At 30.5% G+C, this 56,319-nt stretch carries 67 protein-coding genes and 1 other RNA gene (1 of these 68 cut by a window edge); 26 read left to right on the top strand and 42 right to left on the bottom strand.

The features are described 5' to 3' along the window. Positions 1-158: 158 nt before the first annotated feature. The gene (yaaA, locus tag GN138_RS14805; RefSeq protein WP_157364778.1) at positions 159-917 is read left to right on the top strand and encodes a peroxide stress protein YaaA; all 759 of its coding nucleotides are present in this window, start codon (positions 159-161) and stop codon (positions 915-917) included. Positions 918-947: 30 nt separating this feature from the next. Next, the gene (locus tag GN138_RS14800) at positions 948-1,670 is read left to right on the top strand and encodes a hypothetical protein (protein WP_157364777.1); all 723 of its coding nucleotides are present in this window, start codon (positions 948-950) and stop codon (positions 1,668-1,670) included. Here GN138_RS14800 and GN138_RS14795 read toward each other — a convergent pair. Then, positions 1,665-2,216, bottom strand: coding sequence for a GNAT family N-acetyltransferase (locus GN138_RS14795; protein WP_157364776.1), 552 nt, complete (start codon positions 2,214-2,216; stop codon positions 1,665-1,667). The two genes, GN138_RS14800 and GN138_RS14795, sit on opposite strands and share 6 nt — an antisense overlap. Positions 2,217-2,383: 167 nt before the next feature. On the opposite strand from GN138_RS14795, the gene GN138_RS14790 reads away from it, so the two are divergent. Genes GN138_RS14790 through GN138_RS14780 form a run of 3 tightly spaced genes read left to right on the top strand, consistent with a single transcriptional unit; the run spans position 2,384 to position 4,139 of the window. Beyond that, complete coding sequence (locus GN138_RS14790) at positions 2,384-3,682, top strand: DEAD/DEAH box helicase (protein WP_157364775.1); 1,299 nt, start codon at positions 2,384-2,386, stop codon at positions 3,680-3,682. A 6-nt stretch (positions 3,683-3,688) separates the two neighbouring features. Beyond that, complete coding sequence (locus GN138_RS14785) at positions 3,689-3,904, top strand: DUF6500 family protein (RefSeq protein WP_157364774.1); 216 nt, start codon at positions 3,689-3,691, stop codon at positions 3,902-3,904. 1 nt (position 3,905) lies between these two features. Then, positions 3,906-4,139, top strand: a complete 234-nt coding sequence (locus GN138_RS14780; protein WP_157364773.1) for a VF530 family protein — start codon at positions 3,906-3,908, stop codon at positions 4,137-4,139. A gap of 68 nt (positions 4,140-4,207) precedes the next feature. Here GN138_RS14780 and GN138_RS14775 read toward each other — a convergent pair whose 3' ends face one another. The 12 genes from GN138_RS14775 to GN138_RS14725 form a co-directional block, all read right to left on the bottom strand. Beyond that, positions 4,208-4,576: an EF-hand domain-containing protein gene (locus GN138_RS14775; RefSeq protein ID WP_157364772.1), complete on the bottom strand. Its 369-nt coding sequence runs from the start codon at positions 4,574-4,576 to the stop codon at positions 4,208-4,210. An 83-nt stretch (positions 4,577-4,659) separates the two neighbouring features. Next, a complete protein-coding gene (locus GN138_RS14770; protein WP_157364771.1) occupies positions 4,660-5,115 on the bottom strand; it encodes a tRNA (cytidine(34)-2'-O)-methyltransferase in 456 nt (151 codons plus the stop codon). 96 nt (positions 5,116-5,211) lie between these two features. Further along, entirely contained in the window at positions 5,212-5,598 is a 387-nt protein-coding gene (locus GN138_RS14765) for a DUF805 domain-containing protein (RefSeq protein ID WP_157364770.1), read from the bottom strand. 80 nt (positions 5,599-5,678) lie between these two features. Then, positions 5,679-5,903, bottom strand: a complete 225-nt coding sequence (locus GN138_RS14760; RefSeq protein ID WP_157364769.1) for a hypothetical protein — start codon at positions 5,901-5,903, stop codon at positions 5,679-5,681. A gap of 58 nt (positions 5,904-5,961) precedes the next feature. After that, positions 5,962-6,105 carry a hypothetical protein gene (locus tag GN138_RS16055; RefSeq protein WP_197429360.1) on the bottom strand — a complete coding sequence of 48 codons (144 nt, stop codon included), beginning with the start codon at positions 6,103-6,105 and terminating at the stop codon, positions 5,962-5,964. Positions 6,106-6,209: 104 nt separating this feature from the next. Further along, a complete protein-coding gene (gene trpA / locus GN138_RS14755; RefSeq protein ID WP_157364768.1) occupies positions 6,210-6,974 on the bottom strand; it encodes a tryptophan synthase subunit alpha in 765 nt (254 codons plus the stop codon). A gap of 343 nt (positions 6,975-7,317) precedes the next feature. Then, a complete protein-coding gene (trpB, locus tag GN138_RS14750) occupies positions 7,318-8,499 on the bottom strand; it encodes a tryptophan synthase subunit beta (RefSeq protein ID WP_157364767.1) in 1,182 nt (393 codons plus the stop codon). A 230-nt stretch (positions 8,500-8,729) separates the two neighbouring features. Then, complete coding sequence (locus tag GN138_RS14745; RefSeq protein WP_157364766.1) at positions 8,730-9,344, bottom strand: phosphoribosylanthranilate isomerase; 615 nt, start codon at positions 9,342-9,344, stop codon at positions 8,730-8,732. A 124-nt stretch (positions 9,345-9,468) separates the two neighbouring features. Continuing rightward, positions 9,469-10,251, bottom strand: a complete 783-nt coding sequence (gene trpC / locus GN138_RS14740) for an indole-3-glycerol phosphate synthase TrpC (RefSeq protein ID WP_157364765.1) — start codon at positions 10,249-10,251, stop codon at positions 9,469-9,471. A 349-nt stretch (positions 10,252-10,600) separates the two neighbouring features. Next, complete coding sequence (trpD, locus tag GN138_RS14735) at positions 10,601-11,593, bottom strand: anthranilate phosphoribosyltransferase (protein ID WP_157364764.1); 993 nt, start codon at positions 11,591-11,593, stop codon at positions 10,601-10,603. 2 nt (positions 11,594-11,595) lie between these two features. Continuing rightward, positions 11,596-12,162, bottom strand: a complete 567-nt coding sequence (locus GN138_RS14730) for an anthranilate synthase component II (RefSeq protein WP_157364763.1) — start codon at positions 12,160-12,162, stop codon at positions 11,596-11,598. Between the two features lie 315 nt (positions 12,163-12,477). After that, the gene (locus tag GN138_RS14725; RefSeq protein ID WP_157364762.1) at positions 12,478-13,878 is read right to left on the bottom strand and encodes an anthranilate synthase component I family protein; all 1,401 of its coding nucleotides are present in this window, start codon (positions 13,876-13,878) and stop codon (positions 12,478-12,480) included. A 232-nt stretch (positions 13,879-14,110) separates the two neighbouring features. Here GN138_RS14725 and GN138_RS14720 point away from each other — a divergent pair, with 232 nt between their 5' ends. The 7 genes from GN138_RS14720 to GN138_RS14690 all read left to right on the top strand — a co-directional run bounded on the left by GN138_RS14720 (position 14,111) and on the right by GN138_RS14690 (position 20,227). Beyond that, the gene (locus GN138_RS14720) at positions 14,111-14,581 is read left to right on the top strand and encodes a TlpA family protein disulfide reductase (protein WP_157364761.1); all 471 of its coding nucleotides are present in this window, start codon (positions 14,111-14,113) and stop codon (positions 14,579-14,581) included. A 6-nt stretch (positions 14,582-14,587) separates the two neighbouring features. Beyond that, positions 14,588-15,199, top strand: coding sequence for a thioredoxin family protein (locus tag GN138_RS14715; RefSeq protein WP_157364760.1), 612 nt, complete (start codon positions 14,588-14,590; stop codon positions 15,197-15,199). A gap of 148 nt (positions 15,200-15,347) precedes the next feature. Beyond that, the gene (locus GN138_RS14710) at positions 15,348-15,665 is read left to right on the top strand and encodes a rhodanese-like domain-containing protein (RefSeq protein ID WP_157364759.1); all 318 of its coding nucleotides are present in this window, start codon (positions 15,348-15,350) and stop codon (positions 15,663-15,665) included. A 19-nt stretch (positions 15,666-15,684) separates the two neighbouring features. Further along, positions 15,685-16,101 (top strand): rhodanese-like domain-containing protein, encoded by a 417-nt coding sequence (locus GN138_RS14705; protein WP_157364758.1) that lies wholly within the window; start codon positions 15,685-15,687, stop codon positions 16,099-16,101. Positions 16,102-16,232: 131 nt separating this feature from the next. Further along, entirely contained in the window at positions 16,233-18,632 is a 2,400-nt protein-coding gene (locus GN138_RS14700) for a protein-disulfide reductase DsbD family protein (RefSeq protein WP_157364757.1), read from the top strand. 169 nt (positions 18,633-18,801) lie between these two features. Further along, positions 18,802-19,230 (top strand): FKBP-type peptidyl-prolyl cis-trans isomerase, encoded by a 429-nt coding sequence (locus GN138_RS14695; protein WP_157364756.1) that lies wholly within the window; start codon positions 18,802-18,804, stop codon positions 19,228-19,230. 163 nt (positions 19,231-19,393) lie between these two features. After that, complete coding sequence (locus tag GN138_RS14690; RefSeq protein WP_157364755.1) at positions 19,394-20,227, top strand: universal stress protein; 834 nt, start codon at positions 19,394-19,396, stop codon at positions 20,225-20,227. A gap of 140 nt (positions 20,228-20,367) precedes the next feature. Here the strand turns inward: GN138_RS14690 and GN138_RS14685 are convergent, their stop codons facing one another. The 11 genes from GN138_RS14685 to GN138_RS14635 all read right to left on the bottom strand — a co-directional run bounded on the left by GN138_RS14685 (position 20,368) and on the right by GN138_RS14635 (position 30,233). Next, positions 20,368-20,817, bottom strand: coding sequence for a hypothetical protein (locus GN138_RS14685; protein ID WP_157364754.1), 450 nt, complete (start codon positions 20,815-20,817; stop codon positions 20,368-20,370). Positions 20,818-20,877: 60 nt separating this feature from the next. Further along, positions 20,878-21,330 (bottom strand): Hsp20/alpha crystallin family protein, encoded by a 453-nt coding sequence (locus tag GN138_RS14680; RefSeq protein WP_157364753.1) that lies wholly within the window; start codon positions 21,328-21,330, stop codon positions 20,878-20,880. Between the two features lie 165 nt (positions 21,331-21,495). Next, positions 21,496-22,347: a universal stress protein gene (locus tag GN138_RS14675; protein ID WP_157364752.1), complete on the bottom strand. Its 852-nt coding sequence runs from the start codon at positions 22,345-22,347 to the stop codon at positions 21,496-21,498. 92 nt (positions 22,348-22,439) lie between these two features. Beyond that, positions 22,440-23,279 (bottom strand): universal stress protein, encoded by an 840-nt coding sequence (locus GN138_RS14670; RefSeq protein WP_157364751.1) that lies wholly within the window; start codon positions 23,277-23,279, stop codon positions 22,440-22,442. A 64-nt stretch (positions 23,280-23,343) separates the two neighbouring features. Then, positions 23,344-24,177, bottom strand: a complete 834-nt coding sequence (locus tag GN138_RS14665; RefSeq protein WP_157364750.1) for a universal stress protein — start codon at positions 24,175-24,177, stop codon at positions 23,344-23,346. Between the two features lie 41 nt (positions 24,178-24,218). Further along, a complete protein-coding gene (locus tag GN138_RS14660) occupies positions 24,219-25,067 on the bottom strand; it encodes a universal stress protein (RefSeq protein ID WP_157364749.1) in 849 nt (282 codons plus the stop codon). 70 nt (positions 25,068-25,137) lie between these two features. Continuing rightward, positions 25,138-25,992, bottom strand: coding sequence for a universal stress protein (locus GN138_RS14655; protein ID WP_157364748.1), 855 nt, complete (start codon positions 25,990-25,992; stop codon positions 25,138-25,140). 335 nt (positions 25,993-26,327) lie between these two features. Further along, entirely contained in the window at positions 26,328-26,714 is a 387-nt protein-coding gene (locus GN138_RS14650) for a hypothetical protein (protein ID WP_157364747.1), read from the bottom strand. A 19-nt stretch (positions 26,715-26,733) separates the two neighbouring features. Then, positions 26,734-27,582 (bottom strand): universal stress protein, encoded by an 849-nt coding sequence (locus tag GN138_RS14645; protein WP_157364746.1) that lies wholly within the window; start codon positions 27,580-27,582, stop codon positions 26,734-26,736. A gap of 87 nt (positions 27,583-27,669) precedes the next feature. After that, positions 27,670-28,731 carry a response regulator gene (locus GN138_RS14640; RefSeq protein WP_157364745.1) on the bottom strand — a complete coding sequence of 354 codons (1,062 nt, stop codon included), beginning with the start codon at positions 28,729-28,731 and terminating at the stop codon, positions 27,670-27,672. Further along, complete coding sequence (locus GN138_RS14635; RefSeq protein WP_157364744.1) at positions 28,731-30,233, bottom strand: sensor histidine kinase; 1,503 nt, start codon at positions 30,231-30,233, stop codon at positions 28,731-28,733. The genes GN138_RS14640 and GN138_RS14635 overlap by 1 nt, the downstream gene beginning before the upstream one ends. A gap of 150 nt (positions 30,234-30,383) precedes the next feature. Here GN138_RS14635 and GN138_RS14630 point away from each other — a divergent pair, with 150 nt between their 5' ends. The 4 genes from GN138_RS14630 to GN138_RS14615 all read left to right on the top strand — a co-directional run bounded on the left by GN138_RS14630 (position 30,384) and on the right by GN138_RS14615 (position 32,926). Beyond that, the gene (locus GN138_RS14630; RefSeq protein ID WP_157364743.1) at positions 30,384-30,851 is read left to right on the top strand and encodes a hypothetical protein; all 468 of its coding nucleotides are present in this window, start codon (positions 30,384-30,386) and stop codon (positions 30,849-30,851) included. A 322-nt stretch (positions 30,852-31,173) separates the two neighbouring features. Continuing rightward, positions 31,174-32,058 (top strand): DnaJ C-terminal domain-containing protein, encoded by an 885-nt coding sequence (locus GN138_RS14625; protein ID WP_157364742.1) that lies wholly within the window; start codon positions 31,174-31,176, stop codon positions 32,056-32,058. Position 32,059: 1 nt separating this feature from the next. Beyond that, a complete protein-coding gene (locus GN138_RS14620) occupies positions 32,060-32,356 on the top strand; it encodes a chaperone modulator CbpM (RefSeq protein ID WP_157364741.1) in 297 nt (98 codons plus the stop codon). A gap of 105 nt (positions 32,357-32,461) precedes the next feature. Further along, entirely contained in the window at positions 32,462-32,926 is a 465-nt protein-coding gene (locus GN138_RS14615) for a pyridoxamine 5'-phosphate oxidase family protein (protein WP_157364740.1), read from the top strand. Positions 32,927-32,967: 41 nt separating this feature from the next. Here the strand turns inward: GN138_RS14615 and GN138_RS14610 are convergent, their stop codons facing one another. Together GN138_RS14610 and ssrA are read right to left on the bottom strand one after the other, a co-directional pair. Next, entirely contained in the window at positions 32,968-33,222 is a 255-nt protein-coding gene (locus GN138_RS14610; RefSeq protein ID WP_157364739.1) for a GIY-YIG nuclease family protein, read from the bottom strand. Positions 33,223-33,369: 147 nt separating this feature from the next. Beyond that, positions 33,370-33,766: a transfer-messenger RNA gene (gene ssrA, locus GN138_RS14605) on the bottom strand. Positions 33,767-33,897: 131 nt separating this feature from the next. Here ssrA and GN138_RS14600 point away from each other — a divergent pair. Then, entirely contained in the window at positions 33,898-35,100 is a 1,203-nt protein-coding gene (locus tag GN138_RS14600; protein ID WP_157364738.1) for an NAD(P)-dependent oxidoreductase, read from the top strand. A 163-nt stretch (positions 35,101-35,263) separates the two neighbouring features. Here GN138_RS14600 and GN138_RS14595 read toward each other — a convergent pair whose 3' ends face one another. Next, a complete protein-coding gene (locus GN138_RS14595; RefSeq protein ID WP_157364737.1) occupies positions 35,264-35,740 on the bottom strand; it encodes a hypothetical protein in 477 nt (158 codons plus the stop codon). Positions 35,741-36,029: 289 nt separating this feature from the next. Here GN138_RS14595 and GN138_RS14590 point away from each other — a divergent pair, with 289 nt between their 5' ends. Next, the gene (locus GN138_RS14590; RefSeq protein ID WP_197429359.1) at positions 36,030-36,824 is read left to right on the top strand and encodes an SDR family NAD(P)-dependent oxidoreductase; all 795 of its coding nucleotides are present in this window, start codon (positions 36,030-36,032) and stop codon (positions 36,822-36,824) included. Between the two features lie 3 nt (positions 36,825-36,827). Here GN138_RS14590 and GN138_RS14585 read toward each other — a convergent pair whose 3' ends face one another. The 11 genes from GN138_RS14585 to GN138_RS14535 form a co-directional block, all read right to left on the bottom strand. Beyond that, positions 36,828-37,529: a hypothetical protein gene (locus GN138_RS14585; RefSeq protein ID WP_157364735.1), complete on the bottom strand. Its 702-nt coding sequence runs from the start codon at positions 37,527-37,529 to the stop codon at positions 36,828-36,830. Positions 37,530-37,540: 11 nt separating this feature from the next. Continuing rightward, on the bottom strand, positions 37,541-38,206 hold the full coding sequence (locus GN138_RS14580; RefSeq protein ID WP_157364734.1) for a DUF1361 domain-containing protein: 666 nt from the start codon (positions 38,204-38,206) through the stop codon (positions 37,541-37,543). Beyond that, entirely contained in the window at positions 38,203-38,601 is a 399-nt protein-coding gene (locus tag GN138_RS14575; protein WP_157364733.1) for a ribosomal maturation YjgA family protein, read from the bottom strand. Before GN138_RS14575 ends, GN138_RS14580 begins: the two co-directional genes overlap by 4 nt. Positions 38,602-38,615: 14 nt before the next feature. Further along, the gene (locus GN138_RS14570) at positions 38,616-39,230 is read right to left on the bottom strand and encodes a SanA/YdcF family protein (RefSeq protein ID WP_157364732.1); all 615 of its coding nucleotides are present in this window, start codon (positions 39,228-39,230) and stop codon (positions 38,616-38,618) included. Then, positions 39,227-39,745 (bottom strand): Coq4 family protein, encoded by a 519-nt coding sequence (locus tag GN138_RS14565; protein WP_157364731.1) that lies wholly within the window; start codon positions 39,743-39,745, stop codon positions 39,227-39,229. Before GN138_RS14565 ends, GN138_RS14570 begins: the two co-directional genes overlap by 4 nt. Further along, a complete protein-coding gene (locus GN138_RS14560; RefSeq protein ID WP_157364730.1) occupies positions 39,742-40,062 on the bottom strand; it encodes a hypothetical protein in 321 nt (106 codons plus the stop codon). The genes GN138_RS14565 and GN138_RS14560 overlap by 4 nt, the downstream gene beginning before the upstream one ends. 1 nt (position 40,063) lies before the next feature. Next, positions 40,064-41,458: a DUF4153 domain-containing protein gene (locus GN138_RS14555; protein ID WP_157364729.1), complete on the bottom strand. Its 1,395-nt coding sequence runs from the start codon at positions 41,456-41,458 to the stop codon at positions 40,064-40,066. 91 nt (positions 41,459-41,549) lie between these two features. Next, positions 41,550-42,314, bottom strand: a complete 765-nt coding sequence (locus GN138_RS14550; protein ID WP_157364728.1) for an oxygenase MpaB family protein — start codon at positions 42,312-42,314, stop codon at positions 41,550-41,552. 15 nt (positions 42,315-42,329) lie between these two features. After that, positions 42,330-42,623: a winged helix-turn-helix domain-containing protein gene (locus GN138_RS14545; RefSeq protein WP_157364727.1), complete on the bottom strand. Its 294-nt coding sequence runs from the start codon at positions 42,621-42,623 to the stop codon at positions 42,330-42,332. Positions 42,624-42,655: 32 nt separating this feature from the next. Then, entirely contained in the window at positions 42,656-43,024 is a 369-nt protein-coding gene (locus GN138_RS14540) for a hypothetical protein (RefSeq protein ID WP_157364726.1), read from the bottom strand. 7 nt (positions 43,025-43,031) lie between these two features. Then, positions 43,032-43,643 (bottom strand): hypothetical protein, encoded by a 612-nt coding sequence (locus tag GN138_RS14535; protein WP_157364725.1) that lies wholly within the window; start codon positions 43,641-43,643, stop codon positions 43,032-43,034. A gap of 109 nt (positions 43,644-43,752) precedes the next feature. Here GN138_RS14535 and GN138_RS14530 point away from each other — a divergent pair, with 109 nt between their 5' ends. From GN138_RS14530 to GN138_RS14520, 3 genes are all read left to right on the top strand, one after another. Continuing rightward, a complete protein-coding gene (locus tag GN138_RS14530; RefSeq protein ID WP_157364724.1) occupies positions 43,753-44,106 on the top strand; it encodes a hypothetical protein in 354 nt (117 codons plus the stop codon). 113 nt (positions 44,107-44,219) lie between these two features. Beyond that, the gene (locus tag GN138_RS14525) at positions 44,220-46,766 is read left to right on the top strand and encodes an adenosylcobalamin-dependent ribonucleoside-diphosphate reductase (RefSeq protein WP_157364723.1); all 2,547 of its coding nucleotides are present in this window, start codon (positions 44,220-44,222) and stop codon (positions 46,764-46,766) included. 81 nt (positions 46,767-46,847) lie between these two features. Beyond that, positions 46,848-47,216 (top strand): DUF1801 domain-containing protein, encoded by a 369-nt coding sequence (locus GN138_RS14520; protein WP_157364722.1) that lies wholly within the window; start codon positions 46,848-46,850, stop codon positions 47,214-47,216. Between the two features lie 3 nt (positions 47,217-47,219). Here GN138_RS14520 and GN138_RS14515 read toward each other — a convergent pair whose 3' ends face one another. From GN138_RS14515 to GN138_RS14505, 3 genes are all read right to left on the bottom strand, one after another. Next, a complete protein-coding gene (locus GN138_RS14515) occupies positions 47,220-48,077 on the bottom strand; it encodes a hypothetical protein (RefSeq protein WP_157364721.1) in 858 nt (285 codons plus the stop codon). Positions 48,078-48,131: 54 nt separating this feature from the next. Further along, entirely contained in the window at positions 48,132-48,950 is an 819-nt protein-coding gene (gene kdsA, locus GN138_RS14510) for a 3-deoxy-8-phosphooctulonate synthase (protein ID WP_157364720.1), read from the bottom strand. Positions 48,951-49,135: 185 nt separating this feature from the next. Beyond that, positions 49,136-49,495, bottom strand: a complete 360-nt coding sequence (locus GN138_RS14505) for a hypothetical protein (protein ID WP_157364719.1) — start codon at positions 49,493-49,495, stop codon at positions 49,136-49,138. A 214-nt stretch (positions 49,496-49,709) separates the two neighbouring features. Here GN138_RS14505 and typA point away from each other — a divergent pair, with 214 nt between their 5' ends. Next, complete coding sequence (gene typA, locus GN138_RS14500) at positions 49,710-51,509, top strand: translational GTPase TypA (protein ID WP_157364718.1); 1,800 nt, start codon at positions 49,710-49,712, stop codon at positions 51,507-51,509. Positions 51,510-51,625: 116 nt separating this feature from the next. Here typA and GN138_RS14495 read toward each other — a convergent pair whose 3' ends face one another. Then, entirely contained in the window at positions 51,626-52,243 is a 618-nt protein-coding gene (locus tag GN138_RS14495; RefSeq protein WP_157364717.1) for a class I SAM-dependent methyltransferase, read from the bottom strand. A 273-nt stretch (positions 52,244-52,516) separates the two neighbouring features. On the opposite strand from GN138_RS14495, the gene GN138_RS14490 reads away from it, so the two are divergent. From GN138_RS14490 to GN138_RS14475, 4 genes are all read left to right on the top strand, one after another. Continuing rightward, complete coding sequence (locus GN138_RS14490; protein ID WP_157364716.1) at positions 52,517-54,109, top strand: hypothetical protein; 1,593 nt, start codon at positions 52,517-52,519, stop codon at positions 54,107-54,109. Between the two features lie 37 nt (positions 54,110-54,146). Further along, positions 54,147-55,091 (top strand): glycosyltransferase family 2 protein, encoded by a 945-nt coding sequence (locus tag GN138_RS14485; protein ID WP_157364715.1) that lies wholly within the window; start codon positions 54,147-54,149, stop codon positions 55,089-55,091. A 71-nt stretch (positions 55,092-55,162) separates the two neighbouring features. Continuing rightward, positions 55,163-56,158 carry a GNAT family N-acetyltransferase gene (locus GN138_RS14480; RefSeq protein WP_157364714.1) on the top strand — a complete coding sequence of 332 codons (996 nt, stop codon included), beginning with the start codon at positions 55,163-55,165 and terminating at the stop codon, positions 56,156-56,158. A gap of 8 nt (positions 56,159-56,166) precedes the next feature. Further along, on the top strand, positions 56,167-56,319 hold the beginning of the coding sequence (locus tag GN138_RS14475; protein ID WP_157364713.1) for a DegT/DnrJ/EryC1/StrS family aminotransferase. Its footprint extends 951 nt past the window's final position; 153 of the gene's 1,104 nt are visible here — the first part of the coding sequence; the start codon lies at positions 56,167-56,169; the stop codon falls past the right edge of the window.

Raw genomic sequence — 56,319 nt, 5'->3', positions numbered from 1 at the left:
CAATTCGTAATTGTGTTTCCATAGTTATTTTTTATAGCGATATCAATTTTAGTATTGATATTTGTTAGAAAATCATTTAGATACATTGTATTTTTACTACTGAAAAAGAAGAAGCGTATAACTCCAAATAAAAAATCTGCCATAGCAGTACAAAATATATGAAATTAGTACTATCACCAGCAAAATCTTTAGATTACGAAAGTAATTTACCAACGACTAAAACAACAGAAAGTCTATTTTTAGCAGAATCAGAACGATTAAATAAAGTATTAAAAAAGAAATCCGCAAAAAGTTTATCTAAACTGATGCACATTTCAGATAATTTAGGGCAATTAAATTACGAGCGTAACCAAGAATGGGCTTTACCATTTACAGCAGACAATGCTAGGCAAGCCATATATGCATTCAGTGGCGACGTTTATAGAGGATTAGATGCTTATACAATTGATACTGATAAATTAGATAAAGTAGAAGATACGGTTAGAATATTATCTGGTTTATATGGTGTTTTAAAACCATTAGATTTAATTCAGCCTTACCGATTAGAAATGGGAACTAAAATGCCAGTTGGTAAAAACAAAAATTTATACGAATTCTGGAAAAAGAAAATCACAAAAGCGCTAAACGATGAATTAGAAGATGATGAGCTTTTTCTAAACTTGGCAAGTAACGAGTATTTTAAAGCCATAGACACAAAGGCTTTAAAAGTACCTGTTGTTAATGTAGCTTTTAAAGAATTTAAAAACGGACAGTATAAAATAGTTGCCATTTTCGCCAAATTAGCGAGAGGATTAATGGCAAGATACATCATAGATACAGATGCAAAAACTATAGATGATGTTAAAGGATTTAATTTAGAAAACTACGGATTTAGTGAAGAATTATCTTCGGAAAATGAATTGGTGTTTACAAGATAGTTACTATATTTAGATACCTAATTCTAAATCATGTTTTACTATTTAATAGTTGCGCTTCAGGCATTTTGTATTTATCACGTTTATAAAAATCACAAACCTTATTATTGGTTTTTTCTCATTTTTTTTATTCCTGTTATAGGTTCAATTATTTACATTATTACAGAAGTTTATAATAAGAATGATGCCGATAAAATTCAAAATGAACTAACTTCTATTATCAACCCAACTAAGAAAATAAAGGACTTAGAAAAGAAGTTAGAATTTTCAGATACGTATACCAATAGAATTGATTTAGCAGATGCTTATTTTGCTATTAATGACATGCCTAATGCAATAAATCAATATAAGCAGACTTTAAAAGATAGGTCTCAAAATAATCTATATGCACATCAACAACTCATTTTGTGTTATTTTAAATTACAAGATTATGCTGGAGTTTTAGATAGTGTAGAAGTGATAAAATCCAAACCAGAATTTAACGCGTCTAAACAACAATTTTGTTATGGTTTAGCATTAAAAGAATTAGGTCAATTAGAGCAAGCTGAGGCGCAATTAAGACAAATCGATAGACCGTATTCTAACTACAATGAACGTTTAGAATTGGCAAAATTCTTCATAGAAAATAATAGAACAGCAGAAGGTAAGGATTTATTAAATGAAATCTCGGAAGAATCTAAGCATATGACCAAACCTAATCAACGTCTATACAGAAGTACAATTACTGAGGTGGAGCGTTTGCTAAAATCTCTATAATTCACTGTTTAAAGTGTCTTTAAAATTCTCATAAATTAAATTAAAATCATTATCTAAATCTTTTCTTATTGGGTTTAATATAAATCCATTTTTAGTTAAAAGCCGTTTAGAGCTTTCATTTTTGAAATGGGTAAAGGCTTCAATTTTTTGAAGTTTTAATTGTTTAAATCCAAAGTTGAGAACCAAGTTTAAAGCTTCAGTCATAATGCCTTTGTTATGAAATTCGGTCTTTAAATCATAACCAACTTCTGCGACTTTTTTGTTTTCTGAGAAATTCCATAAGCAAATAGTACCTATGAGTTCTGATTGGTCTTTTAGGGTAATTCCCCAAACAATAGAAACATTGTTTTCTAAGTTTTTATGCTGTGTTTTTATAAAGTTTAACGCATCGGTAATTGATTTGGTCTGTCTATGTTCTGGTCTTTTTATGTATTGATTAATTATTTTGTCTGAACGTAAATGTAGTATTGTATAGTTATCTGATTCTTCAACTTTTCTTAATATTAGATATTCTGAAGTTAGTACAGGAAAGGGATTAAAATTCATTTTTGGTATTAAAATCAATGTTTTCAACTTTATAACAACACTAAAGTTAATATAAATATTAAGAAAGTTGATGAGACAGGCTCTGTAGAATAAATTAGCTGTAACTTCGCGCCAAATTAAAGGAGTGACCTAAAGAAGATATAGAGTTTGCTTCATAAACACTATATATGTCATTTAGAGAATTGGGCTTATCTGAGCCGTTATTAAAAGCAATCCGTAAAAAAGGATATGAAACACCATCTCCAATACAAGCAAAAGCCATTCCTTTAGTTTTAGAAGGAAAAGACGTCTTAGCTTCTGCACAAACCGGAACAGGTAAAACTGCAGGTTTTACATTACCATTATTACATTTCTTATCTGAAAATCCTAAGCAGAAATACAGACCTATAAGAGCATTAATTTTAACACCTACGCGAGAATTAGCGGCTCAGGTGCATACTAATGTAAAGGAATATAGCGAATTTCTAAATATAAGAAGTGCTGTGATTTTTGGTGGTGTTAATCAAAAACCGCAAATCGCAACCATTAGAAAAGGTGTTGATGTATTAATCGCAACACCAGGACGATTAATAGATTTACACAATCAAGGTGCATTATCTTTAAAACGTATAGAAATATTTGTTTTAGATGAGGCAGATAGAATGTTAGATATGGGATTTTTACGTGATATTGAACGTGTCATGACGTTGATGCCAGACAAGCGACAAAACCTTCTATTCTCTGCAACATTCTCTAAAGATATTAAGAAATTAGCTTATTCTATTTTAAACAATCCAGTTCAAGTTGAAACAGCAAGACAAAATACTGCTGTAGAAGTTATAGACCAAAAAGTCTATAGAGTTGCTAAAGGTAAAAAGATAGGTTTAATAATTAAATTGATTTCTGAAGGAAACTGGAAACAGGTTTTAGTTTTTACTAGAACCAAACATGGTGCTAATAAACTTTGTAAAAAGATGATTAGCGCAGGCATTACAGCTGCAGCTATTCATGGAAATAAAAGTCAAGGTGCCAGAACAAAGGCCTTAGCAGGTTTTAAAAACGGTTCTGTTAGGGTTTTAGTAGCTACAGATATTGCAGCCAGAGGAATTGATATTCCGTTACTACCACACGTTATAAATTTTGAATTACCAAATGTTTCTGAAGATTACGTACACAGAATTGGAAGAACAGGTAGAGCAGGCGCAGAAGGCCAAGCATTATCTTTAGTTAGTGCAGATGAAACGAGTTATTTAAAAGCTATTGAGAAATTGATAGGAGAATCTATAGAAGTAGAAATTGTGGAAGGTTTTGAACCAGACCCAAATGCTTCAACTAAACCAATAAAGCCAGGTCAGAATAGAAATCAAAATAGAGGTAGAAGAACTAATAATAGAAATTCTAATAATAAAGGTTCTGGAAATAACAGAAATTCTAATAGAAATCATAGTAGGAACCGAAACCGAAATAAAGATTCTAAACGTAATTAAATTATAATGACTGATAGTTTAAAACAAAAAATATTAGAGGTTTGCGATAAGAAAATTGCACAAAAAGGCATTAACGTTGGCATCTCGATTTATGCTTTTTTTAAAAACAAAAATGATACTCCAGAATTGTTGATGGAAGCTGCTACTTGGTGGATAAAAACACATCAACTAAATCATTTTGAAAAAGCCGTTAAAATTAAAGCATTAGTAAATAGTTTTTAATATGTCTACACAACCCAATAACCCCTTGCATGGTAAAAAACTGGCTGATATTGTTACGGAGTTACAAGCTCATTATGGTTGGGAATATATGGGTTATCAGATTAATATTCGATGTTTTACACACAATCCTTCAGTTAAATCTAGTTTAAAATTTTTAAGGCGAACTCCTTGGGCAAGAACTAAAGTTGAGCAAATGTATTTGGCATATTTAGAAAAAAATCCCAACTTAAAATAAAACTAATTAGCATAAAAAAACCTCATTTAGAAATGAGGTTTTTTTATGTTTCAAGCAATAATTGAAATCTACTCTTTTTTTAGTGTTGCATTAATGTCTTTTTCAGTCTTTTTTAATTCTCTCTTTTTTACAGATTTCTTTTTCATTTCGAAGGCTACAATATATTCTTTCATACTTATAAAGCCATTTTTATCTGTATCCATTTCAGAAAAGCTTTCTTTTGTAACAGATTCATTATAAGCTTTTTCTTTCATTTTTACCACTTTAAATTCCTTTAAAGTGATAACTTCATTAAAATCAGCGTCAAAAGTTTTAAAACTTTTAATTGCTTTTTCATTCTGAACTTCTTGTTTTTCAATTTTTTGTTGCGCATTTGTAAAAGAGAAAGATGCTATAGCTATCAAAAATATTCCGGTTTTTATTGTTTTTGTAATCATAATATTTAATTTTAATTATCCAATATTGAGACCAATATAAGGTAAAAAGCTTTAAAATTTAGTTAATTTAATAAGTTGTTGAATTATGCTCTTAATTGCCTCAGGCCTTCATACACTATTATACTTACAGCATTCGCTAAATTTAAACTTCTTATGGAATCACTATAAAGTGGAATTTTAAATAATTGAGATTTATGTTCTTCTAATAAGGATTTTGGTAAACCAACGGACTCTTTTCCAAAGACTAGGAATAGATTGTCTTCAAATTGAATGTCCCAATGGCTTTGTGTTCCATGGCTTGATAAGAACACCATTTTTGCGTTCTCATTAGTTTTGAAAAAATCATCTATATTATTATAGTAAATAACTTCGAGATGCTGCCAATAGTCTAACCCTGCGCGTTTAAGACGTTTATCATCTATTTCAAATCCAAAAGGTTTTACTAAGTGCAAGGTAGAACCTGAAGCTAAAGCCAAACGACCAATGTTACCAGTGTTGTTTGGAATTTCAGGTTCTATGAGTACAATGTTTAATGACATTATTAAATATAATTGTGAATAAAAAAATGCCTATTCAATTTATGAGAATAGGCATCAAATATAAGTTGTTAATTCTTCTATTTAAAGTTTCTAAACTTAAACAGTAACTGTAGAATTTGTTTCTTTTGGGTCAGGTCCATAAGCATTAGGTCCTTTGTCTCCTTCTGTTGCGAACAAAATAATTAGCCAAATTCCACCCACAAGAGGTATTAAAGCTACGAGGTAAAACCATCCACTTTTTCCTATATCGTGTAAACGTCTTACTGCTACAGCTAAGCTAGGAATAATGATACCTAATATATAAATAAAATATAAGCCTGCAAATGCTCCTATTTCTGTCAATGCAACTAATGCACCAGCAACAAGTACAGTTGCAAAAGCAAAAAGGATATTAAATAGTACAAACATCCAATATTCTTGACGTCTTGCTCTACCTGTAAAGTTTGCGTAATTATCTCTTACGACTTTTAAATACCATTCCATAAATTTTATTTTAATTGGTTAACGTTACCCAAATATAAACTTTAATTTAAAATGGAAGAATAGAAGTTTATTATTCTCGATTAACGTTTGCTTTTGAAAAAAAACTTTATGATTAGTAGTCGAATTAAAAGAATAAATGGAAATCCATGAAAAACAACATCAAACCAGTCTTTTACGGTCATTCCATTAGCACCTCCTGCTATCCATCTTATTTTACCCACAATGTGAGGTTCAGGCAAAAAAGGCGCTAAGCCTAAAGTTAGGCAGAGTAGAATTATAAGTTTCCAATCGTTGAATAGTTTCATAAAAAAAAGTCTATTCAAATATAAGAATAGACTTAAAATTATAGTTTTTATGAATTAATTATTTTTTCGTTTGCTGCTCTTTAATAGTTGTATGGTCAATATCAAACGAATTATTTAATTGATTAACATTACCCTTTAAATTTGTTGGGTTTTTTTGTTCTAATCGAGTTTTAAATTTTTTTCTTTCTTTTATCATTCCCATATTTTATTATTTTTTTTGATTCAATCTTAATATAAGGCATAATATATAGATTCTCTACTAAAGCTTTCTTAAAACATAAAGTTAAAACGTTAAAAACAGGCGTGTTATGTTAAAATGGATGTTACGAAATCATCAACTTTTTCAACACCAGAATTAGTTAAATGCTTTACAAATGCACTACCAATAATGGCGCCTTTTGCGTATTTGGTGGCTTGCATAAAAGTTTCGTTATTAGAAATTCCAAAACCAACAATTTGAGGGTTCTTTAATTTCATGTTGGCTATACGTTGAAAATATTCTGTCTGTGCATCTCCAAAGCCAGATTGACTACCTGTAACACTTGCAGAACTTACCATATAAATAAATCCATTTGAAATAGAATCGATATATCTAATACGTTCTTCTGAAGTTTGTGGCGTAATTAAAAAAACATTGATTAATCCATATTTTTCGAATATAGATTTGTAATTATCATGATAAACATCTACTGGTAAATCCGGAATAATAAGTCCATCGATACCAACTTCTTGACATTTTTTACAAAATTCTTCTACACCATATTGCAACATTGGGTTAAAATAGCCCATTATTATTAACGGAATAGAAACCGTTTTGCGCACGTTTTTTAATTGTTCAAAAAGGCGTTCACTTGTCATGCCATTATGTAGGGCTTTGGTTGAACTTGCTTGTATGGTTGGTCCATCTGCCAAAGGGTCACTGAATGGTAAGCCTATTTCTATCATATCTACACCAGATTTTTCAAGATTTTCAATAACAGTCACTGTATCATTAATGTTTGGGTATCCTGCTGTGAAGTATATGGATAATAGCTTTTTGTCTTCTTCTAGTTTTTGGTTTATTCTGTTCAAAATGTTATTGTTTTTTACTCCTGAATTAGCAGGAATTCATTTTATTTTATTTGTTCATTTTGTCTTGAAACAAAACGAACCAAAAGTTCAAAACGATTTATCAGGAAATTGCTATAGCACCATTCGCTTTTAGGATTCCATGCTTAAAGCTACGCTCTATCGCTCATTATTTCTAAAAATCGTTGCTTCCGACTATGTCGGAATTTGGGACATTAACTTTTACTAAAATTTGTTTTCTTCCCAAGTTATATTTCATTTTTGCTTACTGCTTACTGCTTACTGCTTACTGCTTACTGCTTACTGCTTACTGCTTACTGCTTACTGCTTACTGCTTACTGCCAATTTACAACTTAAAATAGTCAATATAATTTTGTAAATCTTTATCGCCTCGTCCTGATAAATTCAAAACGACGATATCGTCTGGTTTAAATTTTTTGTGTTCAAAAACAGCTAATGCGTGTGAGCTTTCTATAGCAGGAATAATTCCTTCTAGTTTACATAAATCTAGTCCAGCTTTCATGGCTTCATTATCTGTAATGGCTATAAATTCTGCACGACCTGTTTTATATAAATTGGCATGCATTGGTCCCACGCCAGGATAATCTAAACCTGCTGAAATTGAATAAGGTTCTGTAATTTGTCCGTCCTTGGTTTGCATTAATAAGGTTTTACTGCCATGAATAATACCTTCCTTTCCTAATACAGACGTTGCAGCACTTTCTCCTGAGTCTATACCATGTCCTGCTGCTTCAATGGCAATAATGTTAACGTCTTCGTTGTCTAAATAATGGTAATAGGTTCCGGCAGCATTACTGCCACCTCCAACACAAGCCACTAAATAATCTGGGTTTTCTGTACCTTCTTTTTCTAAAAGCTGACTTTTAATCTCCTCTGAAACAACGGCCTGAAATTTAGCAACCATATCTGGATAAGGATGCGGACCAACCACACTACCAATAATATAATGTGTGTCTACAGGATTATTAATCCAATCTCTAATGGCTTCGTTGGTGGCATCTTTTAACGTTCGACTTCCAGATAAAGCAGGAATCACAGTGGCTCCTAACATTTTCATTCTTGCAACATTTGGTGCTTGGCGAGCAATATCAATTTCTCCCATATAAACGATACACTCAATTCCCATTAGTGCACAGACGGTTGCGGTGGCTACACCATGTTGTCCAGCGCCTGTTTCGGCAATAATTCTGTTTTTGCCTAGACGTTTTGCCATAAGAATTTGACCAATAGTATTATTGATTTTGTGCGCTCCTGTATGGTTGAGGTCTTCACGTTTTAGATAAATTTTTGTATTGTATTTCTCTGAAAGACGTTTAGCAAAATAGAGTGGCGAAGGGCGACCAACATAGTCTTTTAATAACGCATTAAACTCTTCTTGAAATGAAGGTTCTGCCATTATTTTGAGATAATTTTGTCGTAACTCCTCTACGTTTGGATATAGCATTTCTGGAATGTATGCACCTCCAAATTCTCCGTAGTAGCCTTTTTCGTTGATGTTGTAACTCATTGTTTTTAGTTTATTATTTTCTATTCTTTGTTCATTTTGTCTTGATACAAAACGAACCAAAAAATCACAATCAAAATTAGGAAATTGCTAAAGCAACATTCGCTTTCAGAACTTCGTTCTTGAGACTGCGCCTAGCATCTTTGTTCTTTCGCTCATTATTTCTGAATTTTGATGTTTTCCGACTATGTCGAAATTTGGGACATTCATATTTACTAAACCTTGTTTGTATCCTAATTTGTTTTTCGTTTTTTGCTAACTGCTAATTTGTTTTTAAACATGTTCAATTCCTTAATATTCTTCAACCCAGGTTCTATTTCAAATTTACTATTGATGTCTAATGCGTAGCAATATTGAGATTCTGGCCTTTGCAAGAATGACAGAACGCTTTCAATTTCATTTAATCCAATTCCTCCACTTAAAAAATACGGTTTTGTGGAAGGGTAGAGGTTAAGTACATTCCAATTGAACGTGTAACCATTGCCACCTGGTAATTTTCCTTTAGTATCGAATAAAAAGTAATCGCAAACTTTTTCGTAAGGTTGAAGCACATCAAAGTTAAATTCATCTTTGATACTGAAAACTTTTATCACTTCAACATTATTTATTTGACCACAATATTCTGGTGTTTCATTACCATGAAGCTGTACAGCTTGTAAATTATATTGTTCTATTTTCTCTTTTACAATTTCTAGTTTTTCATCCACAAAAACTCCAACTTTTTTAATCGATTTTGGAATGTCTGGAATTATTGAATCGAAATGTCTTGCAGATTTATCATAAAATATAAAGCCTAAATAGTCGGGTTGCAGTTTAGCAACAGCTTCTATATTGTTTTTATATTTCATTCCGCAGATTTTCAACAAAAGCCCCTTTTGCCTGTCGGCATTTTCCCTAAAGGGGAAAAAGTGTTCGTTAATATTTTGAAGTTCTTTTTTCATATCAGTAAGAGTTCTCATCCTAATGGAGGAGTTAGAGGAGGCCTTTAATAAATTCTTTAGCGCTTTCTCCAGGATTATCGGTTTTCATGAAATTTTCTCCAATTAAAAAGCCTTTGTAACCAAACGGTTGTAATTCTTTTATGGCTTCAACTGAACTTATTCCGCTTTCGGAAACCTTTACAAAATCGTTTGGAATTAATTGACTCAATTGTTTTGAGGTTTCTAGGCTGACTTCAAAAGTTTTTAAATTTCTATTGTTTACACCTAACATATCTATTGAAGGCATTATGGATTTGTGTAATTCTTCTTCGTTATGTACTTCTAATAAAACATCTATATTTAAGCTTTTTGCTAATTCTGAAAATTGTTTTATTTCTGCTCTTGTTAGTATAGCTGCTATTAATAAAATAACATCTGCTCCATAAGCTTTGGCTTCGAGAATTTGATAGCTGTCAATAATAAATTCTTTTCTTAAAAGCGGTAAATTAGAACTGGCTCTGGCAATTATTAAATCGTCTAAAGAACCACCAAAATATTTTCCATCAGTTAAAACAGACATACCACAAACACCTGCAGTTTCATATCCACTCGCCACATCTTGCACATTTAAATTATGATTAATAACAGATTTAGATGGGGAACGTCTTTTGTGTTCTGCTATGATTCCTGATTGGCTGTTTCTTAGGTTTTGAGCTAGAGAAATAGTGTTGCGTTCAAATAAAACAGATTGCTCTAATTGAGTTATTGGAATTAAAGATTTACGTAAATTAACTTCTTTACGTTTGTCTATTACTATTTTGTCTAATATGTTCATATTAAAGCCTGTAAAAACAGGTTTATTTTAAATTCATTTTCTTATTTATTCATTTGTCTTGATGCAAACGAACCAAAAATCACAATCAAAATTAGGAAATCGCTAAAGCGACATTCGCTTTCAGAACTTCGTGCTTGAGGCTGCGCCTCGCATCTTTGTTCTTTCGCTCATTATTTCTGAATTTTGATGTTTCCGACTATGTCGGAATTTGGGACATTAATTTTTACTTATTTTTGCTTTCTTCCCAAATTATATTTCATTTTTGCTAACTGCTAACTGCTAACTGCTAACTGCTAACTGCTAACTGCTAACTGCTAACTGCTAACTGCTAACTGCTAACTGCTAATTATTATTTGCTTATCTCAATCAACTTATCTAAAACTTCTTTTCCTTTTCCACTCATTAACGACTCTTTTGCTAATTGAAACCCTTCTTTGTGAGAAATTTGTTTTGCAGTAGCAATCGCTAATCCTGCGTTTGCACAGACTACATTGTTTTGGGCTTTAGAGCCATTGCCGTTTATAATTTTTATAAATAGTTTGGCAGCTTCTTTTACAGTGCTTCCTCCAAAAATGGCAGATTGCTCTACGATATCCACACCTAATTCATATGGTTCAAATAAAGTTTCGGATGCATTTGTTATAACTTTTGTTTTTCCTGTTAATGAAATTTCATCATAACCATCTAAGGCATGAACTACAGCATAATTTTTGTCGGTTTCTTGATATAAATAACCGTAAAGTCTTAACAATTCGAGATTAAAAACCCCAACCATTTGATTTTTGGGAAATGCAGGATTTACCATTGGTCCTAGCATATTGAAAAAGGTTTTTACGCCTAATTCTTTTCTAATTGGTGCCACATTTTTCATGGCTGGATGAAATAATGGTGCGTGTAACACACAAATACCTGCTTCGTCTATGCTTCGTTTTAAAAAGTCGATATCATTGGTGAATTTAATACCTAAATGTTCCATAACGTTGGAAGAACCACAAGCAGAGGATACACCATAATTTCCATGTTTTGTAACATGAACTCCTGCACCTGCCGTGACAAATGAGGACAAGGTTGAAATATTAAACGTGTCTTTTCCATCACCACCTGTTCCGCATAAATCTATAGTGTTGTAATCGTTTAAATCTACAGGAATACAAAGTTCTAAAAGGGCGTCTCTGAATCCTCTAAGTTCGTCTAACGTGATGCTGCGCATCATGTAAACGGTTAAGAATGATGCAATTTGACTTTGGTTGTAGTGACCTGCTGATATATTTACCAAGACGTTTTTTGCTTCTTCACTCGAGATGCTTTCTTGGTTTATTAGTCTATTTAATAATGCCTTCATACTTAAGAATTAATCCAGTTTTTAAGAATGGTTTTTCCATCTGGTGTTAACACAGATTCCGGATGGTATTGTACGCCTTTTACATCATATACCTTATGTCTTAATGACATTATTTGTCCGTTTTCATCATAAGATGTGGCTTCTAAACTATCAGGTAAATTGGCATTTACAACCCAAGAGTGGTATCTGCCAACTTCAAAAGTTTCTCCTAAGCCTTTAAATAAAGGTTCGTCTTCTACCGAAAGTGTAATTGTGGTTGAAACACCATGATATACATTATCTAAGTTTTCTAATGAACCTCCAAAAACTTCGCCAATAGCTTGCTGACCTAAACATACACCTAAAATACTTTTTGTTGGTGCGTAAGTCGCTATGATTTGTTTTAATAAACCTGCTTCATCAGGAATTCCAGGTCCTGGTGATAATACAATTTTATCAAAAGCATCAACTTCATCTAGTGTTAATTTATCGTTTCGTTTTACAATAACTTCACAATTTAAGTCTTCTAAATAATGGACCAAATTGTATGTAAAACTGTCGTAGTTGTCTATTACTAATACTTTTTTCATTTTAATGCCTGCCAAGGCAGGTATCTATTAATTAAACTATTTTCTTTTCTTTCTTTTTTATCTGTTCATTTGCCTTTATGTAAACGAACCTAAAATCACAATCAAAATTAGGAAATCGCCAAAGCGACATTCGCTTTCAGAACTTCGTGCTTGAGGCTGCGCCTCGCATCTTCGTTCTTTCGCTCATTATTTCTGAATTTTGATGTTTCCGACTATGTCGGAATTTGGGACATTAATTTTTACTAATTTTTGTTCTTTCCTAAATTGTATTTCAATTTTGCTAACAGCTAACAGCTAACAGCTAACAGCTAACTACTAAATATCCTTCGCCAATTCAATAGCATTTGTTAATGCACCAAGTTTATTATAAACTTCCTGCAATTCATTTTGAGGATTTGATTTTGCTACTAATCCTGCACCTGCTTGCCAGAATAGTTTATGGTTTTGACTTAAAAAAGTTCTAATCATAATAGCATGATTAAAATTACCGTTGAAATCCATAAAACCAATAGCACCTCCGTAATAGCCTCTGCTTGTTTTTTCGTATTTCTCTATAAGTTGCATAGCCATATGTTTTGGAGCACCACTCAATGTTCCGGCCGGAAAGGTGTCTGCAACAACTTGCATGGTGTTTGTGTTTTTATGAATGGTTCCGGTAACTTTGCTTACCAAATGAATAACATGAGAGAAAAATTGTACTTCTCTATAATTTTCTACAGTGACATTGCTTCCGTTTCTACTTAGATCGTTACGTGCTAAATCAACTAACATTACATGCTCGCTGTTTTCTTTGTCATCTTTAATTAATGCTTCGGCAAGTTCTGCATCTTTAAGGTCGTTTCCACTACGTTTAAATGTGCCTGCAATTGGGTGGATTTCAGCTTTACCTTCGTTAACTACTAATTGTGCTTCTGGTGAGCTTCCGAATATTTTAAAATTCCCATAATCGAAATAAAACAAATATGGCGACGGATTGATACTTCTTAATGCTCGGTAAACATTAAACTCGTCTCCACTAAATTTTTGCGAAAACTGCTTAGATAATACCAATTGAAAAACATCGCCTCGTCCACAATGTTTTTTTGCTAATTCTACATGTTCTTTATACTCATCGTCTGTAAGATTAGAATCAATGTCGCCATTGGTGTTAAAATCGTAAGACGCATATTGTCTGGTTTGAATTAGTTGCAGAATATCATCGATATTATTTTCAGTATCAAAACAATGCGCAAAAATATAGGCTTCGTTTTTATAATGATTAATGGCTATTATGTTTTGATAAACGGCATAATACACTTCTGGTATAGACACAGAATTTTCCTTTTTTGAGATTTCTATGTCTTCAAAATATTTTACAGCATCGTAGGAGGTATATCCAAAAATACCGTTGTTAATGAATTTAAATTTTTCTTTTGTGTCGACTTTAAAGCGTTGTGTGAATTTGTGAATTTCTTCCACAACACCTACGGTTTCAACAAAATTAGACTTAGAACTACCGTCTGGATATGTTTGATAAATACTATTACCTTCAACCTTTATAGAAGCAATAGGATTACAACAGATGTATGAGAAACTATTATTATTAGCATGATAGTCGCTACTTTCTAAAAGTATGCTATTAGGGAATTTATCTCTAATTTTAAGATAAATACTAACAGGTGTAATAGTGTCTGCTAAGATTTTTTTATAATGTGTGTATAAACTAAATGTTTTCATAAAATTTTAAATTAAAAAAGGCTTGTCGTGAATGACAAGCCTTTTTCTATATATTTTGCATAACAAGGTTGATTTCACTAACTAACGTTTGAGAAATTCCACCACCAAGTATGATTTGTATTTATTTTCATAATATGGTCAAAGATAGAAATGAAAATTCATAATGTCAAACATTTAATTAATTTTTTGTTAAATATTAAATGTAAGCTTCTACGATTAATAACTTTATAGCATGAGAAATATATTATTAATTTTTTTAATTACAGTTTTACCAGTTCAAGATGAAACATTAGAAGTCTATGATTATGATGGTTTAGAACCTTTAATTAATCAGAAAGATGATAAAGTACATGTTGTAAATTTTTGGGCAACATGGTGTGGTCCTTGTATAAAGGAGTTGCCATATTTTGAAGCTTTAAATGAAAAATATAGACATGAAGATGTAGACGTATTGTTAGTGAGTTTAGATTTTCCTAGTAAGTATGAAACTGCATTAAAACCTTATATAAAAAAGCATAAGTTAAAGTCTAGAGTTGTAGCGTTAAATGATAATGACCAAAATAGATGGATACCTGCAATTGATGAAAGTTGGTCTGGAGCCTTACCAGCCACAATAATATATAAAGGTGATAAACGAATGTTTTACGAAAAATCGTTTACACAAGAAGAATTAGAAAAAGAAGTCAAACAATTTTTAAAATAAAGAACTATGAAAATTTTTAAATTATTATCAGCAATGGTTTTAGTACTTTCACTATCTGCTTTTACAGTTGTGAGTGAAGATAAAGGTTATAGCATTGGTGATATTGCTACCGATTTTAGTCTAGAAAATATAGATGGTAAAATGGTGTCTTTATCAGACTATAAAGATGCAAAAGGATTTATTGTAACCTTTACATGTAACACTTGTCCTTATGCTGTAGCTTATGAAGATAGAATTGAAGCCTTAAACAAAAAATATGCTTCAAAAGGGTATCCTGTTATAGCCATAATGCCAAACAATACTAAAATAAAACCAGGCGATAATATGGAAGCAATGCAAGAAAGAGCTAAAGAAAAAGGTTTTACATTTCCTTATTTAATGGATAAAGACCAAGAGATTTATCCACAATATGGTGCTACTAAAACACCTCATGTTTATTTACTGCAAAAAACTAAGAAAGGCAATGTTGTAAAATATATAGGAGCAATTGATGATAATTACCAAGATGCTACAGCTGTAAATCAAAAATATGTTGAAAATGCCGTAGATGCTTTATTAAAAGGTGAGGCAATTAAGGTAACTGAAACTAGAGCAATAGGCTGTTCTATTAAGGTTTAATAGATTTTTAGTGAAAAGAAAATCATTATATCTTCAAATAAATTTAAGATAAAATGTTAAAAATTAAACCCGTTTTGTAACACTTCGGGTTTTTTTTCGTCTATGTTATAAGGAAATGTTAATTTTACCGAAAAATTAAAATTGAACTATGGCTGATTTATCACAAGAAGACTGGGAAAAACAACTAGAAGCAGACAATAATGCAGTTGTTTTAGATGTAAGAACTCAAGAAGAGGTTGATGAAGGTATAATTCCTAATGCAATACATATAGATATTCATAAAGGTCAAGGTTTTATCTACGAATTAGAGAAGTTAGATAAGACTAAGAACTATTACGTATATTGTAGGTCTGGCGCGCGTAGCGGACAAGCTTGCGGAATAATGAACCAATTAGATTTTAAAAATACTTATAATTTAGTTGGAGGTATAATGGGTTGGCAAGGAGATATTGTAAACCAAGATTAATTTTTAATCTAAAATTATTATGAAAAGACTGCTAAAAATATGTTGTCTTCTATTAGCACTTAGTTTTGGTGTGAGTTGCATAGATAATAAATCTGATAATGATGATGTTAAGTTAGTAACAGCAGAGGAGATGCAGTCTATTCTGGAGTTAGAAGATGTTCAATTAGTAGATATTAGAACACCTAAAGAACATGACGAAATTCACATTGCTAATTCGCAAAATATTGATTTTATGTCCCCAACTTTTGAGGTAGATATCACAAAATTAAATAAAAAAAAACCTGTAATTTTGTATTGTAAATCTGGAAGAAGAAGTGCAAAATGTGCACAAAAAATGAAAGACGCAGGTTTTGAAAAAATATACGACTTAGAAGGTGGAATCTCTAAATGGAAACACTCCGACAAGCTAGAGATTAACTTAAAAACTGATATGTAAAACCGAACTTAACGTTCGGTTTTTTTATTGCCATAATTCATTTCCATAACTCTTAAGGTTTTTATAAATTAGTCGACTATTAACCAATAAAAAAAGGACATCACTTATTTTTGTGATTTAACAAGTTGTTTATGAATATAAAAAAAGTACTTCTACTTTGTCTTTTAGTATTTGCTTTTAATGCAAATGCTCAAGTTTTTGACCCAGTAAAATGGGAGACAAAAACAGAAAAAATTTCTGAAACAGAATATAACCTTATTTCAATAGCAACAATAGAAGCTGGCTGGCATCTTTATTCTCAGGTAGTGCCAGAAGGTGGTCCAATAGCTACAACATTTAATTATACAACAGATTCTGATATAGAATTACTATCTAATACTAAAGAGGATGATGGTCATACGGTTGACGACCCTGTTTTTGATATGAAAATTAAATTCTTCGAAAACAAAGCTCAGTTTACGCAACGTATTAAAGTTATAAATAAAGAAGTATCTCTAGTTAATGGTGAGGTTGAATTTATGGTTTGTGATGATGAAAAATGCATGCCACCAAATTATATAGATTTAATTTTTAATTTAAAAAAAGCAAAAGATGTTGATGTAGCAGTAGAAGAATCAACAACAACTTTAGATTTTAATGCTACAAAACCCAAAATATTAGAACCTGTAAAATGGAGTACAAGTGTTGAGAAAAATGAAACTAATGAATTTATTTTAGTAGCCACAGCTACGATAGATAAAGGGTGGAAGTTGTACGCTCAAAATATTGAAGAAGGAGGACCGATACCTACAAGTTTTAATTATACCTTAAAAGAAGGTGTAGACTTAGTTGGTACAACTATCGAAGAAAATGGGCGAGAAAGTATGGATAAGGTCTTCGATATGAAGATTAAATACTTTAAAGATAAAACTGAGTTTAGACAAAAAATAAAAGTTTCAAACACGGAGATTTCCTCTATTTCGGGAGAAGTTGGTTTTATGTCTTGCGATGATACACAATGTACTGCACCAACCTATGTAGATTTAGAGTATGATTTAACTAAAAGTGTAGCAGTAAAAAAAAACGTTGATTATATACAATCAGAGACAGAAGAGGAGAGAGAAGGATTATGGACAATTTTTATTTTAGGACTAGGGGCTGGTTTTATTGCGCTTTTTACGCCTTGTGTCTTTCCTTTAATACCAATGACCGTAAGTTTTTTTACTAAGCAAAGTAAAACGAAATCACAAGGTGTAAAAAATGCTTTAATCTATGGATTATGTATAATCGTAATTTATGTCATTTTAGGTACAGGAGTTGTAGCTATTTTTGGAGCGAGTGCTATAAATGAATTTTCGACAGGTGTTACCTTCAATCTTGTTTTCTTTGTAATTCTTGTCATTTTTGCAATTTCATTTTTGGGTGCATTCGAAATAATGCTGCCTAACTCTTGGGCTAATAAAATAGACAGAAAAGCAGATAAAGGAGGTTATACTGGAATATTTTTTATGGCTTTAGCTTTAGCAATTGTATCTTTTTCGTGCACAGGTCCTTTTGTAGGCAATATTATAGTATTATCTGCAACCACAGGAGGATTAGCTCCTATGATTGGGATGTTAGGCTTCTCTTTAGCCTTGGCATTGCCATTTGGTTTATTTGCTGCGTTTCCGGGTTGGTTAAATTCTTTACCAAAATCTGGAGGCTGGTTAAATACGGTAAAAGTTGTTTTAGGATTTTTGGAATTGGCTTTTGCTTTTAAATTTTTATCACAAGCGGATTTAGTATTGCAGCTTCACTTTTTAGAACGTGAAGTATTCATTGCTATTTGGATTGCCATATTTGGAACTTTGGCTTTATATTTGTTTGGTAAAATACAACTACCTCATGATTCGCCGTTAAAGCATATTTCGGTAGGAAGACTTATGTTAGGATTACTAACATTATCATTTACGGTTTACATGATTCCTGGGCTTTGGGGAGCGCCTTTAAATCTAATTAGTGCATTTCCGCCACCAATTGATTATTCTGAGTCCCCATATGGTGTTGGCAATTCTAAAGGAGGTGGTACTACAAGTCATTCAGATTTGCCAGAAGGAGCACATTTATTGGCACCACATGATATTTTGGCATTTAATGATTACGATGAAGGTTTGGCTTATGCTAAAAAGATAAATAAACCTGTAATGTTAGATTTTACAGGCTGGGCTTGTGTTAATTGCCGTAAAATGGAACAAAATGTTTGGGTAAAACCAGAAATTCTAAATAAACTAAAAAATGATGTTGTTCTTATTTCTCTATATGTAGATGAAAAAATTGATTTCCCAGAAGGCGAAGCACCAGATTCTAAATTAAAACCAGGTAAGAAACTAAGAAATAAAGGTCAGAAATGGAGCGAAATGCAAACCATAAAATATAAAACAAATACACAGCCATTTTATGTGTTAATGGATCATAATGAAGAGAATTTAAACAATCCTGTGGCCTATACACCAGATGCAAAAGAATATAACGAATGGCTGATTGAAGGTATACGTAATTTTAAGAAGCATTAAATTAACTATTAACAAAATGTTGTAGGTACTAACATTAGCCGTAACTTACCAATACTAAAAGGTAATAAGTTAAGTTTTTCATAATTACATAGATTAAGTAAAGTATCATTCTTTATTCTCTGTTATAAACAATAGTTTTGCCACTTATTTAAAATGAAATCAGAAATTTATGAGTCAAGTAAAAGAAAATGATACTGTAAGAGTTCATTATACAGGAAAATTAAAAAGTGGACAAATCTTTGATAGTTCTTTAGAGCGTGAGCCTTTAGAATTTACTTTAGGAAAAGGTATGCTAATTCCGGGTTTTGAAAAAGCAGTTATAAATATGAAGGTGAATGATAAGAAAACTGTAGATATTCCTATGGAAGAAGCTTATGGAGATATAATAAAAGAATTATTTCACAAGGTTGAAAAAACACAATTACCACCAGAAATGGAACCCGCAGTTGGTTTAGGTTTAGCATCTAGAGATGGACAAGGTAATGAGCACCAATTTAGAATTGTAGAAGTTAATGAAGACCACGTTATTGTAGATGGAAATCATCCTTTAGCTGGGCAAGAATTAGTATTTGATCTTGAATTAGTTGAGATTAAATAAAAGTCTATTGTCTTTAAAAATTAAAACCTGTGAATTAAGTTTCACAGGTTTTTTATATTAACTATAAAAATTTTGAGCTTAAGAATTTTTAATTGTTCTTATCATTGACCGTAATCATTTTTAGTGTTATTTACTTTTGTTAAATTTAGTAAATCTCAAAATAATGAAACAGATACTTTTACTTACGGACTTTTCTGAAAATTCTACTAACGCTATCCAATTTGCCTTAGAATTATTAAAAGATTACCAGTGTAATTTTTTTGTGCTTCATGTTCAAAAAACTAAAGGTTATATTAGTGATGATTTAGTAATGGGTGGCGGACAAAATTTATATGATTCAGTTTTAAAAACATCGAAAAATAAATTAACCAAACTTGTAAACACTATTGAAACTAAATTTGGTAAAGCTAATTTTAAATTTAAAAGTTTAATTGATTTTGATAGCTTAACCGAAGCTATTAATCAGGTTATAGCTTCCAAAGCTATAGACTTAATAGTTATGGGAAATAATGGTGTTACAGGAGCAGCAGAGCGAATTTTTGGAAGTAATACTATTAATGTAATTAGAAACGTAAATTGCCCAACTTTAGTGATACCAGAGGGTTTTACTTTTACAACCGTTTCAGAATTATTATTGCCTTTAGAATTAGAAGATACACTGAACAGCACGGCTTTTTCAGAATTAGTAAGCTTTACATCTAAGTTTTTCAAAAGGATCCATTTGCTGAGATTAAATCCAAATGAAGATTCGCAAACGCATCTAAATACAGATAAAAATTACATTAATAGCTTAACTAATACTTTACAATTTACGTATCATTTGATAAAAGGTGTACCTACAGAATATGCCGTACAATCTTATGTACAAATTCATAATATAGATATGATTAGTTTATTAGTGCAAAAGAAAACGTTTTTTGAACGTTTCTTTACGGGCTCTAAAACTAGTAAAATAAGTAATAAATTACGCGTGCCATTATTAGTGTTTCATGTTTAAGATATTGTTTTAGAATGAGAAGTTATTACTTGCCTAAGATGAATAAATATATTACCTAATAATAAAATTATAGTAGGTTTAATAGTTGGTGATAGCGTTTTTAACTATTATTTTAAAATTTAAAATAACTAACCTCGGTATTACCTTTGTTCTAATAGATGATTTAATTTGTCTTCTTTTTTTATAGCTGAAAAAATATCAAACACTTGTTTTTTTAGAATTTTGTAAAATTTTTCAAATTCTATTAATTCTAGTATTAATCCTTTGTGAGATTTTCTATAGGCTTTTTCTTGTTCTGTTTGGTTTATACCATCCAATAAAATTTGTAAATCATTCTCATGTACTTTAATAGCTTCAATTAATAAATTATTTTGTTTTTGAGAACGGTTTAAGGTGTCTATTATTTCTTTGTTATCTACAAAATGCTCTGGTTCTATAAGCTGCATAGTGAAGGTTTTAATAAGGTCTTCATAAAACAAGTGTTCATCTTTAATAAACAACAGTTCAGATAGCCATTCTTTAGAATCTTGGTGCATTTGTTCTGCACTAATCCATTCCGTGTAATTAGATTGTGTTTGTGTTGTTTTCATTTTAAATGGGATTTAGGTGAAAGCAGAAAGTTTTTTAACTACTTTCTGCTTTCGGTTTTTTTAGTGAACCTCAATTACTTTTTTAGGGTAGTCTTTAGATTCTGTGTTTTTTTGAAGATTTAATTTTAAAATACCGTCTTTGTAGATTGCATTGACGTTTTGGTTAGAATTTACCGACTCCGGAAGACTTAAAGATCTTTTAAAAGAATTATAACTAAACTCTTTGCGTGTAAAATCTTCGTCTTTCTCTTCTTTTTGGTGTTCTTTTTCACCACTTACATTAAGAATGTTATTGCATATTGTAACCTCAAAGTCTCTTTTAGAAAAACCAGGTGCAGCAAACTCAATATCAAAGCTGTTCTCAGATTCCTTAATATTCATTGCTGGCATTAAGTTGTCTTCTTCAAAGAAATCGTTATTAAAAAAGTCATCATTTCTCAGAAAACTTTTTAGTCCATCATTGTTCCATGTTGGGAACTTACGTCGTCTGTTATTAGTCTTAATAAGTGACATAATTTTATAATTTTGATGTTAAACATTATTTTCTTCTGATGCTATTAAAAGTAAAAACCATTATTAAATTTTAAAATGATATTGGTCAGTTTCTAGCAGGTTTTTTAATTATGAGAGAAATAAAATAGTTGGGTAATTAAGTTTGTTTGAATATATAAAAACAAATCAGTTGCTTAAATCGTGTAATGCTAAAATAGGAACCTTTAGATGGAAAGTAATTTCTTTTACCAATGGGTTGCTAAATATGCTTCCAAAAAACGCATGCTTTTTATTTATAAAAGCAACCATGTTGCTGGATCTACTTTCTACAAAGTTGTTAATGGCTGCTTGTATTGAATTATTAGATAAATTGTGAAAGTTGTAATTAATACCTTTAAAAATTTCTTTTAGTAGGTTTTTATTATCTACTTGTTGTTGGGTTAATTTGCCTTGGTCTACGTGTAAAATAGCAATATTGGCATTGGTTTTCTTTACAATATTAATAAGGTGTATAAGTTCTCTCCTTTTAAAGGGAATTTTATAATCTGTAGGAAATACAACCTCTTTTAGACTATTTATTTTAGTAGCTTCTGGTACAACAAGTACAGGGCAATTATGCACTTTTTCCATAATGTTAATAGCATTACTACCAAAGGCTGTTTGTCTAGATTGTGTTTTACCTTTTGTACCCATAACAATCATTTCTATATCTTTTTTGTCTACAATATGCTTTACAGCTTCTGTAATATCATTAAATTCAGATATAATTTCAAAATGATGTTTTGGGTTTGGTTTATTACTTAGCGTAATTATATCTAATACCTTAGCTAATCCTTTTTCAGAATTAAGTTTAGCGGTTTGGTAAAATTCGTTACCAGGTTGCATATTTAATAAATTTTCTAAAATGGTTCCTACAGCAGAAAACACATTCATAATATAAAAATTACAATGCTCATTTTTAAATAGCGCTCTTGCACAATTTATAGCTTTAATAGAGTTTTTAGAAAAATCTGTTGGGAGTAAAATTTTATGTCTCATGATTATTTTAGTTTAATCCTGATGAAAAAAAAGCACTTAACTAAACTCCAGTATAGTTTTCTAAGATGTTCTCAAAAGTTATGATTACAATTTTAGGTAATAGAACACGGAATAACTAAAAAAGGAATTATAGTGTGATAACCAATATTTTTAACAACAGGTTCTTTGGTTAAATTTTCAATGAAACTATGTTCGTAGTTTATCATTGTTAGTATATTGATTTTAAGTTCTTCTATAAAAGTTGTAATGGCTTGCTCTTTACTGGTAAAACCCTTCATCCAATGAAAACTGTGTTTGTAGTTTTCTAAATAAGCCTTAAGCATTGATAAGTTGTAATTTTGCTTGTCTGTTAAGTCTTTTTTACCATTAATATGCATAATTGTAATTTTAGAATTGAATAATTTTGCTAATTCCTTCAATTCTGATAATTCTTCACCATAAAATCTATTAAAATCCGTAGGGAAAGCAATTTTTTTTGGAGCAACAAATTTAAAACCATTAGGTATAGCTAAAACAGGGCAGTCCTTTATTTTACTTATAACGTTTACGGTATTACTACCAAATAAAAACTCTTTAGTGCCAGTAGCTCCTTTTGTTCCCATAATGATAAGAGTAATACTGTAGTTATCTATTGCTTTTTTTATAGCAGTGATTAAAGAATCTTTACTTAAAACTGTTTTAAACTCATGTAGTTCTGTATTACTTTGTTTTAAAATTTTGTTTTTAAATTCTTCTAATTTTACAGATGCTTTTTCTTGAAGAGTATTTATATATGTTGAAGTGATATAGGTTCTAGATGTAGAATTAGAAAAACTCCATGTGTTAAGAAGATAGAATGTACAGGCTTCATTATTGTATAATTTTGTTGCATACATTGCTGCGCTCCATGCATTGTCTGAAAAATCTGTAGGAAGTAAAATATGATGTCTCATGACTTAATTAATTTAACCTTTAAATAAAAATACCTCATAGAGACTTAAAATAAAATGATTTTTATCAGTTGTTATAAGGGATTACTAAAAAAGGGATAGAAGGCTTAAAGCCTATTTTTTTTATTACCGGTTCTCTTAAAATACGCTTTATAAAACTATATTTATAACTTACCATTACTAAAATATTTATATTTAATTCATCAATAAAATCTTTAATTGCGGTATGTTTTTTGCCATAATCTGGCATCCAATGAAAACTGTGATTATGTTTTTTTAATTTAACTTCTAATTGATCTAAATTGTACTCTTGCAATTCTGTTAATTCTTCTTCTTTATTTATATGTATTACTCTGATTTTGGATTGATGTAAGTCTGATAAAAATTTAAGAGGTTTTAATTCTTCACTGTAAAGTCGGTTAAAGTCAGTTGGAAATGCAATTTGTGAAGGTCTCATATAATCGTATTCATCTGGAACAACTAAAATTGGGCATTTTTTTATTTTTCTTATGGCTTTAACTGTGTTACTACCAAAAATTATTTCTTTTCCCTTTGTGGCTCCTTTTGTTCCCATAACAACAAGGTTAATATCATTTTTTTCAATAATTCTAACCATAGTTTCATTAAGGTCGTTGTTGCATACAATTATTTCAAAATCATGCTTAGGATTAGCATCCGTTGATTCTGCAATGTCTTTAAGATGTAATAATTCTTTAGTAGCATTTTCTGTTAAAAAATGGATAAGCTTATTAGATAGTTTAGCTGTAGAATTAATTTTTAATTTTGTAGAGTGAAAAAAGTAAAACAAACAGTCTTTATCTTTAAATAATTTTAAAGCATAAACTGTGGCACACCAAGCATTATCAGAAAAGTCTGTTGGTATTAAAATATTAGTTTTCATGTGTTTATTTAGTACATGTTTGGCTACTAGGATGATGGGTTTTAAGGTTGCTTAGACGGAAGCACTAAAAAAGGTACTTTTAAATGAAATCCAATTTGATTTAAAGGAGATCTATGAAATAAATTTTCAAAAAATGAATGCTTATTATTTATCATTGCTATTAAGTTAATTTTTGCTTTAATCTGAAATTTATTAATGGCATCTGTAACGTTCATACTGTCGTAAATATGGAATAAATATGAGCTACCTTTAAATAGGGATTCTAACTTTAGTTGGCTATTGATTTGTTTAAATGTAAGGTCATTACCTGTAGAAACATGTAGTGCATTAATTCTAGAGTGATTATCCATAGCAATTTGTTTTAATATCTCTATTTTAAAAGCATTGTAATCTACTTCTAAATCAGTGGGAAATAATATTTCTAGTGGCTTTTCAAATTTAAAACCAGAAGGAATTGCCAATACAGGGCATTTTATTTCTTTAAAAACATGTACAGTGTTAGAACCAAACAAAATTTCTTCTGCACCTGTTGCACCTTTAGTTCCCATTATTATTAAATCGGTTTGATGCTCTGAGGTATATTCTTTTACACCAGAAATTAAAGTGTTAAAACGTGCAACAGTAATAAATTTGTGTTTTGGGTTTTTCTCAAACGTTTGAGAAATTTTTGTAGTTAAATCTTTAAGATTTTCTTGTGCAGTATCTCTAATAGCATCACCAAGACCAAATTGAGCAGGATAACCCAAAACATACTCTACATTATAGATTATGGGTGTATACGTGTTAAGCAAATGAAACGTGCAGATTTCATCTTTAAATAATTGAATAGCATACTTTATGGCATTCCATGAATTATCAGAAAAATCGGTGGGTAAAAGTATATTTTTCATGAGTTCTAAGTTTTAATTGTTACTAATCACATACTATTGGTTTTGGTTATTAATATTATTTTGTTGTGTTTTATAAGTAATTACGCGTTGTATTTTGCATGGCTAAAAGTGGGATTTCAAGTCCAAAACTTACTTTGTCTATTGTAGATGGAAACAACATATCTTCTAAAAACGAATGTTGTGTATTTACCATAGTTAACATATCAATACTGTTGTTTTCTATATGGGCAGTGATAGATTCTGCGACTTTTTTACTGTTTGTAATACTAAAGTTTACCTTGTTTACAATTAAGGCATCTTTAATAAACGCTTTGTTGTCTTCTTGTCTAATAGATAATTTGTTACTTGTAGAGATGTAAACAACATTAATTTCACTTCTGTAAGATTTAGCTAAAACAGATAAGAGTTTTAACTCACGTCGTTTGTAAGGAATTAAATAATCTGTAGGAAATAAAATTTGTTTTGGTTGTGTGTTTTTGTAGTTAGAAGGAATTGCTAAAACCGGACAATCTACATATTTTAATACTTGAAACGTTTGACTACCAAATATTATATGACGCTCGTTTGATTTTCCTTTAGTACCCATTACTATTAAATCTATATTATGCTTTTCTGTTAGCTCATTAGCTTCTTCTACTAGTGAGTTATTTGCCGAAATGCTATGATATATATATCTAGGATTTGGTGTTGATTTATTAACTTTTTTTAATAATTTTTCAAGATTAGATTTAGAATTGGTTTGCACTTTTTCTAAAACGCTATCAAATACTTCTCGAGAAACCAATTCATTATGGTCGTAAAATTCATTACGATACGCATGCATAAAATAAAATTGAACTTTTTGATATTTAAAAAATTCTAAAGCATAATTTATGGCATTCAATGAATTCTCTGAAAAATCGGTAGGGAGCAGAATTGATAACATAATCTTCTGTTTTAGCGTTGATTATAAAAGTAAAAACTAAAACTTTTAAAAACTATGACAAAAGTCAGGCAATGAATTGGTTAGTGTGGGAAGTGATGTGTAATTAAAAAAAAGAGAGACAGATTATTCATGATTATTTTAAAAAACTAATGAATAAAGTCTAAAAAGATTTAGACTATGAACCAACCAAAAAAATCACTTAGTTTTAAAAAATATCTTAACAAACTCGAGCAATATTGAATAAAACTGTCTCTCTTAGATTAATAGTAACCACACCAAGATTGTGCTACAAAATTACATCTGAAAATACTTTATAACTATGACTTTTATCATCTTTAAAATAAAACGATGCTATAAGCTGTATTAAGTAAATAAATACCTAACAATAAAAATAGGGTATATATAACTTGTACTAATTTAATGTTAGTTAAGGCTATAAAAGAGACGGTTTGTTTTGGAAAAGAAAATAGTGCCAATCCCATAAAAAGGGCTGTCCAACCTATAAGTGTAATTATTAGTTTGTAACTAAGCTCCCAAATATTATGAAATATAATGTTCAGTAATCCTATTACAATGGCCATAAATGCAATAATAATTAAAAATTTTTGATCGTATAAATCGTCAAATACTTGTTTAATTCGTTTAGGGTTAACACTTAAGATAAAAAAGAATATTAAGAGATACCAACCCCAAAATTTTGCAAAAAATAATGAATTGTCCATATCTGATAATTTTTTTGTCTTAATCTATTTCATGTAATACTAAAAATGGAATATCTACATGGTAACTAATTTTCTCTACTTTTGAATGAAATAATATTTGTTGAAAATAATTTAGATTCTTTGCAACCATACAAATTAAATTAACGGCTCTACTTTCTACAAAACATTCTATAGCATCTTCTACTTTTTTGTTTTTTAAATAATGAAACGTAAACGGATTTGTACTAAAATAATCTTCTAATAATTCTTTATTTTCAATTTGTTCTGCATTAAGGCTGTCTTTATTGCCACTGATATGAAGAATTCTCAAGTTTGTTTTAAACCGTTCTATAATTTCTGCCATTGGTTCTAATACCTGAAGATTATTAGATAGTGAAAAATCTGTAGGAAATGCAACTTCTTTTGGCGTTACATATTCTGCATTTTCTGGTATGGCTAACACGTTACATTTTACTTTAGTTATAACATCTGCAGTATTAGTGCCTAAAATAATTCTTTCAAATTCTGAAGCACCTTTTGTACCCATAACTATACAATCTATCTGCTTTTCATTTACAGTTTTTCTAATAGATTCTATAAAGGAACCTTGGTCGCTAAGCGTGAAAAATTTATGGATGCGTTTATCTACAGTTATTTCTGCTATTTCCTTTAATAGATTACGTAACTTTTGCTTAGAAGAGGACGTGTATACCTTGTCTACAACGGTATTGTTTAGTAATAATGAAGTATCAGTAACAGCTAGACTATCTAATCTATTAACATGCAACAGGTAAAAATTGCATTCTGTTTTTTCAAAAAACCGCATGGCATATCTAATGGCATTCCATGAGTTCTCAGAAAAATCTGTTGGTAGTAGTATATTTTTCATTTAGCAACAACTTAACTAGTACAAATTTAAAAGTAAGCAGCCTTAATGAAAATGATATATATCAGGTATATGCTAATTGATCTATAATTAACCTATTCTTTTAAGTTCTTCTATATCTACAATTTTTATATTTCTACCTTCAATTTTTATAATGCCATCTCGCTTAAAACTAGTTAAAGTTCTTATTAAGGTTTCTGTGGCAATACCAGCAACACTGGCTAAATCACTTCTAGAAATTTTAATTGGATCCTCCGGTTTACGATTTATCTTTTCGGCAAATTTTAATATCGTAGAAGCCGTTTTTTTAGATACAGAACTATAGGCCATTTCTAATAATTGATTTTTCATATTAGAAATGTTATCAGATAATAACTGTATAATTTCTATAGCTAATTTGTGGTTTTCATTTAATATTTGGTTAAAATGTTTGGCAGAAATACCTGTTAGTTCAACCTCTCCAATAGTAGTTGCTGTTTCTTTATGTGGATTATTGCTTGTAAATGTAGTGTATCCAAATAAGTCGTCTTCTTTATAAATTGTAGTTACAAGCTCTTTACCTTGCTCATCAATTTGGTGGCATTTTACTGTACCTTTATTAATAAGATAAATATAATTAGCATGATCTTGTTCCCTATATACTACGGTGTTTTTGCTAAAATTAAAAACGGTACCATTATCGTCAAAATAATTTTTTAAGCCATTTAAGGTTTTAATTTCATCGTCATCTTCGCTTTCAACGGAAGCTTTATGGATAGATTGTTCTCTTTCTTCTTTAAGTATGGCTGCTTTTGCAATTCTACTTTCAATAGCACTAATTAATTCGTCTTCAGCAAATGGCTTGGTAATGTAGTCATCAGCACCTAAATCCATCCCTTTACGTACATCTTGTCGCTCAGTTTTTGCAGATAAAAAAATAAACGGAATATACTTTGTGGTTTTATCTTTAGACATGGCTTCTAAAACTCCATATCCATCTAGTTCTGGCATCATAATATCACAAACAATAATATCTGGTAATACTTCTTTTGCTTTTTCTACACCAATTTTTCCATTAGCTGCTGTTTCAATTTTATAGCCAGAGAGTTCTAGTATTTCTGCAGTATTCTCTCTTAAAGTTATATCGTCTTCTATTAATAATATTTGTTTCATTATTCTGCTATATTTGGTAATTCAATAGTGAAAATAGTACCTTTATTAGGTTCACTTTCAAAATAAATTATTCCTTTTAAATTTTTTAAATGGTCTTTTACAATATTTAGACCGATTCCTGTGCCTTGGGTTAACAAAGCATTTTCGGCTCTAAAATAACGATTAAAAATATTTTTTTGATCCTTTTTGGGTATTCCAATACCGTTATCTTTTACCTTAAATGTAGTTTTAGACTCATCTTGTATTATACTGATATCTATAATGGTGTTTTCGGAAGAATATTTAATAGCATTATGAACAATATTTGAGAGTGATAATTCTACAATCTTTTCGTCTTGATGCAAAAAATAACCATCAATGCCTTCTGGATAATTAATTTGTTGGCCGTCTTTTAGTAACATATTAGCGTTGTATATAACTTCGTTTACTACTTTACTTACCTTAAATGTACTTGGAGAATATTTAATTTTTCCTTGTTCTAAACGCTCTACAGATAAGAAGTCGCTTAGAATATTATTTAAATAATGAACTTTATCTGAGATGGTTTTAATGTGTTTGTCTCTTCGTTCTTGCTGCTCTGTTAATGTGTATTTTTTAAGTAGCATTGTTGAAGTTAAAATACCACTTAAAGGTGTTTTAAACTCATGTGATACTAGTGATAAGAATTTTGTTTTTAACTCATTTAACTCTTGTTCTTTAGCTAAAGCATTTTTTAATTCTGAGGTGCGTTTTTCAACAGTACTTTCTAACTTTTCGGTATAATTTTTTCGTTCTGTAATATCTAAAATTATAGCCACAAACACTTTTTTGTTACCTAGAATAGATAATTGTAGATGAATTTCTACTGGGTAAGTTGAGCCATCTTTACGCTGATGTTGGGTCTCAAATATAAGTTTATCTTCTTTTCCATCAACTAAGGGCTTTAGTTTATTTGTAAATTGCTCTCTATTAAAATGTGGTTTTATATCTAAAGGTGTTAGCAATTTTAATTCCTCTAAACTATAGCCAATATTGTTTTGTGCACCAACATTTACATCAGTGAAAAGATAAGTTTCACAATCAAAAATATAGATTTCATTTAAAGACTCATTAAAAATATTTGCCCAATGCGAAAGTTCTTGTTCGGCCTTTTTGCGTTCTGTAATATCTTTTACTAAGGCAAGTATATAAGTATTGTCAAATATATGTATAGGGTTTAAACCTACTTCTACGGGGAAAGTAAGTCCATTTTTTTTAAGCCCAAACAAATCGCGTCCTATTGCCATTTGGCGCTTTGTTGTATTCTTTATATAGCCATTAAATTTGTCATCATGTGTGCTATGAAAATTTTTAGGGATTAATACCTCTAATTTTTGCCCCTCTAATTCCCCATTTTCGTAGCCAAATATCACATCTGCAGATGTGTTTGTTTTAATAATTGTTTGTTCTTTGTTAACCAGTATAACTCCTTCAGCTAAAGCCTCTGCTAAAGTGTTAAAAATATCTTGGTTTTGTTTAAACATATAAAAATGTTGCTTTTAATAATAGGCTAAATATATATATTCTTTTTAATAATAAGTACATATTTAAATTCAATTTATTTTAAAGTATAGCTGATTTATATCATTTTTAAAATTGTTTCATTTTTATACTTTTAAGTAAATACTTTTAGTATGAAGCGTTACACGACATATTTATTTTACCAAAATTTGGGTCGGTTATTTTATGCTTTTGTCGCTGTAGATAAGTATATTAAACCAACCGAAGTAGAAGCGGTAGAGTTGTTGGTAAAGAAATATTGGTTAAGCAACAAGGTGTTGATTAATATTTCTAAAAATGATGCAGAAGAAGCTGTTTTTTCAGTGTTTCGCAGTCTGTGTAATTATAATGAGGTTCCGTCAAAATCATTTGTAGAAAATTGCTACAATAGATTTGTACAATTTAAAAATGAAAATATATTATTATTTACAAAAGATATAAAAACTTTAATTCTAAAAACGGTTACTAAGATAACAGCAGCTTGTGCTGGCCAAAATAAATCTGAAACTATTTTGTTAGCTAAATTAAGTTTAGAATTTAATAAAAAGGTAAAAAGCAATATTTTTTTGAAAGCAAGTAAGGCAAAAAGAGACCGTAAGTAGTTTTAATTTTATGGGCTTTATTCTTCTAAGTAGATTATATAATGTAGAAACAAGTAGATTAAATATAGAGATAGTTAATTCTACTATAGTAATTAATTAAATATTAAAACTATGAAACGCTACAAGACATAGAAAATCAAATTATTACGTTAACAACAAGTATTGAAGTAAATTACCCAGAACTCTATGAAACGTTAGAGGAAAACCCAATGACGATTCCTTCAAAAAATCATCCAGATATTAATATTTCTATCATGGAAGAGTATTTACAAAGCCTTAAACAAATTTTAAAACAGTACACAAAAACGCATAACAAAAAGTAATGGCATTTATAGATTATTATAAAACCTTGGATGTCTCAAAAACGGCAACTGAGGCCGAAATTAAGAAAGCGTATAGAAAACTAGCACGCAAATACCATCCTGATCTTAACCCAAATGATAAGGAGGCAGAACAAAAATTTAAAGAAGTTAATGAAGCCCACGAAGTCTTAAGTAATCCCGAAAATCGTAAAAAGTACGATGACCATGGTGAGCATTGGCAACATGCAGAAGAATACGAAAAAGCCAAGCAACAAGAGCAATACCAACGAAGCACAAGTAGCCAATATGGTGGTTATTCTGAAGAAGATTTTTCAGATTTCTTTGGCTCTATGTTTGGAGGGCGTTCGGGACATTCGCGTGGTCAACAAGTAAGATTTAAAGGCCAAGATTTTAATGCACAATTACAACTCAATTTAAAAGATGTTTATACCACGCATAAACGAACACTTACTGTAAACAATAAAAATATCCGAATCACAATTCCAGCAGGAATAGAAAATGGTCAGATTATAAAAATTAAAGGACATGGAGGTAAAGGTGTTAATAATGGACCAAATGGAGATTTGTATATAGAATTCTCAATACTAAATGATACTGCTTTTAAAAGAGATGGAGATAATCTTTATACAACTATAAATTTAGATTTGTATAAAGCGCTTTTGGGAGGAGAAGTTACCGTTAAAACCTTTGATAGTAAAGTAAAACTAAATGTAAAACCAGAAACCCAAAACGGAACCAAAGTTAAGCTAAAGGGAAAAGGATTTCCGAAGTATAAAAAAGAGGGTCAGTTTGGTGATTTGTATGTTACATACCATATAAAAATGCCAACTCAACTAACAGAAAAAGAAAAAGAACTCTTCACAGAATTATCAAAATTAAGATAACATGGAAACAACTCATCTCATCTCAATTCAGCAATTTTGTACACATTACAATGTTCCAAAAACGTTTATTAATGCCTTGCACGAGTATGACTTAGTTGAAATTACCATTTCAGAAAACGAAAATTATTTGCAAACTAATCAACTCAATGATGTAGAAAAAATGATGCGTTTACATTATGATTTAGATATTAATTTAGAAGGTATTGATGCTATTTATAATTTACTAAAACAAGTAGAAAATCTTCAGTCTGAAATAACGACGCTTAAAAATAAACTGAATTTTTATAAAGAACAGTAAAGCAATTATATTTTTCGTTATTCAAAAAAATACCTTTAACTGATTTTTATCATTATTTATCTATTTAATATGAATTAACTTAGGAAACACTTAAATAGTAACGTCATGTTTAGAGCATTAAATGAAAGAGAGTCTACTGCACTACTAATGCTAAATTATGTAGGCAATTTATCTTATATCTATAGAGATAAACCTTTCGTTGTGCCTATTACTTATTTTTATGATATTGATAGTAATGTTATAATAGGTTACTCTGCAGAAGGACAAAAAATTAATGCTATGAGAAAAAACACAAATGTTTCGTTAAGTGTAACAGATATAGACTCAGTTAACGATTGGAAATCTGTATTAGTTCATGGCAATTACCAAGAAGTAATTGGCAGTGCTGCAAAAGCAAAACTACATCAGTTCTCTTTAGGTGTTAAAGACTTAATTATTAATAAAGAATTTAGAAAGTTAGATTTTATTAGTGAATTTTCTAGTAAAATAGAAACAGATAAATTACCCATTGTTTTTCAAATAAAAGTCCTTGAAATAACAGGTAGAATGCGTATTCATTTAGCCGAATAGGAGTGATGCTTTTCTTAAAATAGTTTTCTCAATTTTAATAATTAAGAATTTAAAACTAAGCGTTTATTTCTAAATGCAATTCCAGAACCTGATTTTAAATACCTCTCATAATCATAAGCTTTTTGTTTGTTAGAAAATAAGGATAAATGAACCAATTCTAAAGGAAGTCTATATTTAGTATACTGAACTTCTTTTTTGTTATGAGCATTTAATCTGTTATTAATATTGGTAGTGAAACCAGTATAGTAAGTGTCATCACTACATTTTAAGATATAGACAGCAAAAGGTAAATCCATGAGGTTTAGATATTTTTTTCTGAGATTTTAATTTTTAAATTGTGGACATGTCCACCGAAGCCCATTTAAAAGTTAAGTTAGAGAAGGACCTAAGTATAAAAAAAAGCCCTACTTCGCTTCTCAAAAAATCGAAGCTTCGTAGGGCGAAGGTGGAGTCGGAGAGAATCGAACTCTCGTCCAAACAAGTAACCAAAGGGCTTTCTACACGTTTATTCTTTTCTTGGGTTTTAGACTTAAAGCTGGTTAAAGACAACCCACTTTAAGCTTAGCTTTTTAATCTCGAAAAGGCATCAAAGCGCTACCTAATCTTAGTCAATTTTTACGATGCTCCTAAAAGAAACGCCACTGACTAGGGCTTTTCGGGAACATTTAGCCTTTCTACCTTGTAGAAATGAGCACGAAATCTTACTATAATTCAGATTATGCAGCTAAAGCGTAGTTATTCTCGCCGTTTAAAATTTGGTCTAGCCTTTAAGGTGTTTCAATGCCATTACACCACGTGCTTACCATTTAATTAATCTCGCTGTCAAAACCAGTCGACCCCAATTTTTAAATAAATGGACGGCGAAGTTACGAAAAAAGTTGCGCAACCTCATAAATCCTTTTACATTCGTACAATAATTATTCCATATTAAACATTGACACCTTTTGTCAGTTTATTAAACACAGTTTAGCATGACATTTGCCATTATTAAAGAACGTAAAAATCCGCCAGATAGGCGCGTGGTATTTTCACCTCAACATTTAGCAGAAGCTAGAGCTCAATTTCCAGAAGCAACTTTTGTTGTAGAATCTTCGGATATCAGAATTTTTCCAGATGAGGCTTATGCAAAATTAGGTTTCGAAGTTTTACAAGATGTCTCCCATGCAGATGTTATGATTGGTGTAAAGGAAGTACCAATTGAAAATTTAATTCCAAATAAAAAGTACTTTTATTTCTCTCATACCATAAAAAAGCAACCATACAACAGAAAGCTTTTAATTGCAATGTTAGAAAAAAACATAGAAATGTTTGATCACGAAACCATTGTAAAAGAAGATAATGCCAGACTTATAGGTTTTGGTCGTTATGCAGGTTTGGTTGGTGCATATAATGGTTTTAGAGCATTAGGTTTAAGAGATAATTTGTTTACTTTACCTAAAGTTGAAACTCTAGCCGATTTAGATGAAGTAAAAGCTGAATTAGATAAAATTACAATACCAAATATCAAAATTTTATTAACAGGAACAGGGAAGGTAGCCTATGGTGCAAAAGAAATTTTAGACCATTTGGGCATTAAACAGATTAGTGATGCGTTATACTTAACAAGTCAGTTTACAGAGCCCGTTTATGTTATGGCAGATGTTATGGAATATGCCAAACGAAAAGATGGTAAAGTAGGCGACCGATTAAAATTTTATAAAGACCCAACAGGTTATGAAAGTAATTTTATGGCTTATGCTAAAGAAACAGATTATTTTATAGCAGGTCATTTTTACGGAAATAATGCACCGTATTTGTTTACAAGAGAAGATGCTAAACATCCCGATTTTAGAATTAATTTGGTCGCAGATATTTCCTGTGATATTGATGGTCCTGTGGCAAGTACTATAAGACCATCTACAATTGCAGACCCATTTTATGGTTATGATGCAAAAACTGAAAAAGAAGTGGTTTTTAATGCAGAAGATGCAATTACAGTAATGGCAGTAGATAATTTGCCATGCGAATTACCAAAAGATGCTAGTGAAGGCTTTGGAGAAACATTTTTAAAATATGTGATACCTGCTTTTTATAATAATGATAAAGACGAGGTTTTAAAACGTGCAAAAATTACCGAAAATGGTAAATTAACGGAGCGTTTTAGTTATTTACAGGATTATATAGATGAAAAATAAAAAGAGACTATCCTAAGGAATAGTCTCTCTTTATTGAAATATTGTCTCGTCTTAACATACCAATTCAAAAAAACTTAACAATACAACTATTGTTTAAGCTTTATAATTTGTTTTAATTCTATTTTAATCAGTATTGGTTATTAGGGACGAATTATAAGTTTTTTTATTGTGTTAATTCTCCAGACCATTCACCTTCAATTTCAGAACCATCCTCTGCAGTTAAGCTAAATACAAAACCTACAGTGTCACCATCAATAGTAACTACTATTGTACCTTCGGAAGCAGAATAGTCAATACTTTCGCCATAAAATTCAGTATACACATATGAAAATTCTGTTCTTGTTTCAGAATAAGTGTATGTGCCTTCAACTAAACCGTCTTCAGAGTTGGTGTTAAGGTCAAAATATACAGAAATACCAGACGTAGATAAAAGAGTTACATCCCAATCATAGCTACCATCAGAATTAATACCATATGATTCTAAATAGCCTCCTCCATCTAAAGAATAAATAGTTCCGTCAATAGACACTTCATCATTAAGATTTAAGCTAGAGCCTCCATTATCATCATCACTACTACAAGATTGAAATGTAGACGAGATTACGGCTAAGAATAAAATTGAATAAAATAATTTTTTCATTTTAAAAAGATTTTTTTGGTTAAGTTCAAACTTAAAAATTGATTTACTAATTATCTATTTTTTTGAGGTGAGATTTTAAGAATAATAAGTTGTTTAATTGTTAAATTAATAATTAATGGAGTTTTAAATTATTGATATATTAATACTTGTGTTTTTTTTATTTTGTTTTCAAAGAGTTTTCTTCGTTAGTTCCCTTTTTATTATAATTTTGAGTTAGTTTTTAATGAATTGAAATTATTAAAAATTATAAATGCGGCATAATGTCTTATTTAATATTAGACAGTTTAAGATGAAAAATAATAATCAAAATACAGCTTTAGTAACAGGTGCAGCTTCTGGTTTAGGATATGAACTAGCTTTGCTTTTAGCTAAAGATAACTATAATCTAATCTTAATTGATATTGATGCAGAAAAGCTAGAAGAAGCAAAACAGAATATTTTAAAAGACTACCAACCAAATATTACCTTGATGGTAAAAGATTTGAGTGTTGTAAATATTGCAGAAGAAATTTATAAAGAAATTAGCAATATTGAAATTGATGTAGTAATAAATAATGCAGGTTTTGGTCTGTTTGGTACATTTTGCGATACAGATTGGGAAAGAGAAGCCAAAATGCTAAATCTTCATATTTTAACTTCAACACATTTATTGAAATTATTATTACCAGATATGGTAAATCGTGGTTCTGGTAAAATTCTTAATCTTTCTTCATTGGCAGCGTTTCAACCTGGCCCATTAATGGCGTTGTATTATGCATCAAAAGGTTATATTTTATCATTTTCTGAAGCCATTTCAAATGAATTAAAAGGAACAGGTGTTACCGTAACGGCATTGTGTCCTGGCCCAACTAAAACTTCATTTCAAAGTGTTGTGTCTGAGAACGCAGCAGAAAATAAAATAGCCTTTAATATGGCTTGCCCTAAAGACGTAGCATTGTATGGTTATAATGCTATGCAAAAAGGTAAAGTTGTTGCAATTCCTGGTGCTATCAATAAATTTTTATCTGTGTTGCCTAGAATACTTACACGAAACAGAACAACTAAAATTGTGCGTAAAATTCAAGATAAAAATAGAGCTTCTTAATTTTTAAAGTGGTTTATATTCTATTACATTTAGGTTGTCATCATTTAAGTTGATGTATTGGTAATTAACGTGGTCGTGTTTGTCAAATTCTCCGTTTTTATTAGTGTCCGAAATACTTTTAAAATATAATCTATTCAATTCTGGTATAACTTTCCAATACGCAATCTTAGCCAAATCTGGCGTTAGTTTTTTTAAGTTTTTACCATCAATGGTACTGATGTAAAGCGCTTCAATATCTTCAGAATTTATTTTTGAATCTTTGTTGGTGTCCGTATCTCTAATGGTGTAAATTAAATATTGAAATCCTGTTTGTTCTCTGATGGTTTCAAGAAATCTTACAGAGGTTATTTCAGCTATTTTATCTGTTAAAGGTGTTAGTTTTTCAGAATTTATATGCTGAAATTTTAGATTGCTGAATTCTCCTTTAATTGAAAAATCATTATAATTTGAAACCGAAAATGAGTTGTAACCACGTTTACCAGAATAACTAGAAAATCTCGACTTGTATTCTGTAATATGGCCAATTGGATGAATTAAATAGTCTGTACTATCAATTAAAATAGGTAAATCTGCTATTTCAATTTTAGAACTATCTTTTTTTACTTCTGTTTCTATTGTAGCATCATGATTAATTCTGTTCGTTCGTCTTTCATCACAATTAGATAAAGTTAAGGCAAGTGCGAATATTAAAATTATGGATTTCATGTTTTTGTTTTTTAATTGTTTTCTAAGGTATTTAAATTCTGAAACATCCAAAAGCCTACGACTAAGAACATTCCAAAACCTGTGGTGAAGAGCCATGCTTCATAATGTTGAAAAGGTGCAATAATGATATTCACAATATCCTTAAATAGTATGTGAGGACCACTTATAATTTCCCAAGAATTGTAGCGTAAAAAACGACCTAAGTAAACACCAAATCCCCATAAAAATAGAATGGCTGTGGTTATGGTTTTTATGGGAAGATTTTCAAATTTATAAGTCAAAAGATTTTGCATATCAATCACAGATAAGTAAAACAAGAACAAACCGCTTAAAGCAAATGATAAAACCACTATGATGTCTAGCCACAAAAACGTATTATTAGCAGTTCTTAAATGAATTAAATCGGTAATAATATAAGGTGCGTTTGGTAAAAAGGCTAACCAAACCAAAAAGCCAAATCCAAGCGTGAGTTTACTAACATTCTTTTTGGCGCTGAGATACATGGTTATGGCATAAGGAATAATAGCTAGGAAGACATTCCAAATTAAAAATAAGTAGAAAAAAGATTTGTTCAATTTAATTCTTACCAATAAAGACATGGCACTAAATACTAAGGCTACACTAATTAATGATAAGGTTTTAAATTGATTTTGAATTACGTTTTTTATCATATTCATAATGTCATATTTTGAAGTGAATGATATCTCCTAATTGATTTCTCAACCACCAAAACAGTTATAATACCTAAGGTGTAAGCTACCAGGTCTGTATACTGAAACGTACTCCCAAAAATGAGTTTCGCAGTATAACTATCTTGTAAGTTAAAGTAGGTTAAAAATGGTGTGAGTTGTAGGAATTCAATTAAAAAAGCAATTATGAGGACCACTAAACTAGAGGCCCAAACACTCATGTTAGTGCATCCTCTAATAATTGCATATAATAAAATAACGACTAAATAATCGCCAAATGTATGACGAATAAAGCCAGTTTTTAATGTGAAGGCAATAGCTAATTCTACTAGAAAAAGAAAGTGTGCTAGGCCTAAGTAATATTTGTTAAATTGAATTTTCATGATGTAATGTCTTGTTATTTGATGGCTATTTTATCGCCTAAAAATTTTGGCTCTACATTAAATAATAAATCTAAACTTGCTTTTGCACGCGCTAAATATTCTCTTGCTGGTCGTTTAAACACATCTTTTGCGTTATACGCAATGGCATCAATTCCATAATGCTGCGCAATGTAAATAGCACGTTCATTATGAAATTTTTGAGAAATAATAGTAATTGAATCTTGGCCAAATATTTCTTTGGCTCTTACTATGGAGTCTAAGGTTCTAAATCCTGCATAATCTAAAAATATGCGTTCTGCCGGAATGCCTTTTTCAATTAAATCGTTTTTAAAATCCGTAGGTTCATCATAGTCTTTACGGCTATTGTCTCCGCTGACTAATATGTATTCAATTTTTCCGGCTTTATAAAGCGCAACAGCTGCATCAACTCTGTGTTTGTAAAACAGATTAATGTTACCACTTGGTGCCAAACGGCTTGCACCAAGTACCAGTCCTACTTTGTTTTTTGGAATTCTATCCACATCATTATAAGTCAGTCCTTTGGCTTTGTAACCAACCCAATGAAAGGTTACTAGTACACTAATAGTAACTAAAATACCTGCTAGAATTAATAGTTTTAGTTTTTTCATATTGTCTTTAAATTAAGATGGAATAGTTCTTTTTTTGAGAAAATGGCTGCTCTAAAATCTGAAATAGAAACGTTTAGTAATTTTTGATAATCGTAATGATGAAAAGCATTTGCAGTCTTTCCTGTTTTAAAAGATTTGTAGTAATATTTATAATAATCCGGAAGAATAGCAATACCCAAAATTATGGCACCATACAAATATGGACTGCGTTTTCCGTTGCCATAACAGAGGCATTGTAGTGCAATTTCGTCTTCTACTTTTGTGCTATATCCGCAAAGCACATGGTAACAATCATGTCGCTCAACTTTTGGGATTAATTCAAAATTATTTTCATCTAAAAAATCGCCCAAATGTCTTCCAAATGAAGACCTAGGATAGTTTAATAAGTCGGCTTTAGAAACTTGCCAAGGTTGATGATTTTTAAACATTGAGGTATAGATGCGTTGCGAATGTTCAAACAGCCAAATAATAAGTTGTTTCCGCTTTTGTTTAAATATTTTCAATAGGTTGTTCATGGTAAATTGGGATGAGAGGGTTCAACAGAATGATATTTTCGTTTGCAATGTTTTAGTTTAAAATTCCATATGAAGAGCGCAATAAAATAGACGCTTGTAAAGTAGTACATCGCAAAATAGGCGAAATCCAAAGCAATAATTATTGTAATAATTAAGATACTTAAAACCATCATGTAATATGGAAACTGGTTCCTAAATACATGTTTTTTATCGTTAGGTTTATCTGAAAACCAAAACATTAAAGCGATGCTAAGTCTTAAAACTATAAATGTAATGCCGCCTCCAAATAAAACGGCAATTGCTATTAATTCGCCCATTTTATTTTTTGTTAAGTTTAAAGTTATCGTATAGTAACTCTTGCCAATTGTTGGTTCTCAATTGATAGATATATTTGTGATATTTAGATTTAATTTGAGCAACATCATCTTCATCTAACGCTTTAGTGTTTAGTTGCTCATTTAATATAAAAGTGTTGTTGTTAGAAAGGTTGAGGAGATATTTAAAATCCATAGATTTTGCATACTTAAAGTTGTAATTGGTAATGTGGTAATCCCAATTTATGGCACTAGACATGACAAGAATTATAAATGCAGCTTGTGTATTTACTCTAAACAAATACCAGTTGTTTTTAATGGAGCTTATTTTAAGAAGTGTAGTTACTAGACCTATTGTAGCCAAAATTAAATATACTAAAACGCCAATTCTTTTATACGTTAAGCCAAAGTAGTAGATGTATTGACTGTTTTTAAAAGCGATGCTTATTACAAGTAGAATGTTTAATATTATCCAAGTGTAGGCTAAGCGTTTTAAAGTTTTATTTTGCTCATAGAAGTTGAGGTTTCCTCTAAAGACATACAATAAAATCATAATAGCAATGACAATAGATGCAATTAGTGCGTTAATACCACTATGCACCTGCGCAGAAAAAAGTGAAGCTCTTATTTCCATATCTGATGTTAAAAAAGCAATATCAGTGATGAGATATAAAACAATTAAAGCATTTAATAATGAAATAAGAATAACACCAAGTTGGTTTTCTTGTTTTAGTTTAGGAAGAGAAAATGCAGATGTTTTTTGTAAACTATTTTCCGTTTTTAAGTCTAATTCAGTAGCAGGTTCTACTTCAATTGGTGCATAGATATTATTAAATAAATAGTAACCCAAACCAGCCACTAATAACCATTGAATATTAACGAAGCTAAAATCTATCTTTTCAATAATATTACTAAAAACAGGATTACCTTCTTTATACAACGCAATAAAAGTGATGAGAATAACAGCAGGAATCAATATAATTTTTGCCCAATGTAAATAGTCAATGGGTTCTTTTTTCTCTATATCATCTTCATTGGATTTAGTTTCAGATATGGCAAAATTTCTATGGAAGAAACCAGCAATAGTGGTATATAATCCATTAAGCCAATTGATATAAATGGATGATTTAGTTTCAGAAAGATGGCCAATTAACGTAAAAAATGAAACCACATTGGCAATTATAGATAGTGTAGAGCTATGAAAAAATATAGTTAAACCTGTAATAAGATACGCAGCCGAATAGATTTGGGTTTTTCTGTTTTTAAAATACGTTTGATTATTAATAAACAGAATTACAACGGTAAGAATACTAAATAGAAATAAGTTAAGTCCTATGGATTGGTCATAGAAGAATGTGCTAAATAATAAGGCTGCGATAAAGAGTGCTAATTTTTTCATGTTTAATAATTTAAAGTACTTTGTTTTTCAAAGTGAATGATTAAAAAAAAGCGACATACTAATTGTAGTCGAAATATTAGGTTTCGTTAATTTATGTGGTTGTAATATTTAATCGTTTTATATCTTGTTTATAGGCTGTTGGCAAAATGATGTCTTTTAAAATCCAATCGAGTTTAAGGCTTCTAAAAATTTTATAAACGGAAATTAATGGCTTTAATAGCGATACTTTTCTCAAATGAAGTAATGTTCTTACTGAATTCGGTAATAGTAATTTCTGCGATTCTAATAATAGGCGATACCTAAATAAGCCTAAATGTTTACGGTATTGCTTGTATAGGTCTTTAGTATAGTTTCCGTTTTTTAAATTTTCGTTTAAATGTTTTTGTCTTTCTATTTCAAAATCGGAGTAGGTTAGTGGTAGATTTTTAATTCCCATTCTAGCGCCAACATTACCAAAAACGTTTAAAACATCTTGTTTTTCTTCGAGTTGAAGCTCTCTTTCTAAAAGTTCATATGCACGAATAGAATAATCAATCAGCATATACAAAACATCCTTATAAGCCCATTGCGGAATCTTTGCACCTCGTTTATTCTCTACCGAAGTATGAATTGCTGTAATATGATTTATCGCTTTAATAGCATCATCTTTCTTTGAAAACACAATGGCTTTAGCGTAATTAACTGTAGAAAATAATCGCCCCAAAGGGTCAGACGGTAATTTGCCAGTAAAGTAGAGCCAATCGACTGCTTTGTTTGTGGCAAACTCAGCAGATGCACCAGCAAATACCAAAAGAATGGTGTCGCTAGTTCCCCAGATTTCTCTGACTATGGAGTTGTTATGTACAAAGTTTTCCATCTAAAATTCTAAGAATTAAGTCTTGTTTATTAATTTTTCAAGCGCTTCAATATGTTTTTTAAATTCTAATTTGCCCAGTTTAGTAGCACTATATCTGGTGTTAGGTTTTCTTCCAATAAATTGTTTTTCAACCAAAATATACCCTGCTTTTTCTAATGCTTTGGTATGGCTAGCCAAGTTGCCATCTGTTGCACCTAACAATTCTTTTAGCGTTTTAAAATCGGCATATTCATTAACCATAAGTACAGACATTATGCCTAGTCGTATTCTATGGTCAAAGAGTTTATTTATGTTAGTAATTATACTCATAGTATTTCCTGCAACTGCGGGAATTTCTGTCTTTAATATGTTTTGTCAAATTTACTATTAATCAAAATAGTGTCATTTAAAACTGTAATATTAATAATGTCTTCAATTTGATAGCCGTTTGTATAGTATCCAAATTGTTTTTCTGTCATTGTTTTGTTATCGCGTTTAAACGATATTATATAACTTCCATCAATATCAACGGAATTCATATTTGTATTAACTGTAATAGATTCATTTTTATCTAAACTAAACATTTGATGCTTAGAATCTGGTTGAATACTCAAAGAGTCAATTTTAAAATCACTCTTGTTTATAACTGTGAAGTTTCCTTCATTGAAACTACAAGATAGTAACAGAACTAAAGCTAAACTGTAAACAATTATGTTTTTTAAATACGTCATTTATAGTCTAGTTAGTATCGTATTTAAAATGCATCCAAGTACCATAAATAATATGCATTAGACCAAAGCCTATTGCCCAAAGCCAAAATCCATAGCCAGGATAATAACTAGCAATTAGTCCTAATATAATCTGAATATAGCCCAAATATTGAATGTCGCCTATACTATATTTTGAAGCACTAACTAAAGCCAAACCGTAAAAAATAAGCATTAAACCACCTGTTTGTCCGTAAGTACCTTGACTTAAAATAATAAGGCAATAAATACCACCAACGGCTAATGGAATGAGAAAATTTAACAATAAGCGTTTAGAGGAGTTGTCCCACATTTTGTCGCCTGTTTTTTTAGCTTTTTTTGTGGTAAGAATTATACCAGTAACAGCACTCATTATTGCAATCATCATTAAAACAGCCATGCAAGCCCAAAATACCCAACCGTGAAATATGTATAGAATACCATTACTGTACGTCATTACTAACCAATAGGCAATCGCTGCTCCAATCAGAGCATAAATACCAGCTAAAACGCCAGACAGTCCACTTAAAGAAATAAATCGTGACGATTTATTCATTAAATTTTTAATCTCACTAATGTCTTTTAGATAATCTTTATCGCTCATATTTAAAGTACTTTGAAATACAAAGTAAAATAAAATATATGGTTTCAACAAATTTATTTTTCAGTTTTAGCTAAATTTATAATCTAACAACTATTAAAATTAACACGAAATGATTGGATTACTCTTAACAATAGCAAATATTTCTGGTGGCATTTTACTTGGTCTTGCAACACTAGATAAATGGGATGGTGAAAGCAATTTTTTTAATAATATAGCTAGTAAATTGGTGCCTTTTCAAACCGTAATTGGTGGTGCGCTTGTTATTTTATCTATACTTACTATAAGAGGTGGTTTACTTTTAAATATTGTAAGTATTTTAGGTGGTATTCTTTTATTAACGCATGTTTTTAGTAAAGTTCCGGCTTTAGAAGCAACATTAAGAAAAATCTCAGCATCATTAATGCCTTTTAAAGCCATTATTGGTATTGCCTTACTTGTAATTGGGATTTTACGAATTTTTTAAAACAATTAACAATCCATTGTAGTTATTAACAAGTATGACTTTTGTCATAATCTGGGATGAGTTGAGCATTAATTTTGTACTTCACTTAATTTTTATTCAAACCTATTTCCGATATGAGTCAAATTGTTTCGCCTTCAAAATCATATACTTACAATGAAGTTTTAGAAAAGTCTTTACATTATTTTAATAATGATGAACTTGCTGCTACCACTTGGATTAATAAGTATTGTTTAAAAGATAAAGATGGTAATTTTTTAGAAAAATCTCCTGATGACATGCATTTACGTATGGCAAAACAATTTGCTCGTGTTGAGCAAAAATATAACTTAAAAGAAACGGTTAAAGATAATTTATCAGCTTACGGAAAAAAAAGAAAACCATTAGACCAAAATAAAATTTACAAACTCTTTAAAGATTTTAAATATGTTATTCCACAAGGCAGTGTAATGTTTGGTTTAGGAAATGATTATGTTATTGCTTCCTTGTCTAATTGTATTGTTGTGCCATCGGTTTTAGATTCATATGGAGGCGTATGTTATACGGATGAGCAATTGGCACAATTGTTTAAAAGACGCTGTGGTGTAGGCGTAGATTTATCAGAATTAAGGCCTAAAGATGCTTTGGTTTCTAATGCTGCTGGTTCTACCACAGGAGCGGTTTCTTTTATGAATCGTTTTTCTAATACAACCCGAGAAGTTGCTCAGAATGGAAGACGTGGCGCACTAATGTTAACTATGGATGTAAAACATCCAGATATAGAAGACTTTATTACTATAAAACAAGACTTAACCAAGATTACAGGTGCCAATATTTCTATACGTTTGTCAGATGAATTTATGCAAGCAGTAGTTAATGATACTAAGTTTACTCTACAATGGCCTATAGAAAGTAAAACTCCAAAATACACTAAGGAAATTGATGCTAAAGATCTTTGGGATAAAATTATTACCTGTGCACATAATACGGCAGAACCAGGTTTGATTTTTTGGGATAGACAACATCACTATTCTACATCTTCTGTGTATCCTGAGTTTAAAAATAGTTCTACCAATCCATGTTCTGAAATAGCCATGCAAGGTGGAGACAGTTGCAGGCTAATTGCGGTGAATTTGTTCAGTTTTGTTGAAGCTCCATTTACTAAAAAAGCGAAATTTAATTTTAAGAAATTCTATGAAGTGGTATACGAAACTCAACGCCTTATGGATGATTTAGTAGATTTAGAATTAGAGGCTGTAGAACGAATTTTAAATAAAATTAATCAAGATCCTGAGCCAGATACTATTAAGCGAACAGAAAAAGAAACTTGGGAATTATTAAAGGAAACTGGTAAAAAAGGAAGACGAACAGGTTTAGGATTTACAGCACTTGCAGATACTATTGCAGCTTTAGGAATTAAATTTGACACAGAACAAGCTTTAACCGTTGTTGATGAGGTAATGAAAACCAAAATGACGGCCGAATTTGATAGTAGTATAGATATGGCCATTACAAGAGGTCAGTTTGAAGTGTTTAATAGAAATATAGAAGATACCTCAGAATTTGTACAAATGTTGGCAGAAGAATTTCCAGATACTTATACAAGAATGATGCAGCATGGTCGCAGAAATATATCAATTAGTACGGTTGCACCAACAGGTTCATTAAGTATGTTGGCGCAAGTCTCTTCTGGTATAGAACCTGTGTTTTTATTGTCTTACATAAGACGACGAAAAGTAAATACAAATGATGAAAACTCTAAAGTAGATTTTATTGATGATTTAGGAGATGGTTTTGAAGAATTTACTGTGTATCATAAAAAGTTTGAAACTTGGATGAACACAACTGGTAATACTGAAATTATTGATAGTCCTTATGCAGGTGCAACCGCTCCAGAAATAGACTGGAAAAAACGCGTTGAAATGCAGGCCTTAGTTCAAAAATATACCACTCATTCTATTAGTTCAACCATAAATTTAGCAGCTGAAGTTACTGTAGATTTGGTAGGCGATATTTATATAGATTCTTGGCAAAAAGGACTAAAAGGTATTACGGTTTATAGAGATGGTTCTCGCAGTGGAATTTTAGTTTCAACAGATGAGAAATCAGAAAAAGAAACTAAAAATTCTAATGAAACTCTAGTAGCTAAACGACCAGATAAAATTGAAGCAGAAGTAGTGCGTTTTCATAATGAGTCTGAAAAATGGTTGGCCGTTATAGGATTTGTAGACGGACGACCTTATGAAATTTTTACAGGTGAAATGAAGGATGCGTTTAATTTACCACAATGGGTTGTAAAAGGTTGGGTTTTAAAAGGTAGAAATGAAGACGAATCCTCTCGTTACGATTTTCAGTATATAGATAACGAAGGTTACAAAATTACTATTGAAGGTTTGTCGCGCTCGTTTAATAAGGAATTTTGGAATTACGCCAAGCTTATTTCTGGTGTGTTACGTCACGGCATGCCAATGCCTTATGTAGTAGATTTAATTCAGAATTTAAATTTATACGACGACCATATTAATACTTGGAAAAATGGTGTGGCGAGAGCCTTAAAACGTTTTGTGCCAGAAGGCGCAGAAGCTGTAGATAAAAAATGCCCAAGCTGTAATGACCCAGAAGGTTTAATTTTTGAAGAAGGCTGTTTAAAATGTAAAAGTTGTGGGTATTCTAAGTGTGGATGATATAATTATTTAATATTAATTTTTAATTGTTGTAGCTAGATTTGGTGTATCTTGTATAAATGATAATTATTACATTATAATTTGAATCCAGCTGAAGAATACATCTTAAAACAACCAGAACCTTACAAAGCTATTTGTTTGCATTTGCAAGTATTAATAGCTCATACCTTGCCAGAAGCTGTATTGTTATACAAATGGCGCTTGCCTTGCTATTACATTGATAAGCGTCCAATATGCTATATTAATCAAAGTAAAGATTATGTAGATGTTGGTTTTTGGCACTCTGCCCAATTATCTAAAGAATGGGATACTTATTTGGTAACCGAAAAACGAAAAGTAGTAAAATCACTACGTTATAAATCGCTAGTAGATATAGACGATTCTATTTTAATTTCAATTTTAAAAGAAGTTGAAGCCATTAAGGAAAAAGGCTTTTATAAAAAGAACTAATGTTTACAATCTAAAAATACCACCTAGAGCAAAAATACGTTCAAAGAAATAAAAATTTTGTTCCGCATGATCAGAGCTACTTCTTGTTGTTCTAATATTATTCATGTCAATATAGCCGCCTTTGGCATCGAGTTGAATGAAAAAGTATTTGAAAAACGTAAAGTTTAAACCTATTCTTGCGGATAAACCATAACCTGAAATATGAAAATCGTCATAACGTTCCTTAAGCAGTAGTGTGGTGTTTGTCTTTGGGTACAGCATACCAGCACCCAAACCTTCAGTAATATTAATTTGAAAAGCATCTGTGTTTGTTATGCCGAACAAAGACGAAATATCATCATATCTCGCAATTTCTGTATGCACATAGTTAAGGCCGTCTGTATGCTCAAATTTTAATAATTCTGATGAAACTAAGAGTATTTCGTTATTAAAAGTTCCATTAAAAACGCTTCCTGCTTCGTCATCTGGTAAATCTATATAACCGTTTACAGTTCTATATCGATCTCTATTCATTACATATTTCATATGATCAACACCTAATGAAATTGTATAATGATCCGAAATAAAATAACCAATTTTAAAATTGGTTTGAGGAATGGTCATATTTGCCGGATTTATATAATCTATATGCCAACCTTTTGGTTTGTCTTTTGCTGTAGCGTCTTCTATTGTAAAATCGTAATCATCGCCTTTAAATCGTATATCTGATTTTGAATAGGAACCTCTATTTCCACCCCAACTTATAAAGAATTTTCCTTTGTTATTAGCTGTATACTTTGTAGGTTCTGAATTTTGTGCATTTACAAATAAAAACGAAATTGAGAACGCAATAATTAAGGTGATTTTAAATAAATGTGTCATAATTCAACACTAAAAAGTAGTTGATGTTAGTGAATAAATGAATGATAAGAGTTTTTATAACAAATTAATTGTTTTGCGTATAGCAATCAAATTGCTCAACAGTCCTTCTAAATTATCTAAATGCAACATGTTGGCACCGTCACTCTTTGCGTTAGCAGGATCAAAATGAGTTTCAATAAATAAACCATCTACATTATTAACAACACCTGCTCTGGCTATGGTTTCAATCATATCTGGTCGTCCGCCAGTTACACCGATACTTTGGTTAGGTTGTTGTAAAGAGTGTGTTACATCTAAAACAGTAGGTGCAAATTTACGCATGGTTGGTATACCTCTAAAATCTACAATCATATCTTGGTAACCAAACATAGTTCCTCTGTCTGTAATCCAAGCTTGTTCATTACCAACATCCTTTACTTTTTGTACAGCGTGTTTCATGGCTTCGGGACTCATAAATTGTCCTTTTTTTAAGTTGACTACTTTACCTGTTTTGGCTGCAGCAACTACTAAATCTGTTTGGCGAACTAAAAATGCAGGAATTTGTAATACATCTACATATTCTGCAGCCATTACGGCATCAGATGCTTCATGGATATCAGTAACCGTTGGAACATCAAATGTTTTAGAAACTTTTTTAAGAATTTTTAGTGCTTTTTCGTTACCAATACCTGTAAAACTATCAATTCTACTTCTGTTGGCTTTTTTAAAACTGCCTTTAAAAATGTAGGGAATTTCTAATTTGTCGGTTATCTTAATTACGTTTTCTGCAATACGTAAGGCCATGTCTTCGCCTTCTATAGCGCATGGTCCACATAGTAAAAAGAAGTTTTTAGAATCTGTATGTTTTAATTTAGGAATAAGTTTTAAATCCATATCAATTTAAAGGCAATAATTAGTGTGCAAATATACTATTTAACTATAACTTTTAAACCTTAATAGAAACAACATTTATGCAATGAACTATTCGTTAATTGCAAGGTATTCTACATTAACAATTTGGTAGGTGTCAAAGCCTCATAGTTCCGAAGATAAATTCATATTTTACCAACAACCAACACTCAAAATACCTTATTCATACTATTTCTAATCATCCAAAGAGACATAAAAACATTACCAACCACTAAAATGCCACTATAGAATAGAATTTTTTCAATGGTTTCTGTCCAGTTTAAAATATGTAAAATATTAAATAGGTAGGCAAATACCAGATAAGAGGATAGACAAACAAAAATAATACCCAGGCTAAAATTTAATTGACGACTAGGTTTAAAAAGTTGCCATATAAATGGAATACCACAAAGTAAAATAGGATAGGCAATAATACCTTCTAGTTTATTAAATGTTGTAAACCAATAGGTGATAACGGATAAAAAATAAAGATAAGGAATAAACTTAGTGAGTTTGCTTATAGAGTACATTTGCTAAATATTAAGGGTTAGGATTTAATCTAAATATATGTTTATTTAAATACCTAGTTAGGGATAAGTCTTTAAAAGTTAGCTTTAATGCTGTAATTCATATATTTACTCTAAAATAAGGCTACATTAAGCTTCAAAGTGAAATAATAACATATTATTAACGTAAAAAGCAGAATAAGACGTACATTTGCACGCTTAAAAATCAGCATCAGTTATGACTAAGATTAAAAACATCGCAATTATTGCACACGTCGATCACGGTAAAACAACATTGGTAGATAAGATTATGCACCACTGTCAATTATTTCGTGAAAATGAAAAAACAGGAGAATTAATTCTAGATAATAATGATTTAGAACGAGAGCGTGGTATTACTATTACATCAAAAAATGTATCAGTAACTTACAAGGATACAAAAATTAATGTTATAGATACACCAGGTCACGCCGATTTTGGAGGAGAGGTAGAGCGTGTATTAAATATGGCAGACGGTGTTTTACTTTTAGTAGATGCTTTTGAGGGACCAATGCCACAAACACGTTTTGTATTACAGAAAGCTATTAATCTAGGTTTAAAACCATGTGTGGTTGTAAACAAAGTAGATAAAGAAAACTGTACTCCAGATGAAGTACACGAAAAAGTGTTTGACCTAATGTTTGAGCTTGGTGCAGAAGAATGGCAATTAGATTTCCCTACAGTTTACGGTTCTGCAAAGAATAACTGGATGAGTGATGATTGGCAAAATGAAACGGAAAATATAGAGCCATTATTAGATATGGTGATTGAACATATACCAGAGCCAAAATTTGAAGAAGGTACAACGCAGATGTTAATTACATCTTTAGATTATTCTTCTTTTACAGGAAGAATTGCTATTGGTCGTTTAACTAGAGGTAGCTTAAAAGTAAACCAACAAATCTCATTAGTAAAAAGAGATGGTTCTATTGTTAAGAGTAAAATTAAAGAATTACATACGTTTGAAGGTGTAGGTCGTTTAAAAGTAGAAGAAGTACAAACAGGCGATATTTGTGCCATTGTAGGTTTAGATGGTTTTGAAATTGGAGACACAGTAGCTGATGCAGAAAACCCTGAAGCATTAAAAACAATTGCTATTGATGAGCCAACAATGAGTATGTTATTTACCATTAACGATTCGCCTTTCTTTGGTAAAGACGGAAAGTTTGTAACATCGCGTCATATTAAAGACCGTTTAACAAAGGAGTTAGAAAAGAACTTGGCATTACGTGTTGAAGAAACAGATAGTGCAGATAAATTTATGGTTTTTGGTAGAGGTGTATTGCACTTGTCAGTATTAATTGAAACAATGCGTCGTGAAGGTTACGAACTTCAAATTGGTCAGCCACAAGTAATCATTAAAGAAATTGATGGTGTAAAATGTGAACCTTTTGAAGAAATGACCATTGATTTACCAGAAAATGTTTCAGGTAAAGCGATTGAAATGGTAACAATGCGTAAGGGTGAAATGACGAGTATGGAAGCTAAAGGTGACCGTATGGTTTGTGAATTTTTGGTGCCATCTCGTGGTATTATTGGTTTAAGAAATCAATTATTAACGGCTACTGCAGGTGAAGCCATTATGGCACACCGTTTTGTAGATTATAAGCCACTTAAAGGAGGGATTCCAGAACGTCAAAATGGATCTTTAGTATCTATGGAAAACGGACAAGCAATTCCTTATTCTATAGATAAATTACAAGATAGAGGTAAGTTTTTCGTTGATCCAGGTGAAGATATTTACGAAGGTCAAGTGATTGGAGAAAATTCTCGTGGTGATGATATGACGGTTAACGTAACTAAAACTAAAAAATTAAGTAACGTACGTTCTTCTGGTGCAGATGATAAAGCTAAGATTGTACCAGCAATTAAGTTTTCTTTAGAAGAAGCTTTAGAATATATTCAGAAAGATGAGTATGTTGAGGTAACACCAAACCATTTACGTATTAGAAAAATCTATTTAAAAGAAGTAGATCGTAAGCGTAACAAAAATATGTAATACCATTTTGTCATTCTGAATTTATTTTAGAATCTCGAAGATGATTTATAATTTATAAAAAGAGAAATACTGAAAAGTGTTTCTCTTTTTTTTGTAAGCATATGTTTAATTTAAAGCTAGTTATTTTTGCAATCCATAATAATTGAAGTATATGGTATATAAAAATAAGATTCATCTATGGTAGACTTAACAGAATTAAAGTATGTTTTAGAGAGACGTTCATATTCAGCTTGATTTCTCACATATTGACCTCTATCTTTCTTCAAGAAATATTCTGAGATTTTATTTTGATTAGGAATATAGCATCCATCAAATGAAATAAAACGACCGTTTGGTTTTAAAGCTTTTACTGCAATTTTAAATAAATTAAAACACTGTTCATCGGTTAAATGATGTAATACTCCTGCAGATATTACTATATCAAAGGTGTTATTGTTTTTTAAATCTAAACCATCTACACCAGCACATTTAAAATGGCCTTTTTGTCCATATTTTTTTTTGGCCTGTGCAATGTAATTTTCGTCTAAATCAATACCTGTATAATCTACATCTGGTAAGAATTCTAAAATATCTCCAGGACCACAGCCAATGTCTAATATTTTCTGTCCTGGTTTAATCTTAACATTGTTTTCAACAAAAAGTTTTCGAGCTCTATAACCTCCAACAATTTTTTGATAAGTTGTATAAACTATTGGATGGCTAAGAACTTTTCTTGGGTCGAGATTTAATTGCACTGTAAATGTCTATTTTTTATCGAAACAAAATTAATAGAATAAGCTTCAAATAAGATGTTATATTTGATATTTAATAAAAATAATAAATATTGAATGAATCAAACATTCAGACGTAAAAATATAAGTTTTACCATTACTTTGTTGATTGTAGTATTTGTGCAATTACTCATAGCTTTTCAGGGTTTTGATGTTTGTGATGATGGTTTTGTTTTAACTTTTTATCAGCAAATTTTTACAAACCCAGAAAGTGTAGAATATAATTTCTTGTATTGGTTGGCTGGTATAGTTGGCGGACTTTGGTATCAACTTTATAGTGATGGCGGAATTTTGTGGTTTAGACTACTGGCAATTATTGTAAATACATCAACATTTTATATGTCTTACAAATTATTAAAACCATTTGTAAAAATAAGGTTTTTGCTTCTGTCATTGGTAATGGTTGTATTTGTTAATGACTTTGGTTACTTGACCTTTTATCATAATCAGTTGACAGCTTTCATGTCAGTTTTAATAATATTTACTTTATATAAGGCTGTTTTTAAAAATAATCTATTCTTATTTTCATTAGCAGGATTTCTTTTGAGTATAAATGTCTTTACTAGAATTCCTAATTTGGTGCTTTTTTCATTAATTATTATAATTCCTTATGCCTATTATCTGAGAAAAGAGAACGTTAAAAAATCAATAAAACCTCTTGCTTTTATTGCTATTGGTGCTGTTTTAGGATTTTCAGTTGTTTATATTACGCTATGGTCTTTAAATCAAATAGAGATTATGAAAAATGCACTTCTAACTATCGTAGATTTAGGGCAGACAGAGAATAGTTCTCATAATTTTGTTTCTGTTTTTAAAGCGCCATATTTTAATTACAGGAGTATAGCTTTAGAGTTAGCTAAGTTCGTTTTAATTATAGGGTTTTTATATGTTTTTAACCGTTTCAAACCCAATTATAAAATAATAAGCGCTCTAATTTTTGCAGTTGCAGTCTTTCTATTTATATTTTGGTTTAATACCCAAAATATTTATCCAATTTATGGCTTATGTTTGGTTGGCAGTTGTGCTACCCTTATTATAAATAAGGTGAAATTTGAGCTTAAGATTATTGGCCTATTGTCTTTTATAACGCTGATAACAATTTCACTAGGTACAGGAGGAGGTATTAAAAATAGTGGTTATATGGGAATATGGGTCGGCTTGCCATTATTCTTTTACCTTGTTAGCAGTTTAGATGAGTTTTTGCCTAACACAAAACTTTCAAAAATTTGGTTGCAACTTAATATTCCAAAGGGTTTGACTCAGAATTTTTTATTAGCATTAAGTATCGCTTTTTTGTTGCTAAAAACTTATAATATATCTCAGCAGTCTTATTTTGACGAAGGAAGTAGATTTGAAAAGACTTACGCTATTCATAGTCCTTTGGCGAAAGGTATATACACAACAGAGAGACGAGCTGTTATAATTAATGAATTACTTCTTAATTTAAATAAATTTGTTAAACCCAATGACTATTTAATGATATACGATAAAATACCTATGGTTCATTTTTTAACTGAAACTAAGCCATATATGTATAATCCTTGGGTATGGATTTATGATTATAATTCATTTGAAAAAAAGCTATTAAAGGCAGAAAGAGAAATACCAAATTTGCCAATAGTATTACAACAAAAATTTGATACGTTTTATAATTTTTCAGAACCAATTTTTGAATATATGTCAACTGAAAAACTAAATAGTAATAGTCATAGTAACGAAAGGAATTTAGTTATGAACTCTTTTTTAAATAGAAATAAGTATAAAATTATTTGGAGTAATCGTTACTTCAATGTTTATCAGTCTACCAATAATAGTAATAAAAATCATTGAATTAAGCTATATTAGTATAGTCTTAAAAAAAATGTATATGCAAGACAATGAAATTTCCATTATTATACCAGTTTATAATGAATCTAATAACATACCGGTTCTTTATAAACGGTTAAAAGAAACACTTTCTGCCATTACAGAGCATTATGAGATTCTGTTTATTAATGATGGTAGTAAAGATAATTCTATGCAAATAATACATCAACTATCAGAAGGAGATCATAGAGTAATTTATATAGGTTTTAGTAGAAATTTCGGACATCAAGTTGCAGTTTCTGCGGGTTTAGAGCATTGTAATGCAAATTGCACAGTGATTATTGATGCAGACTTGCAGGATCCACCAGAATTAATCTCAGAATTATATGCAAAGTACAAAAAAGGTTATGATGTAGTATATGCGAAAAGAGAAAAGCGTGAAGGAGAAACATTTTTAAAAAAAATTACAGCTAAATTATACTATAGATTACTAAAAAAAATAGTTTCTTTTGAGATTCCTTTAGATGCAGGAGATTTTAGATTAGTGTCTAGAAAAGTAGTTAAGGCTATAAATAGAATGCCAGAACAAAATAAATTTTTGCGAGGCCAGATAGCTTGGTTAGGTTTTAAACAATCTTATGTTATGTATAATAGAGAATCTCGTCAACATGGTAAGAGCGGATATTCATATAGTAAAATGTTCCGTTTAGCTTTTGATGGAATAACTGGGTTTTCAGATAAGCCTTTACTGTTTGTAAGTCGCTTGGGATTTATCATCTCTATATTTTCATTCTTATTAATCATTTTTGCTATATTTTCACACTTTGTATTAAAACAAACTATTACAGGGTGGACGTCTTTAATTATTAGTGCGTCTTTTATTGGAGGTATTCAGCTATTGTCAATTGGAGTTATAGGTGAATATATAAGCAGAATTAATGTTAATGTTAAAAATAGGCCACTTTATATTGTTGATTCTACAAATATTGATGCCTTCAAAAAATAATGAGAGATAAAAAATGTTACTCTTTTTAAACACGTTTAAGCTTAATAGAAAATTAGAATTATTTTTGATTGATGTCAGATTTAAGAATTAAAAACTATTTTAAGGTCGTTAGATATAATGAGTCTTATAAAGACCTATGGAATTCATTCGTTAATGAAGCAAAGAATAGTACTTTTTTGTTTCATAGAAATTTTATGGATTATCACAGTGATAGGTTCATAGATTTTTCAGTTTTAATTTTTAAGGACAATGAATTATACGCTTTACTTCCTGCAAATAAAATTGGTACTAAAGTAATTTCTCATCAAGGTTTAACCTATGGAAGCTTTGTGTTAAATGAAAGTGCTAAATTTTTTCATGCTTTTGAGGCATTTAAAGCAATGTTGGTTTTTTATGAAGCTAAAGGTGTAAAAGAAATAGAAATACGTGTAATACCAACGTTTTATAATAAAATGCCATCAGATGAACTCGATTATTTTCTGTATAAAGCCAATGCACAATTAGTTAAGAAAGATGTGTTAATGATTATTGATTACGCTCATAAATTGCGTTTTCAAAAAAATAGAAGAGAAGGTATCAATAAAGCTATAAGAGCAGGATTGGAATTAAAAGTAGATTCAAATTTTGCCGATTTTTGGCATGATGTTCTAATACCTAATTTAAAAAATAAACACAATATTTCTCCTGTGCATTCTTTAGAAGAAATAGAATTGTTAGCCTCTCGTTTTCCAAATAACATAAAACAAGTAAATATTTATAAAGATAATAAAGTGGTTGCAGGTACAACCGTTTTCTTAACCGAAACCACGGTGCATCCTCAGTATGTTTCTGGAAATGTAGATAAAAATTCTTTTGGAAGTTTAGACTTAGCGTACGATTATGTTATCAATAAAATGTGTAACAACAAACGCTATTTCGATTTTAATATATCTAGTGAAGATAATGGCAGTAAAATAAATGAAGGTCTTATCTTTTGGAAAGAAAGTTGCGGAGCTCGCAGCCATACTGCCAATACGTTTTTATTAAAAACGAGTAGTTATAAAAATTTAATAGTACCAAGAGTATAGATTTAAATATGATTAAATTTCTAGACTTACATAAAATTAATAATCGATTTAAAGATGACTTTGAAGCGTCGTTCTCTAAGTCTTTAGAGGATTCGTATTACATTTTAGGACATAATGTTTCTAATTTCGAAAGTGAATTTGCTTCTTACTGTGGTACAAAA

This window comes from Winogradskyella endarachnes, from assembly GCF_009741275.1.
GTDB classification, from domain to species: Bacteria; Bacteroidota; Bacteroidia; order Flavobacteriales; family Flavobacteriaceae; genus Winogradskyella; species Winogradskyella endarachnes.
The sequence above is the reverse complement of the archived record's forward strand: the minus strand, read 5'-3'. Positions and strand labels throughout refer to the sequence as shown.

Coding starts and splice junctions, on each gene's coding strand:
- yaaA (WP_157364778.1), top strand. CDS start 159: ATGAAATTAGTACTATCACCAGCAAAATCTTTAGATTACGAAAGTAAT.
- GN138_RS14800 (WP_157364777.1), top strand. CDS start 948: ATGTTTTACTATTTAATAGTTGCGCTTCAGGCATTTTGTATTTATCAC.
- GN138_RS14795 (WP_157364776.1), bottom strand. CDS start 2,216: ATGAATTTTAATCCCTTTCCTGTACTAACTTCAGAATATCTAATATTA.
- GN138_RS14790 (WP_157364775.1), top strand. CDS start 2,384: ATGTCATTTAGAGAATTGGGCTTATCTGAGCCGTTATTAAAAGCAATC.
- GN138_RS14785 (WP_157364774.1), top strand. CDS start 3,689: ATGACTGATAGTTTAAAACAAAAAATATTAGAGGTTTGCGATAAGAAA.
- GN138_RS14780 (WP_157364773.1), top strand. CDS start 3,906: ATGTCTACACAACCCAATAACCCCTTGCATGGTAAAAAACTGGCTGAT.
- GN138_RS14775 (WP_157364772.1), bottom strand. CDS start 4,576: ATGATTACAAAAACAATAAAAACCGGAATATTTTTGATAGCTATAGCA.
- GN138_RS14770 (WP_157364771.1), bottom strand. CDS start 5,115: ATGTCATTAAACATTGTACTCATAGAACCTGAAATTCCAAACAACACT.
- GN138_RS14765 (WP_157364770.1), bottom strand. CDS start 5,598: ATGGAATGGTATTTAAAAGTCGTAAGAGATAATTACGCAAACTTTACA.
- GN138_RS14760 (WP_157364769.1), bottom strand. CDS start 5,903: ATGAAACTATTCAACGATTGGAAACTTATAATTCTACTCTGCCTAACT.
- GN138_RS16055 (WP_197429360.1), bottom strand. CDS start 6,105: ATGGGAATGATAAAAGAAAGAAAAAAATTTAAAACTCGATTAGAACAA.
- trpB (WP_157364767.1), bottom strand. CDS start 8,499: ATGAGTTACAACATCAACGAAAAAGGCTACTACGGAGAATTTGGAGGT.
- GN138_RS14745 (WP_157364766.1), bottom strand. CDS start 9,344: ATGAAATATAAAAACAATATAGAAGCTGTTGCTAAACTGCAACCCGAC.
- trpC (WP_157364765.1), bottom strand. CDS start 10,251: ATGAACATATTAGACAAAATAGTAATAGACAAACGTAAAGAAGTTAAT.
- trpD (WP_157364764.1), bottom strand. CDS start 11,593: ATGAAGGCATTATTAAATAGACTAATAAACCAAGAAAGCATCTCGAGT.
- GN138_RS14730 (WP_157364763.1), bottom strand. CDS start 12,162: ATGAAAAAAGTATTAGTAATAGACAACTACGACAGTTTTACATACAAT.
- GN138_RS14725 (WP_157364762.1), bottom strand. CDS start 13,878: ATGAAAACATTTAGTTTATACACACATTATAAAAAAATCTTAGCAGAC.
- GN138_RS14720 (WP_157364761.1), top strand. CDS start 14,111: ATGAGAAATATATTATTAATTTTTTTAATTACAGTTTTACCAGTTCAA.
- GN138_RS14715 (WP_157364760.1), top strand. CDS start 14,588: ATGAAAATTTTTAAATTATTATCAGCAATGGTTTTAGTACTTTCACTA.
- GN138_RS14710 (WP_157364759.1), top strand. CDS start 15,348: ATGGCTGATTTATCACAAGAAGACTGGGAAAAACAACTAGAAGCAGAC.
- GN138_RS14705 (WP_157364758.1), top strand. CDS start 15,685: ATGAAAAGACTGCTAAAAATATGTTGTCTTCTATTAGCACTTAGTTTT.
- GN138_RS14700 (WP_157364757.1), top strand. CDS start 16,233: ATGAATATAAAAAAAGTACTTCTACTTTGTCTTTTAGTATTTGCTTTT.
- GN138_RS14695 (WP_157364756.1), top strand. CDS start 18,802: ATGAGTCAAGTAAAAGAAAATGATACTGTAAGAGTTCATTATACAGGA.
- GN138_RS14690 (WP_157364755.1), top strand. CDS start 19,394: ATGAAACAGATACTTTTACTTACGGACTTTTCTGAAAATTCTACTAAC.
- GN138_RS14685 (WP_157364754.1), bottom strand. CDS start 20,817: ATGAAAACAACACAAACACAATCTAATTACACGGAATGGATTAGTGCA.
- GN138_RS14680 (WP_157364753.1), bottom strand. CDS start 21,330: ATGTCACTTATTAAGACTAATAACAGACGACGTAAGTTCCCAACATGG.
- GN138_RS14675 (WP_157364752.1), bottom strand. CDS start 22,347: ATGAGACATAAAATTTTACTCCCAACAGATTTTTCTAAAAACTCTATT.
- GN138_RS14670 (WP_157364751.1), bottom strand. CDS start 23,279: ATGAGACATCATATTTTACTTCCTACAGATTTTTCAGACAATGCATGG.
- GN138_RS14665 (WP_157364750.1), bottom strand. CDS start 24,177: ATGAAAACTAATATTTTAATACCAACAGACTTTTCTGATAATGCTTGG.
- GN138_RS14660 (WP_157364749.1), bottom strand. CDS start 25,067: ATGAAAAATATACTTTTACCCACCGATTTTTCTGATAATTCATGGAAT.
- GN138_RS14655 (WP_157364748.1), bottom strand. CDS start 25,992: ATGTTATCAATTCTGCTCCCTACCGATTTTTCAGAGAATTCATTGAAT.
- GN138_RS14650 (WP_157364747.1), bottom strand. CDS start 26,714: ATGGACAATTCATTATTTTTTGCAAAATTTTGGGGTTGGTATCTCTTA.
- GN138_RS14645 (WP_157364746.1), bottom strand. CDS start 27,582: ATGAAAAATATACTACTACCAACAGATTTTTCTGAGAACTCATGGAAT.
- GN138_RS14640 (WP_157364745.1), bottom strand. CDS start 28,731: ATGAAACAAATATTATTAATAGAAGACGATATAACTTTAAGAGAGAAT.
- GN138_RS14635 (WP_157364744.1), bottom strand. CDS start 30,233: ATGTTTAAACAAAACCAAGATATTTTTAACACTTTAGCAGAGGCTTTA.
- GN138_RS14630 (WP_157364743.1), top strand. CDS start 30,384: ATGAAGCGTTACACGACATATTTATTTTACCAAAATTTGGGTCGGTTA.
- GN138_RS14625 (WP_157364742.1), top strand. CDS start 31,174: ATGGCATTTATAGATTATTATAAAACCTTGGATGTCTCAAAAACGGCA.
- GN138_RS14620 (WP_157364741.1), top strand. CDS start 32,060: ATGGAAACAACTCATCTCATCTCAATTCAGCAATTTTGTACACATTAC.
- GN138_RS14615 (WP_157364740.1), top strand. CDS start 32,462: ATGTTTAGAGCATTAAATGAAAGAGAGTCTACTGCACTACTAATGCTA.
- GN138_RS14610 (WP_157364739.1), bottom strand. CDS start 33,222: ATGGATTTACCTTTTGCTGTCTATATCTTAAAATGTAGTGATGACACT.
- GN138_RS14600 (WP_157364738.1), top strand. CDS start 33,898: ATGACATTTGCCATTATTAAAGAACGTAAAAATCCGCCAGATAGGCGC.
- GN138_RS14595 (WP_157364737.1), bottom strand. CDS start 35,740: ATGAAAAAATTATTTTATTCAATTTTATTCTTAGCCGTAATCTCGTCT.
- GN138_RS14590 (WP_197429359.1), top strand. CDS start 36,030: ATGAAAAATAATAATCAAAATACAGCTTTAGTAACAGGTGCAGCTTCT.
- GN138_RS14585 (WP_157364735.1), bottom strand. CDS start 37,529: ATGAAATCCATAATTTTAATATTCGCACTTGCCTTAACTTTATCTAAT.
- GN138_RS14580 (WP_157364734.1), bottom strand. CDS start 38,206: ATGAATATGATAAAAAACGTAATTCAAAATCAATTTAAAACCTTATCA.
- GN138_RS14575 (WP_157364733.1), bottom strand. CDS start 38,601: ATGAAAATTCAATTTAACAAATATTACTTAGGCCTAGCACACTTTCTT.
- GN138_RS14570 (WP_157364732.1), bottom strand. CDS start 39,230: ATGAAAAAACTAAAACTATTAATTCTAGCAGGTATTTTAGTTACTATT.
- GN138_RS14565 (WP_157364731.1), bottom strand. CDS start 39,745: ATGAACAACCTATTGAAAATATTTAAACAAAAGCGGAAACAACTTATT.
- GN138_RS14560 (WP_157364730.1), bottom strand. CDS start 40,062: ATGGGCGAATTAATAGCAATTGCCGTTTTATTTGGAGGCGGCATTACA.
- GN138_RS14555 (WP_157364729.1), bottom strand. CDS start 41,458: ATGAAAAAATTAGCACTCTTTATCGCAGCCTTATTATTTAGCACATTC.
- GN138_RS14550 (WP_157364728.1), bottom strand. CDS start 42,314: ATGGAAAACTTTGTACATAACAACTCCATAGTCAGAGAAATCTGGGGA.
- GN138_RS14545 (WP_157364727.1), bottom strand. CDS start 42,623: ATGAGTATAATTACTAACATAAATAAACTCTTTGACCATAGAATACGA.
- GN138_RS14540 (WP_157364726.1), bottom strand. CDS start 43,024: ATGACGTATTTAAAAAACATAATTGTTTACAGTTTAGCTTTAGTTCTG.
- GN138_RS14535 (WP_157364725.1), bottom strand. CDS start 43,643: ATGAGCGATAAAGATTATCTAAAAGACATTAGTGAGATTAAAAATTTA.
- GN138_RS14530 (WP_157364724.1), top strand. CDS start 43,753: ATGATTGGATTACTCTTAACAATAGCAAATATTTCTGGTGGCATTTTA.
- GN138_RS14525 (WP_157364723.1), top strand. CDS start 44,220: ATGAGTCAAATTGTTTCGCCTTCAAAATCATATACTTACAATGAAGTT.
- GN138_RS14515 (WP_157364721.1), bottom strand. CDS start 48,077: ATGACACATTTATTTAAAATCACCTTAATTATTGCGTTCTCAATTTCG.
- kdsA (WP_157364720.1), bottom strand. CDS start 48,950: ATGGATTTAAAACTTATTCCTAAATTAAAACATACAGATTCTAAAAAC.
- GN138_RS14505 (WP_157364719.1), bottom strand. CDS start 49,495: ATGTACTCTATAAGCAAACTCACTAAGTTTATTCCTTATCTTTATTTT.
- typA (WP_157364718.1), top strand. CDS start 49,710: ATGACTAAGATTAAAAACATCGCAATTATTGCACACGTCGATCACGGT.
- GN138_RS14485 (WP_157364715.1), top strand. CDS start 54,147: ATGCAAGACAATGAAATTTCCATTATTATACCAGTTTATAATGAATCT.
- GN138_RS14480 (WP_157364714.1), top strand. CDS start 55,163: ATGTCAGATTTAAGAATTAAAAACTATTTTAAGGTCGTTAGATATAAT.